Genomic DNA, 54,095 nt, shown 5'->3' with positions numbered 1-54,095 from the left:
CACCCGCTTCACCAAACGCGCCGCCTACTACCGCTCCGAACTCACCATCGCCGCGATCATCCTCTGGCTCCGCGATTCACCGGACACGCCCTAGGTCCCCTCGAGGTCCCGCGGCGACGACCCGCCCGCGGCCCAGGCGCTGGCCGCACGCTCCGCCGGGGTCGTGCCGATCGCGACGCGTGCGCCCGGGTCGCCGAGGAAGCCGCGCAGCACGGCGGCGTCGGACGCCGGCCGGGCGCTCCGGACCGTCACCTCCGCCGGAGGATCGCCCAGGACCTGGAGGACGAGCCGTCGCCGGCCGGCCGGGTCGACGCCCGTCAGGTCCTCCCACGGCACGGTCCGCACGTGGTCGACGCGGGCCTGGCGCGCGCGGACGCCGTCCGCCGTCAGGACGAGGACCGGCTGCCGGAGCACGAGGCCGACGGAGCCGAGCAGCAGCGCGAGCGCCCCGAGCGCCAGCACGGCCCCGACGACCGCCTCGACGACGACGGGCGCGCAGCCCCGGGAGGACAGGCAGGGGTCCTGCCGCGCCGTCCAGCCGTCGACCGCCGCGACGGCGGTCGCGCCGCGCAGCACCAGCACCGAGGCCACAGCGAGCCCGAGGCCCAGCACGAGGACCACGACCCGCCCCCCGCTCGGGCGCAGGCGCGCGGACCCGACGAGCTCGCGCCCGCGCGTCCGCCACCGGCACCCGGGCGTCACGACCCGGACCTACAGCCGCACACCCAGGAGCGCGTTGACCGCGCGGGCGACCACGCCGGGCGCGCCCTCGACGTCCGCGGACGTGTCGCGCCCGGGACGCAGCGACTCCGCCGCCCACGCGTCGACGGCCGCGAGCGCCGCGGGCGCGTCGAGGTCGTCGGCGAGCGCGGCGCGCACGGCGGCGAGGGTCGCGGTGGCGTCGGGACCACCGTTGCCGGAGACGGCGTCGCGCCAGGTCTCCAGGCGGCGCACGCCGGCGGGCAGGTCGTCGTCAGTCCACTCCCACTCGCCGCGGTAGTGGTGCGCGAGCAGCGCGAGGCGGATCGCCATGGGGTCGACGCCCGTGGCCCGCAGCTTCGAGACGAGCACGAGGTTGCCGCGCGACTTGCTCATCTTCTCGCCGTCGTAGGCGACGAGGCCGGCGTGGACGTGGGCGCGGGGCGCGCCGCCGCCCGAGAGCATGCGGTCGTGCGAGGACGACATCTCGTGGTGGGGGAAGAGCAGGTCCGCTCCCCCGCCCTGCACGTCGAACGGCAGGCCGAGCCCGTCGCGCGAGATGACGGCGCACTCCACGTGCCAGCCCGGTCGACCGGTGCCGAGCGCGCCGCCGTCCCACGCGGGCTCGCCCGGACGCTCGCGGCGCCACAGGAGCGGGTCGAGCGCGTCCTTCTTGCCCTCGCGGTCGGGGTCGCCCCCGCGCTCGGCGAAGAGGTGCTGCATGACGTCGCGCGCGAGGCGCGAGACCGACCCGAACGCGGGGTCGGCCGACAGGTCGGCGTAGACGTCGCCGAGCCCCGGGTCGGTCCCGCCCGCGCCGGGCTCGACCGGCACGCGGTAGGCGAGCCCGGCGTCGAGGAGCTCGGTGACCGCCTCGACGACGGCAGGGATCGTCTCGACCGCGCCCTCGTAGACGTCCGGCGGGACGACGCCGAGCGCCGTCATGTCCTCGGCGAAGAGCGCCGTCTGGTCGACGGCGAGCGCGCGCCAGTCGACGCCCGTCGCGGCGGCGCGCTCGAGCAGCGGGTCGTCGACGTCGGTGACGTTCGACGCGTACCGCACGCGCTGGCCGGCGTCCGTCCACGCGCGCACGAGCAGGTCGAACGCGATGTAGGTGGCCGCGTGGCCGATGTGGGTCGCGTCGTACGGCGTGATGCCGCACACGTAGAGGGTGGCGTCCTCGCCCGAGGCCGCGACGACGAGCTCGCGGGTCGTCGAGTCGTGCACCCGGACCGGGAGGCCTCGTCCGGGGAGCTCGGGGATCTGCGGGGCGGGCCAGCTGTGCACGCGTCAACCTTAGCCGCCGGGACGTCGGCGCCGGACCGTCGTCCGGAAGGCGGGCGCCGCGCGCACGGGGCACGGACGACGCACGTCGGCCGCACCGACGGCGATCCCCCGCGCGCCCGGGCAGGTCCGTGCCGGGCGCGGGACAATGCGGACGTGACGAAGCCCACCGAACCCCGCGTCGACCCCCCGCGGGACGGGTCGAGCGCGAGCGGTCCGCTGCTCGACGGCGTGCAGGTCCTGGCGGCGTGGACCGTGGACCCGGGCGCGGCCGGGATGCGCGAGGCCGACCCCGGCGCGCTCGGGGACGCGCGCACCGAGCACGACGCGGCTCGCGACCCCGAGGACGGCGCCCGCCGGGCCGCGCGGGGACCGGCCACGTGGGCGCGGGTCGCCGACCTCGACTCCGTGCTCGACGCGGCGGCCCGGGTCTCGACAGGCCCCGGCCCGACGCGCCACGAGCTGTCCCGGCACGCGCACCACCCGCTGGCGCACGTGCGCCGCCTCGCGCCCGACTGGCTCCTGCTCGTCACACCGACGGCGTGGTTCACGGAGGCGGACCGCCAGGTGCGCACCGGCCAGTTCGCCGCGCTGCTCGGACCGGGGGCCGTCGTCACCGCCGAGGAGGGGGACGCCGACGTGCACGCGACCATGCTCGACAAGCTCGCCGCACCGGGCGACCCGCGGGGCACACCCGTCCAGCGGATCGTGTCCGCCGCCGTCCTGGCGATCGTGGGCGGGGCGTCGCAGGTCGAGCTCGGCCTGGGCGACGCGGTCGCGGACACGGAGCGGGTCGTGTTCGACCAGCAGCGCGAGGACCCGGTCGAGCGCATCTACGACCTCAAGCGCGAGATCACCGAGGCGCGGCGTGCGCTCATGCCCGTCTCGGCGGAGCTGCCGGAGCTGCTCGACCCCGACGTCCCGGACCACCTCGCGGTGAACCGGCGCATGCTCGAGCGCGTGGTGACGACCGTCGAGCGGATCGACCGCCACCTCGACGCGCACGACGACCTGCTCTCGGACATGCTGCAGGTCCACATGTCCCAGGTGTCGGTGCGCCAGAACGAGGACATGCGCAAGATCTCGGCCTGGGCCGCGATGCTCGTCTACCCCACGATCGTCGCGGGGGTCTACGGCATGAACTTCCGGAACATGCCCGAGCTGCACTGGGCGTTCGGCTACCCGTTCGCGCTCGCGCTCATGGCGGTCGGCTGCCTCGTGCTCTACCGCGTGTTCAAGCGGGTCGGCTGGCTCTGACCGCGGGTCACGGGGTGGACGCGGCGGTCCCGCCGGGCTCGAGCACGCCGGTGAGCAGGAGCAGCACGACGAGCGCGGCGAGCACCAGGCGGTAGACCACGAACGGCGTGTAGCTGAAGGTCGAGACGATCTTGAGGAACGCGATGATGACGAAGTAGCCGACGACGAACGCGACGAGCGTGGCGATGAGGGTCGCGCCCGCGCCGGGCGCGCCGGGGGCCGGCTCGTCCGCGGACTTGAAGAGCTGGTAGAACCCCGAGCCCATGACCGCGGGGATCGCGAGGAGGAACGAGTAGCGCGCCGCGGCCTCGCGGGTGAAGCCCATGAGGAGGCCCGCCGTGATCGTGCCGCCGGACCGGGAGACGCCCGGGACGAGCGCGAGCGCCTGCGCGAAGCCGAACGCGACGGCCTGGCCGGGCGAGAGCTCGCGCAGCGTGCGCCGCTTGGCGCCGATCCGGTCCGCCCAGCCGAGCAGGAGCGCGAAGACGGCGAGCATGAGCGCGGTGAGGTAGAGGTTGCGGAACGTGTTCTCGATCGCGTCCTGGAAGAGCAGGCCGAGCACGACGATCGGGACGGAGCCCAGGGCGATGTACCAGGCCATCGCGGCGTCGTGGTCGTGCTGGCCGAGGCGCGCCTTCCAGTCCGTCCCGTGGTCGCCGCGCACCGAGCGCCACCACGCCGCGCAGATCCGCGCGATGTCGCGCCGGAAGTACAGGAGGACCGCCGTCTCGGTCCCGATCTGGGTGATCGCCGTGAAGGCGGCCCCCGGGTCCTGCGAGCCGATGAGCTCGCCCACGATGCGCAGGTGCGCGCTCGAGGAGATCGGGAGGAACTCGGTCAGGCCCTGGACGAGGCCGAGGAGGACGGCTTCCCACGCGTTCACGAGCGGCCACGATACCCGCTCCGGCAGGCCCCTCCGGCACCTCGTCGGCGGGTCGGCGCCCCCGGATGAACGCCGGGCGACGAGCGCGTGAACACCGTCCCGCGGACCTGGTCGGCGGGCCCGGAGGGACGGGTGAACCTCGCCGCTCGTGGCGTCCGTCGCGCGCCCCGGCGGTCGCGCGGCGGGGTCCGCCGGTACCCTCGGCTCCCATGGAACACCGCCACCTCGGCAGCACCGGCCTGCGCGTGTCCGAGCTCGGCCTCGGCACCATGACGTGGGCTCGGGACACGGACGAGCTCGACGCCGCCGAGCAGCTGCGCGACTTCGTCGACGCGGGCGGGACCCTCGTCGACACCGCCGCCTCGTACGCCGACGGGGACGCCGAGTCCCTGCTCGGGTCGATCCTGGGGACGAAGGTCGACCGGCGCGACGTGCTCCTGTGCACCAAGGCGGGCGTGCGCCGCACGGCGCAGGGACCGGTCGTCGACGCGTCCCGCGGGGCGCTCCTCGACTCGCTGGACGACTCGCTGTCGCGCCTGGGCACCGACCACGTCGACCTGTTCCTCGTGCACGCGCCCGACCCGCGCACGCCGTTCACCGAGACGCTCTCCGCGCTGCGCCACGCCGTGACGTCCGGCCGGGCACGGTACGTCGGGCTGTCCAACCACCCCGCGTGGGCGACGGCGCGCGCCGCGACGCTGCTCGGCGGTGCGGACGACGTGGGCCTCGCCGCGGTCGAGCTCGAGTACTCGCTGCTCCAGCGCGGCGCGGAACGGGAGGTCGTGCCGGCCGCCGAGGCGCTCGGGCTCGGCCTGCTCGCCTGGTCGCCGCTGGGCCGGGGCGTGCTCACGGGCAAGTACCGCCGCTCGCTCCCCGCGGACTCGCGCGGCGCGTCCCCGCACCTGTCCGGGTTCGTCGAGCCCTACCTGGACCAGTCCTCCTCGGGGATCGTCGAGGCCGTCGTCACCGCGGCCGACGGTCTCGGCCGCGCCCCGCTCGACGTCGCGCTGTCGTGGCTCCTGGGTCGCCCCACGGTGGCGAGCGCGATCGTCGGCGCCCGGACTCCGGCCCAGCTGCGCACGTCGCTCGCCGCGACCGACCTCGAGCTCCCCGACGCCGTCCGCGCGGCGCTCGACGACGTGAGCGACCTGGAGGTCGGCTACCCCGAGCGGTGGTGACGACGGCGCGTCAGCGCGCGCCGTCGGTCTCCAGCTCGCCGGTCAGGACGTCGTCGTCGAGGGTGTCGTCGAGGTCGTCGAGCGCGTCCTCGTCCTCCTCGTCGTCGTCCTCGTCCTCGTCCTCGTCGTCCTCCTCCGCGAGGTAGAACGGCGTCGCCTCCCCGTGGACCTGGCCGAGGGCCTCGTCGTAGACCTCGAAGGCGTCCGCGAGCACGTAGTAGGCGTCGTCGACGGCGGGGTCGTCCTCCCCGCGGCGTGCGGCGACGGCGTTGTAGTGGGCCTCGAGCGCGGCGATGAACCGGTCGAGCGCGGCACGCGGGTCAGCGGTCATACCCTGACGGTAGCGCCGAGAGGGGCACAATGGCACTCGTTAGTCGGGCAGGTTCTCCCGCCCGGCCGACGACCGAGACAGGCGAGAGAGGACGGTGGCGCGTGGAGGAGAGGCCGACGTCACGCCGGCGGTCCGGATGGGCCGCGAACGGCGGGCAGTACGAGTACCGCGTCCTGACGATCGACCGCTCCACGAGCCGGTCGGACGCGAGCAGGCTGCTCACGGACGAGGCCGAGTACGGGCGCTGGGAGCTCGCCCGGACGCGGCTGTACGTCGGGGGCGAGCGCCGCGTCTGGCTGCGTCGCAAGATCATCCGCGTCAGCTCGACCCTGTGAGCCCGGCCCCGTGAGCGGTCCCGGCCGCGGGGACGGCGCCGAGGGCGCCCCACCGGGCGTCTTCACCACGTCGCGCGCGGACGCGCCCCCGGGGTTCTTCGACTGCGAGGCCGCGGGGCTCTCCTGGCTCGCTGTCGCGGGCGGGCCCCGCGTCGCCCGGGTCCTCGACGTGAGCCCGACACGCCTCGACCTCGAACGCGTGCTGCCCGCCGCGCCGACGCCCGGGGCGGCGCACGCGTTCGGCCGGGCGCTCGCCGTCGTGCACGACGCCGGGGCACCGTCCTGGGGCGCGGCGCCGCCCGGCTGGTCGGGCGACGCGTTCTTCGGCCCCCTCGACGACCCGCTGCCGATGCCGACCGGCTCCTGGCCCGACTGGCCGACCTTCTACGCCGAGGCGCGGCTGCTCCCGGTCGCGCGCCAGGGCCGTGACCGCGGAGCGCTCGACGCCGACGACGCGCGCCTCCTCGAACGGCTGGGAGAACGCCTCGCGGACCTCGCGCGGCCCGCGCTCGACGACTCGCCCGCGCGCGTGCACGGCGACCTGTGGTCGGGCAACGTGCTGTGGTCCCCGCACGACCCCGGCCCGGAAGGAGTCGCGGACGGCGTCGAGGCCGTCCTGATCGACCCCGCCGCGCACGGCGGGCACCGCGAGGCCGACCTGGCGATGCTCGCGCTGTTCGGCGCGCCGTTCCTCGACGAGATCGTGGCCGGGTACGACGCCGTCCACCCGCTCGCGCGCGGGTGGCGCCACCGGGTCGCGCTGCACCAGGTCTACCCGGTCGCGGTGCACGCCGTGCTCTTCGGCGGCGGCTACCGCGCACAGCTGCGCTCGTCGGTCCGGGCGCTGCTCGGCGACTCCTGACAGCGCGCGCGGCTCGGCCTCAGCAGGTGCGCAGCAGGCGGTCCAGCACGCGCACGCCGAACCGCAGCGAGTCCACGGGCACGCGCTCGTCGACCCCGTGGAACATGCCGGAGAAGTCGAGGTCCGCCGGGAGGCGCAGCGGCGCGAAGCCGTAGCCCGTGATGCCCAGGCGCGCGAGCGACTTGTTGTCCGTGCCGCCCGAGAGCGTGTACGGCAGGACGGTCGCCTCCGGGTCCTCGGCGAGGAGCGAGTCGACCATCGCGTCGACGAGGTCGCCCTCGAACGGCACCTCGAGCGCGATGTCACGGTGGATCTCCTCGACCCGCACGTGGTCGCCCGCGAGCGCGCGCAGCGTCTCGAACCCCTCGTCCTCGTGCCCGGGCAGCAGGCGCGCGTCGATCGCCGCCTCCGCCCGGCCCGGGATGACGTTCGCCTTGTACCCGGCCGTGAGCTGCGTCGGGTTGGACGTGTGGCGCACGGTCGCCCCGACGAACCGCGACGCCGGGCCGAGCGCGGCGACGAGGGCCGCGACCGACGACGGGTCCTCCGGGTCGTACCGGAGCCCGGTGAGGTCCGCGACGCCGCGCAGCAGCTTGTCGACCGTCGGGGTGAGCGTGTTGGGCCAGTGGTGGGCCCCGATGCGCGCGACCGCCTCCGCGAGCCGCGTCACCGCGTTGTCCTCGTTCACCTGGGACCCGTGACCCGCCCGGCCCTCCGCGACGAGGCGCAGCCACGCGATGCCCTTCTCCGCCGTCTGCAGCAGGTACGCGCGCCGGCCCCCGACCTCGACCGAGAAGCCGCCGACCTCGCTGATCGCCTCCGTCGCGCCCTCGAACAGCTCGGGCCGGTGGTCGACGGCGTAGCGCGCCCCGTACTCGCCGCCCGCCTCCTCGTCGGCGAAGAACGCGACGACGATATCGCGCGCGGGCTTGCGTCCCTCGCGCGCCATCTGCCGCACGACCGCGAGGATCATCGCGTCCATGTCCTTCATGTCGACGGCGCCGCGGCCCCACAGCAGGCCGTCGATCTCCTCGCCCGCGAACGGGTCGACCGACCAGTCCGCCGCCTGTGCCGGCACCACGTCGAGGTGGCCGTGCAGCACGAGCGCCGGCCGGGTCGGGTCCGCGCCCTCGAGGCGCACGACGACGCTCGCCCGTCCGGGCTCCGACTCGAACAGCTCCGGCTCGAGCCCGACCTCGTGCAGCAGCCCCATGACATACTCGGCCGCGCGCCGCTCCCCCGGGCCCGTCCCGTCGCCGAAGTTGGACGTGTCGATGCGCAGCAGCTCCCGGCAGATCCGCACGACCTCGTCCTCGGCTCGCGGCACCGTGCCGGAAGGGGCGTCGACGGTCGCCGGGGTGCGGGTGCTGGCCGGGGATTCCGGGTGCGGAGCGGTCATGACCACACGCTACCCGTCGCGGTCGCCTGCCGAGCATGCGGTGGTAGATCGTCCGGCGCCCGGACCGGGTCGCGACCGCATGCTCGGCCCGGGCGGGGTCAGTGGCCTCCGTGCGGGTCCGGGGCGAGGCGGCGAGGGCCGGTGCCGTCGCCCGGGAGCGCGTCCGCGTCGTGGTCGGGGTGGGTGACGCCGTCGGGCACGTCGATGCGGGACGGCGCCTGCTCGCCCGGGGCGACGACGACGAGCTGGCCCATCATGCCCTGGTCCTCGTGCGTGAGGAGGTGGCAGTGGAACATGTACGGGGTGCTCGGGTCGGTCGTCCCCTCGGACGCCTCGAACCGGACGAGCAGGCGCGTGACGCGGCCGGGCTGGACGTAGACGGTGTCCTGCCAGCCGCTCAGGTCAGGCGTGGGTGGTTCGCCGCCGACGTCGAGGACGCGGAACTGGACGTCGTGGACGTGGAAGTTGTGCGGGGTGTCGTCGAGCCCGGTGACCTCCCAGACCTCGGTCTCCCCCACGGTCACGACCTCGTCGACGCGGGACATGTCCATCGAGCGGCCGTTGATGGACCGGCCGGAGAGCCGGAACGTGCGGGTCCGGACCGCGTCGGCCTCGTCGAGCATGTCGGCCGGGTCGGTGCCGAGGGCGTCGGGCACGGCCGGGCTCGGCGCGAGCGTGCCGGCGGCGCGCAGCTCGAGGAGGTCGAAGGTGTCGTCGCCGCCCGAGAACCGCTCGAAGAGCGGGTTGACGCCGAGCTCGGGCGGGAAGCTGCGCAGGACGGCGCGCTGCCCCGGGGCCATGGTCACGACGACCTCCGCCCGGTCGCCCGGGGAGAGACGCACGCGCTCGACCGTGCGCGGGGCGGGGAGCAGCCCGCCGTCGGTCCCGACGAGCTGGACCGCGCCGCCGTCGGCGAGGCCGACGTCATAGACGCGGGAGTCGGAGCCGTTGAGCAGGCGCAGGCGGACGCGCTCGGTCGTGACGTCGAGGTAGGGCCCGGGGGTGCCGTTGACGAGCACGGTGTCGCCGAGCGTGCCGACCGGTGAGAGGAACGAGGCGGCGTCGTCGAGCCGCCCGTCGGCGTGGAAGCTCTTGTCCTGGAGGATGACGGGGACGTCGTCGACACCGTACTCGTGCGGCAGGTCGGCAGCAGGGCCGTCGGCGGCGGCCGGGTCGTCGAGGAGGAACATCCCGGCGAGCCCCCGGTACACCTGGCTCGCGGTCCGCCCGTGCAGGTGCGGGTGGTACCAGAGGGTCGCGGCGGGCTGGTCGATCGTCCACGTGGGCGACCACGTCTCTCCGGGCTCGACCACCTGGTGCGGGCCGCCGTCCATCGCGGGCGGCAGGTGCATGCCGTGCCAGTGGAGCGTCGTGGTCTCGTCGAGCGCGTTCGTCACGTCGACGCGCACGCGCTCGCCGCGCGCGGCCCGCAGGGTGGGGCCGAGGTAGTCGCCGTTCAGGCCGATCGTCGGGGTGGGCGCGGCGGCGCCGAGGTCCGCGACGCCCGCGCGCGCCTCGAGCTCGAAGACGCGCACGCCGTCCTCGACCCGGGACTCCGCGAGCGGCGGGACGGCGAGCGGTCGCGTGAACTCCACGGCTCCCGCCGTGCTGGTCGCGGCACGCGCCCACGCGACGCCCACGACCGCGACGACCGCCCCGACGAACAGGACCACGACGAGCCCGAGCACGACGAGGACGCGCGCGAGCGGGCTGCGCCGCCGTCGCGGGGGCCGTCCGGGCGATCCGGCAGGCGCCCCGGGGTGCGGCGGGACGGCGGGCGGCGGGGTGGTGGTCGTGGTCGTCATCGGGTCTTCTCCAGGGTGGACGACGGCGGTCGGCGGGTGCGGGTCGACGGCGGCACGGCGGTGCGGGCGACGCTGTCGACGCTAGGGACCGGGCGGTGCCGGGCGCGTCCGCTCGGAAGCGTGCGCGGGCCCGGAACCGACCCCGAGCGCACGGGGGCACGGCTCGGGGTGGTGCCGGGTCGGGCGGTGCGGGTCGGGAGACGTCGGAGAGGTGCGGGTCGGTCGGGGTCCGGAAGGGGTCGGGGCGGGGCCGGCAGCCGGCCTCAGCGGCGTCGGGCCGCGAGGAGCCCGAGCGCCACGGCTCCTGCGAGCGCCCCCCAGACCGCGTTGGTGAGCAGCATCGGGACGATCGCGATGGGGTGCGCGACGGGTCCCTGCAGCTCCCCGGTGAGGATCGGCGACAGCACCGCGCTGAGCACCAGCGCGAGCACGCCGTAGGCGAGCCCGACGGCCACGCCGGTCGCGAACGGGTGCGCAGGGCGGGCGACGACGATCGCGATGATCCACACGACCGTGAGCAAGAGGGTCGTGAGCAGGGGCGCGGCGGGTCGGCCGATCGCGTCGTCGAGGCCTGTGACGCTCAGGAGCGGTCGGACGAGCGCGAGCGCACCGAGCCCGAGGACGAGGGGCCAGCTCAGCGAGCGGACGGTCTCGCCGAGCGTGGGTCGGGCCGCAGGAGCCGGCGCCTCCGACCGTCCGGGAGGGACGGCGGGACCGGGCGGGACCGGGCCGCCCGGTGGGACGGACGAGGCGGGCGGGGTCGGGCGGTCCGGTGCGGGGCCGGGGGTCGGGTTCATGCCGTCGACGCTAGAGATCGGCATCGCCTCGCCGCGTCCGCCCCGGCGCGCGGCGCGATGCGCCGTCCCGCGCCCCGCGCCTACGCGTCTCGACGTAGTCGACCCTGATGCGGACCCGCCCTGCGACGGACGCGCGTCGGAGTGCGTCTTCCTAGACTCGATGGTCGTGACGTCCCCCGACCTCCCGCACGAGCGGCCCGCCGGGTCGCCGCCCGCGACCCGGGCGGCGCGCCCGTCGCCGCCGCCGTGGCTCATCGACGCCCTGCTGGGGTTCGCGGTGTTCGACGTCGTCGCGTTCGCCATCGCGGCCGACGTCGGCGGCACGCGTGCCGACCCGTGGGTCGCGTACCCGATCGCCCTGGTGCTGGGGCTGCTCGTCCTCGGCCGGCGCCGCTTCCCCGTCGGGGTCCTCGTCGCGACCGCGCTCGTGATCTGTGCGTACTACACGCTCGACCTGCCCGCGATCGGGCTCGCGCTGCCCGTCTCGGTCGCGCTGTACTCGGCGGCCGTCGCGGGCCGGCTCGGGTGGGCCGTCGGTGTCGCGGCGGCGCTCGTCGTCGCCTCGACGTACTTCCGGCTCGCCGAGGGCGACGACGTCCGGTTCGTCGTCGGGTACGAGCTCGCGACCACCGTCGCGCTCATGGCCGCCGCGATCGCGCTCGGTCACGGCGCGTTCGCCCGTCGGCAGCGCGACGAGCAGCGGCGGCACGCGGACGCGCTGCTGCAGCAGACCCGCGAGCTCGAGGCGGCCGACCGCCTCGCGCGCGATCGCGAGGCCGTCGCCCGCGACCTGCACGACGTCGTCGGGCACCGCCTCGCCGTCGTGTCCCTGCACGCGGGCGTCGCGCGCGAAGCGCTCGACGACGTGGGACGCGCCGACGGCGCCGGGCGGGAGGACGCGCTCGCGTCGGCGCGCGCCGAGCTCGACCTCGTACGCACGTCGGCGACGGCCGCGCTGACGGACCTGCGCGCGACCGTGCGCTCGCTGCGGGGTCCGTACGGGCCGGCGGGCGTCGCGGAGCAGGCCCGCCTCGACCGGCTCGGCGAGCTCGCCCGCACGGCGCGGGCGGCAGGCCTCGAGGTCACGCTGGACGTCGACCTGCCCGCGGGCACGGCGGACGGCAGCGCGGCGGGCGCGGCGGTGTTCCGCGTCGTGCAGGAGGGGCTGACCAACGTGCTGCGGCACGCCAGGGCGCGCGCCGCCGTCGTGCGCGTGACGCTGGAGCCCGCGACCGGGACGCCCGGCGACGTGCTCGCGGTCGAGGTGCGCGACGACGGTCGCGGCGCACCGGGCGGCACCCCGGACCGGGAGGGGTTCGGCCTGCGCGGGCTGCGCGAGCGGGTCGCCGTGCTGGGCGGCACCGTCACGACCGACGCGCCCGACGGCGGCGGCTTCCGCCTGCGCGCCCTGGTCCCGGTCGGCGCGGCCGGCCCCGCACCGGCGCCGGCCGGGGCACCGGGGAGCGAGGCCGCGGGCGGAGGCCCCGCGTGATCCGCGTCGTGCTGGTCGACGACCAGCCCCTCGTGCGAACGGGCATCCGCGCGCTGCTCGAGCGTGCGGACGACGTCGAGGTCGTCGGCGAGGCCGCCGACGGTCGCGATGGCGTGGCGCTCGCGCGCCGGGCGAGGCCCGACGTCGTGCTCATGGACCTGCAGATGCCCGTCCTCGACGGGGTCGAGGCGACGCGGCAGATCGTCGCGGGCGCCAGCGGCACCGAGACGCCGATCGCGGGCGACGGGACGACCGGCCACCGCCCGGACGGTCCCCGCGTCGTCGTGCTCACGACGTTCGACGACGACGCGAACCTCTTCGCGGCGCTGCGTGCCGGGGCGTCGGGCTTCCTGCTCAAGGACGCGAGCCCGGACGAGCTGCGCGCCGCGGTGCGCACCGCCGCCGCGGGCGACGCGCTGCTCTCCCCCGCGGTGACGGCGCGCGTCGTCGCGCAGGCGGTCGACGCCGGGCGGCGGGACGACGCGCTCGCCGCCGCCGTCGCGGAGCAGCTCACGGACCGCGAGCGCGAGGTGCTCGCGCACGTCGGGCGCGGGCTGACCAACGACGAGATCGGCGCGGCGCTGTTCATGAGCCCGGCGACGGCCCGCACCCACGTGGGCCGCGTCCTCGCCAAGCTGGGCGTGCGGGACCGGGCCGGCCTCGTCGTCGTCGCGTACGAGACCGGCCTGGTCCGCCCCGGCACGCCGCCGAGGTAGAGGCGCGGTCATGACCACGCCCCTACCTCGCGCTACCAGGCACCTACCTCGCGGTACCGGGGCTCTCCCTCGGCGGGACGGGTCCTCGGGTCAGGCATCGAGGCCGCGGCGCGCGAGGAGCGGCGCGATGTCGGCGTCGCGGCCGCGCAGCTCGCGGAACGACTGCAGCGGGTCCTGCGAGCCGCCGCGCGCGAGCAGGACGCGGCGGAAGCGCTCGCCGTTCTCACGCGTAAGGCCGCCGTTCTCGCGGTACCACTCGACCGTGTCCGCGTCGAGCACCTCGGACCAGATGTAGGAGTAGTACCCGGCCGCGTACCCGCCGCCGAACACGTGGTTGTAGTACGTGGTCCGGTAGCGCGGCGGGACGGGCGCGAACGCCACGCCGGCCGCCTCCAGCGCCGCGGCCTCGAACGGCACGACGTCGGCCTCGGACGCCGGCACGGCGTCGGGCCCGACCTGGTGCCACGCCTGGTCGAGCAGCGCCGCCGCGAGGTACTCGGTCGTCCCGAATCCCTCGTTGAACTGCCGCGAGGCGCGCATCGTGTCCACCCACTCGGCGGGCATCGGCTCGCCCGTCACGTGGTGCACCGCGTAGGAGCGCAGGACCGACGGCTCCCACGCCCACATCTCGTTGACCTGCGACGGGTACTCGACGAAGTCCCGCGGCACCTCCGTGCCGGACTGCGACGGGTAGCGCACGTCGGAGAACAACCCGTGCAGCGCGTGCCCGAACTCGTGGAAGAGCGTGATGACCTCGTCCCACACGAGCAGCGTGGGCTGTCCGGCCGGCGGCTTGACGATGTTGAGGTTGTTCACGACGACCGGCTTCTGGCCGAGCAGGTGGTTCTGGTCGACGAGGTTGTTCATCCAGGCACCGCCGCGCTTGGACTCGCGCGTGTACCAGTCGGCGAGGAACAGGCCGAGCCCCTGACCCGGCTCCCCCGGCGTCTCGCTGTCGAAGACCTCGAAGACGCGCACGTCCGGGTGGTAGCCGACGAGGTCGTGCCGCTCGGCGAAGGAGACGCCGAACAGGCGGTTCGCGGCCAGGAACACGCCGTCGTGCACGACGCGCTCGAGCTCGAGGTACGGGCGCAGCAGGGCGTCGTCGAGCGCGTAGCGGTCCTTGCGCACGCGCTCGGCGTAGAACGACCAGTCGGACGCGCGCAGCGTCGCGCCCGGCTCGTCGGCCCGCAGCGCCGTCTCGAGGTCGGCCGCCTCGCGGCGCGCGTTCGCGACGGCGGCGGGAGCGAGCCGGTCGAGCATCGCGTTCACGGCCTCGGTCGTCTTCGCGGTCGCGTCCTCGGCGACGTACGCGGCGTGGTGCTCGTAGCCGAGCAGGCGCGCGCGCTCGGCGCGCAGGCGCACGGTCTCCAGCACGATCTCGCGCGTGTCGTGGTCGTCACCCGTCGCGCCGCGCGACTCCGACGCCTGCTGGACGCGCTCGCGGACGTCGTGGCGCGCGAGCGACGCGAGGACGCCCTGCTGGGTGGGGAGCTGCATCTCCAGCAGCCACGCCCCCTCGCGGCCGCGCGCGGCGGCGGCAGCCGCCGCGCCCGCGACCGCGTCCTCGGCGAGGCCGTCGAGCTCGGCGCGGTCCGTGACGAGCACGCTCGCCGCGTTGGCCCCCGCGAGCAGCTTGCGGCCGAACGCGGCCTCCAGCGTGGTGAGGCGGCCGTTGAGCTCGCGCAGGCGCGCCTGCTGCTCCGCGTCGAGCTCGACGCCGGAGCGGCGGAACCGGACGAGCAGCGTGTGCAGCAGCCACGCGGCGTCCGGGTCGAGGATCTGCTCGCCGGCGTCGACGGCGTCCTGCAGGGCGCGGGCACGCCCGTAGAGGCGCGCGTCCATGTAGATCGCGTCGTGGTGCGCGGCGAGCTCGGGCGCGAACTCCTCCTCGATCTGCTCCAGTCCCGGCGTCGCGTCGGCCGAGAGCTGGTTGTAGAACGCGTTGAGCACGCGCGCGAGGTCGCGGCCCGACCGCTCCAGCGCCTCGAGGACGGTGACGGCGGTCGGGGGCGCGTCGTCGGTCGCGACGGCCTCGATCGCCGCGCGCTGGGCCGCGGTCGCCGCACGCAGCGCGGGCAGGTAGTGCTCCTCGCGGATCGCGTCGTAGTCGGGCAGCTCGTACGGCAGCGCGGAGGGCGCGGCGAACGGGTTGGCGGGATCGAGGTCGATCAGGCCGGAGGTGACAGCGGGCGCGGAGGTGGGCGCGGGCGCGTCGGTGCGCGTCGTGGGCTCGGAGGTCATGGTGCCCATCCTCACCCCACGGACGGGCGCGACGGAAACGGATTCGCGGAGCTCCCGGTGGCCAGCCGGGCGCTCCGCGCGTCAGGCCCTGCGACCCGACGACGGCGCGTCCGCCGGCCAGGGCTCGGCCGGCTCGCGCGCGTCGTCGGGCAGGAGCGTGCCGAGCCACGCGTCGCGACGCTCGCCGCGCTGGAGCGCGAACCCGCGCACCGTGCCCTCGACCCGGAAGCCGAGCCGCCAGGCGGTGCGCCGCGACGGCCAGTTGCCGACGTACGCCTGCCAGAAGAGCCGCGCGAGCCCCCCGCCCTCCGGGTCGAACGCCCAGTCGACGACGAGCCGGCCCGCCGCGGTCATGAGGCCGCGGCCCCGCGCCTCGGGAGCCGTCCAGTAGCCGATCTCGGCCGACCGCCGGCCCTCGGGCGCGTCGTCGAGGCTCAACCCGATCATCCCGAGGAGGGGACCCACGCCGTCGGGGCCGGGGATGCCCGAACGCCCCACGCTCTCGCGCACGCCCCAGGTGAGGACGTCGCCGCGCTCCCAGCCCGGTCCCACGTACTCCGACACGAACTGCGCCGCGTCCTCGCGCGCGTACGGGGACGGGACGACCGTCCAGGCGGCGACCTCGGGGTCCTGGCACGCGGCCGTGATCGCGTCGACGTCGTCGAGGGTCGGGGTGGACAGGTGGACGTGGCCGTCGTCGAGGGCGAAGGGGTGCACCGCCCGAGCCTGGCACGTCCCGCCGCGCGACGTCACCCGGATTGCCGACGGCCGTCGCCCGCGACGCCGCTCCGGCGCCCCGCGGGCGGCGTCAGGCGCGCAGGGCGTCCTCCGCGGGCGTCCACGGCAGGCCGTGCGCGGCGGCGACCGCCTCGTTGAGGAGCGCGCCGCGGTGGGTGGACGCCCCCGACCGGAGGATCGGGACGTCCCGCACCGCCTCGACCCCGCCGTCCGCGAGCGCCGCGAGGTAGGGCAGCGTCGCGCTCGTGAGGGCGAGCGTGCTCGTCACGGGGACCGCGCCGGGCATGTTCGCGACGCAGTAGAACGTCGTGCCGTGCACCGCGAACGTCGGGTCGTCGTGCGTGGTGGGCCGCGACCCCTCGAAGCAGCCGCCCTGGTCGACGGCGACGTCGACGAGCACGGCGCCGGGGCGCATGCGCGCGACGAGGTCGTCGGTGACGAGGCGCGGGGCGCGCGCCCCCGCGACGAGCACGGCCCCGACGACGAGGTCGGCCTCCAGCACCTCGCGCTCGATCGCGTACGCGCTCGACACGACGGTGCGCACGTGCCCGGAGAACTCCTGGTCGACGGCGCGCAGCACGGGCAGCGACAGGTCGACCACGGTCACCTCGGCGCGCATGCCCACCGCGACCTCGGCGGCGTTGCGCCCCGCGGTCCCGCCCCCGAGCACGACGACCCGCCCGGGCCGCGTGCCCGGCACGCCGCCGAGCAGGACGCCGCGACCTCCCGCGGGCCGCTGCAGGAGCCAGGCGCCGACCTGGGTGGCCATGCGCCCGGCGACCTCGCTCATGGGCGCCAGCAGCGGGAGCGTGCCGTCGGGGGCCTGCGCCGTCTCGTACGCGACGGACGTCGTGCCCGCGTCGAGCAGGGCGCGCGTGCAGTCGCCGTCCGCCGCGAGGTGGAGGTAGGCGAAGAGCAGGAGGTCGTCGCGCAGGAGCGGGTACTCGCTCGCGACCGGCTCCTTGACCTTGCAGACGAGATCGGCCTCGGCCCAGAGCTCGTCCGCGGTCGGCACGACCCGCGCGCCCGCGTCCGCGAACTCCGCGTCGGACAGGTGGGAGCCGACGCCGGCCCCGGACTGGACGAGCACGTCGTGCCCGGCCCGCACGAGGTGGTGGGCGCCGGCGGGGGTGAGCGCGACGCGGTCCTCGTGGTTCTTGACCTCGGTGGGTATGCCGATCCTCATGGTCCAGTGTGGTCGCACCACCCCGTCGCGCGCAGGGTGGCGGGATCTTGTCGGAGAGTGTCCTTCCTGCCGCTCGTCCCGCGAGCGGCCCGCCGCCAGGGTGGGCGCGTGGACACGACGGCACCTCTCGCGGCGCCGCGCGCCGCCCCCGACCCCGACCCCGCGGCGGCGAGCGACGCCTCCCAGTCCGGGCACGCGCCGTCGGGCACGCTGGGGCTCGCGCGCGGCAGCGCGCTGTACGTGGCGAGCGTGCTCGGGACGGGCGTGCTCGCGCTGCCGGGGCTCGCCACGCGCGTCGCCGGCCCCGCGTCCGTCCTCGCCGTCGCCCTGGTGCTCGTCGCCAGCGTGCCGCTCGCGGGCACCTTCGCGGCGCTCGCCGCCCGCCACCCGGACCGGGGCGGCGTCGCGAGCGCGGTGCGCGTCGCGCTCGGCCCGACGGCGGCCCGCGCCACGGGCTACTGGTTCTACCTCGGGGTGTGCGTCGGCGTGCCCGTCGTGGCGGTGCTCGGCGCGGAGTACGTCGTCGCGGTCGTGGGGGCGGACCGAGCGACCGTACCGGTCGTGGCCGTCGCGCTCGTCGTCGTGCCGGCCGTCGCCGTGGGGCTCGGCGTCCGCGTGGCGGGCGCCGTCCAGCTCGGGCTCACGTCCCTGCTGCTCGCCGCCGTCGTCACGGTCGTCGCCGTGGCGGCGCCCGCGGCGAGCGCCGAGCGGTTCACGCCGTTCCTCAGCGAGGGGTGGTCCGGCGTCGGCTCCGCGGTGAGCCTGTTCGTGTGGGCGTTCGCGGGCTGGGAGGTGGGCACGAACGTCTCGGCCGACTTCCGCGACCCGCGCCGCACCATCCCCGCCGCGACCGGGATCGCGCTGGTCGTGGTCGGCGTCGCCTACCTCGCCCTGCAGGTCGCCACGGTCGGCGTGCTCGGCACCGGGGCCGGCTCCGGAACCGTCGCGCTGCTCGACCTCGCGCGCACCGGCGCGCCGGCCGCGGGGCCCGTGGTCGTCGGCGTCGTGGCGGCGATCGTCACGTCCGGCGTGCTCACCGCCTACCTCGCGGCCTTCGCGAACCTGGGCCAGGCGCTCGCGCGCGACGGCGACCTGCCGCGCCCGCTCGCCGCGCTCTCCGGCCGCGCGGGCGTCCCGCGGCGCGCGCTCGCCGTCACCCTCGCTCTCAGCGCGGGCTACCTCGCCGTGCTCGTCGCCACCGGCCTCGACCTCGAGCCCTTCGTCCGCGTGCACACGAGCTGCATGGTGGCGGTGTACGCGCTCGGGATGCTCGCCGCCCTGCGGCTGCTCCCCCGCCGCACCGTCGGCCGGTGGCTCGCCGCCGTCGCGACCGTCCTCACCGGCGCCCTGCTCGTCCTCGCCGGCGCCTCGCTCGTCGCCCCGGCGGTCCTCGCCGTCGCCGCCGTCGCGGTCACGCTCGCGCGGCGCCGGCACGCCACCCCCTGAGCACGCCGTCGCCCCCCACGAGGATCGCCCTCCCGGGCCGTTCCCCCGCGCCACGCCGTCCGCTACGGTCGACGGCATGCCCACGTGGACGGACCCGGGCCCGGTGGAGTTCGACGCCGTCGTGATCGGCGCCGGGACGCGCTCGGGAGCGTTCGTCGCGCTCCCGTACGACGCCGTCGACCTGTTCGGCACGCGCGGCCGGGTCCCCGTGGTCGCGGAGGTGGACGACGTGCGCTACCACGCCTCGCTCGTCGCCTACGGCGGCCCGCACCTGCTCGCCGTCCTCCGGTCGGTGCGCACCGCGACCGGCAAGGGCGTCGGGGACACCGTGCACGTCGCGGTCCGCCTCGCCGCGGAGGTCTCGGCCGTCCCCCGGTGAGGCGCGCGCCGCCCGACCCGGCGGGTCGTCGTGCTGTGTCAGCCGGCGCCGTCCTCCACCGTGCGGTCCGACGATCCGGGCACGGCGTCGCCGAGCGCGATCTCCTTCGCCGTCGGCAGGTCCTCCTCCATGGGCGGGTCCTTGTGCCGCAGGTGCGAGAACACCGACCAGGCGACGGCGACGAGCGGCACGGACACGACCGCACCGAGGATCCCCGCGAGTAGCGTCCCCGCCGTCACCGCGATCGCGACGACGACCGGGTGCAGCGAGACCTGCTTGCCCATGACGAGCGGCTGCAGGATGTGGCCCTCGAACTGCCCGATGAGCGCGATGCCGATCGTCACGACGAGCGCGATGACGATGCCCTTGGCGGCGAGCGCGACGATGGCCGCGATGATCATGGCGAGGGGCGCGCCGATGATCGGGATGAACGCCCCGATGAAGACGAGCACCGCGAGCGGCGCGGCGAGCGGCACGCCCAGGAACCCCAGGAAGATGCCCGCGAGGATGCCGTCGACGAGGGCGATGATCACGGTCCCCCGGGCGTAGCCGGAGAACGTGTACCAGCCCGCGCCGCCCGCGACCTTCCAGCTGTCGCGCGAGCGCGACGGGAGCTGGTTGAGGAACCAGGTCCACATGTCCTTGCCCTTGGCGAGGAAGAAGACCGTGCAGAAGATCGCGAGGGCGATCGCGGCGAACGCCTCGAAGACCGACCCGGCGCTCGCGGCCGCCTGGCTCGCGATGTCCCCACCGTGCTCGGTGAGCCACTGCCGGCCGTTCTCGATCCAGCCGTTGACGTCGTCCGCGGTGATCGTCACCGGCAACGGGCCGTTCTCGAGGAACTCCAGGATCTGGTCGATGCCGTTGCTGAACTGGTCCGCGAGGCTCTGCCACTGGCCCGCGACCGACGTGATGACGTACGTCAGCAGACCCGCGATGAACAGCAGCGCGGACAGGATCGCGAGCCCCGTGGCCAGACCCCGCGGCATGATCCTCGCGTAGAAGTCCGTGACCGGCCGCAGGACCGACGTGATGACGAGCGCCAGGAAGACGGCCACGAACACCAGCTGCACCTGCGCGGTGGCGAAGAAGATGAGCGCGACGGCCGCGACGATCATGAGCAGGCGCCACGACCAGCCCGCCGTCGTGCGCAGCCACGCGGGCACCGACTCGTCGTACCCGACCACCGACGGGTTGCGCCGCGCCCCCGCCACCTTGCGCGCCGCGCTCGACGCCCCCGCGAGGTGCTTCACCGACGCCGCCGCGCGATCCGAGCCGGAGCCCGGCCGCGCGGTCGGCGCCGCTGCCGCCGGTCGCTGCTCGTCCGTCACACGTGCCTCCGCCCGGTCGTGGCCACCATCCGCCCAGTCTGCCCCAGGTCGTCCCCCCGCGCCGGGTGCTGCGGTCGAGCCGTCGTCCCACGTCGGCCCGGTGCCGACCGGCGACCGCGATGTGAGGACCACGCCCGAACCGTGCTATGTTTTTCCCCGCACCGGAACGGCGGAAACGCCGGGAAGGTCCACTCGTCCGGGTGGCGGAATGGCAGACGCGCTAGCTTGAGGTGCTAGTGCCCTTTATCGGGCGTGGGGGTTCAAGTCCCCCTCCGGACACCGCATGGCACACCTCGTGCCACGGAGGCCGGGTCAGGAGAATCTTCCTGACCCGGCCTTCTGCGTATCCCGCCCCCTCGGGTCCGGCAGGCCTCGCCTCAGCCGCCCGTGTCGGTCCAGGACGCGACGTCGACGCCGTGGTCGTCGGACGACCCGAGCGACCACCACGTCGGGGCGCGCGAGTCGTCGGCCGGCGCGCGCTCGCTCGTCGACCCGTCCAGGCGCTCCCCCTCGACGCCGCCGGGGCTGGCGACGGCGCGCCCGGCCCGCGGATCTCCTCGTCGCGAGGCGCCGTTCGCGTGCCCCGAGATGCGGGGTCGGACGTCCCGCTTCACGACGGTCTGTCCTTTCTGATGCTTTTGAGGCGGCATGCAATGCTTGACGTCCATCACTTCACCTACGGTGCCGTGACCCCGCTCATCTCCTACGCGGCCGCGGTCTCCGGGTCCGCCTGCGGCCTGGCCGCGGTGTCCCGGTCCCGTGTCGACGCGCCGTGGCCCGTGCGCTCGGCGTGGCTGTGGCTGGGGGCCGCGGCCATCGGGGGCACGGGCATCTGGGTGATGCACTTCGTGGCGATGCTCGGGTTCACGGTCACCGGCATGCCGATCCACTACGACGTGCCGCTCACGGTCGTCTCGGCGCTGGTCGCCGTGGTGGTCGTGGCAGCTGGCCTGCACCTGGTCATGATGTTCGGCTACCGGCCCCTGCTGCTGGTCGTGGGAGGCGCCGTGGCCGGGCTCGGCGTCGCCGGGATGCACTACATGGGCATGGCGGCGATGCGCATGCACGGCACGATGCACTACAGCGCGATCTCCGTCGCCCTGGCGGTGCTCGTCGCGGTCGCCGCCGCGACGGCGGCGCTCTGGCTCTGCGTGCCAGCGCGGGGCGGGCTGTCCATGACCGTGTCGGCTCTCGTCATGGGGGTCGCGGTCGCGGGGATGCACTACACCGGCATGTGGGGCGTCTCGGTGACCGGTCAGCCGGGCGCACCGGACGGCGGCGTCCCGATGCTGGACCTCCTCGGTGCCCTCCTCGTCGGGGGCGGCGGCTCCGTCCTGCTGCTGGTGTTCGTCGTCGTCGGCTCCCGGACCGAGAGCGAGAGGCGGCGGCACGAGGCATTCCGGGACCGCATGGCGCAGGAGACCGTCTCGGTCGGCAAGTAGCGGCAGGCCAGAGTGCCGTCGCACCGGCACGCCCGTGCCCGGTATCCCGTTCAGGTTCATCTCAGCAGCGAGAAGCCCCGCCGTGTGGAGCGGCGGGGCTTCTCGATCCGCTGTCTCATTCGGATCCCGCCGGCGCTCTCACGCCGGAAGCATGCGGCCAGTCTAGAGCGTCCCGGCGACCGCCTCCCACCCCGGCACGACCTCCTCCTCCCCGAGGAGGAGGTCGCTCCCCCGGCGATCTCGGCCGACGGCGGGAGCCGACGGCCCCGCGCCCGTCCGTAGCGTCGACGACGGCGGTGCCCGAGGACCGGGCGCCGGTGACGACGGGAGGACGCATGATCCAGGTGGAGGGGCTCACCAAGCGCTACGGGCCGACGACGGCGGTGGACGCGCTGACGTTCACGGCGCGTCCGGGCACCGTGACGGGCTTCCTCGGCCCGAACGGGGCGGGGAAGTCGACGACGATGCGTGTGGTGGTCGGGCTCGAGCGGCCCACGTCGGGCACGGCGACCGTCGACGGCCGCCGGTACGCCGACCTCCCGGCGCCGCTCCACGCCGTCGGGTGCATGCTCGACGCGCGGTCCGTGCACCCGGGGCGCACGGCGTTCCGGCACCTGCGGGCCCTCGCGCGGACCCACGGGATCGGCCGCGCCCGCGTGGACGAGGTCATCGGGATGACCGGGCTCGAGAGCGTCGCCGGACGGCGCGCCGGGACCTTCTCGCTCGGGATGGGGCAGCGCCTCGGCATCGCGGGGGCGCTGCTCGGCGACCCCGGGACGCTCATCCTCGACGAGCCCGTCAACGGCCTGGACCCCGACGGCGTCCTGTGGGTGCGCCGGCTCGTCCGCGGCCTCGCGGCCGAGGGACGGACCGTGCTCCTCTCCTCGCACCTCATGCACGAGCTCGCGCTCTGCGCCGACCGGGTCGTCGTCATCGGCCGGGGCCGCCTCCTTGCCGACGCACCGGTGCAGGAGCTCGCCGCGGACGCGGGCTCGCTCGAGGACGCGTACCTGCGGCTCACGGCAGGCGCCGTCGAGTACCAGGGGCGCGCCGCCCGGGAGACCGGCCGCGCTGCGGCGGGAGGCGCCCGATGACCGCCACGACCCCCGCCCCGGTGCGCACTCCCCCGGACCCTGCGCGATCGACGCCCCGAGGCCCGACGTTCGCGCGCGTCGTCGGCTCCGAGTGGACCAAGCTCACGAGCCTGCGCTCGTCCTGGTGGGCGGCCGCGCTCACGGTCGCGGTCTCGGCCACGCTGACCTCCCTCTCTGCCCAGGCATCGTCCGTGGACCCGGGGTTCGACCCGCTGGGCTCCCTCACGTCCGGGCTGCTCCTCGCCCAGGTGCCCCCGCTCGTCCTGGGCGTCCTCGTCGGGACGGGCGAGCACAGCACGGGGACGTTCCGCACGACGTTCGTCGCCGTCCCGAGGCGCTGGCCCGTGCTCGCCGCGCAGACCGTCGTCACCGCCGCGTTCGCGCTGCTCACCGCCGTGCTCGCCGTCGGCGCCGCCGTGCTCGCGCTGCTTCCCTCGGCCCGGGCCCGCGGCATCGCCCTCGATCTCGCGAGCGACGGCACACCCCGGGTGCTCGGCGGCATGGTGCTCCTGCTCGTCGCGATGGCCCTGCTCGGCCTCGCGCTCGGCGCGCTGCTCCGGCGGCCCGTGCCCGCCCTGACGGTCGCCGTCCTCGTCGTCCTCGTCCTGCCCGTCGCGCTCGTGCTCGCGGCGGACCTGGCGGGCGACCCGCTCGCCGCGTCCGCGGGCGTCCCGCCCGCCCAGGCCGCCGTCAACACCGCGGTGACGTTCCTCCCCGCCGGCGCGGGGTCCCTGCTGACGGCCGAGGGCGCCGTCGAGGGAGCACCCGACCTCGGCGCGTGGGGCGGTGGACTCGTCCTGGCGGCGTGGGTCGCCGTCCCCCTGGCCCTGGCGGGCGTCCGCCTCCGCGCGCGGGACGTGGTGTGACGTGGCCGCGACGACGCAGACCCCCGCCACCCGGCCCGCCACCCGGCCCGCCGACCGTTCGCCGGTGACCCTCCGCCGAGTCCTCGCGGCCGAGTGGGACAAGCTCACGAGCCTGCGCGCGACGGGCTGGCTCGCCCTCGCGACGGTCGCGGCGTCGGCCGCGAGCGCCTGGGTGCTCGGCCTGTTCGCCCGGCCCGACGACGGCGCGTCCGGCGCGCCCGTGGCCGTCGCCGGGTACGTGCTCGCCCAGCTCGGGTTCCTCGTGCTGGGCGCGACGACGGGCGCGGGCGAGTTCCGCACGGGCACGGCGCGCGTCACCTTCGTCGCGGTGCCCCGGCGGGTCCCGGTGCTCGTGGCCCAGGTGCTCGTCACGACGGCGGTCGCGGCCCTCACGGCCGCGGTCGCGCTCGGCGCGGCGCTCGGGGCGACCGCCGGGCAGCGCGCGGCGACCGGGCTGGTGCTGGACGTCGCGGACCCGGAGACGGTGCGCCTCCTCGGGGGGTTCGTGCTCTACCAGACCGGGGTCGCGCTCGTCGGGCTGGGGCTCGGGGCACTGCTGCGCCGGCCCGACGCCGCGCTCGTCGCCGGGGTGGTCCTGGTCGTCGTGCTCGACCACCTCCTCGCCACGAACCCCGGCCGGGTCGCCGACACGGCACGTGCCCTCCTCCCGGGCGCCGGGGCGCGGCTCCTCCAGGGCGACGAGCGGCTCGCCGCCCTCGACGCGACGACGCTGGGCCCGCACGTCGGTCCGTGGGCGGCCGGCCTCGTGCTCGCCGCGTGGGCCGTCGTGCTCCTCGTCGCGGCCGGGTACCGCCTCCGGCGCCATGACGTCACCTGACGTGGACCGGCACGGATGGGAGAGTGGGCCCATGCCCCTGCCGTCCCCCGCCACGCCCGCGCGCGGGACGACCGACGGTGGCGCGCTCACCGAGACCGACGTCCAGCGGCGCGGGCCGCTCGGCCGGCTGGTCGAGGAGCACCCCCGCGCCGCGGACGCCGCGCTCGTCACGGGCATCGTGGTGCTCGGGCTCGTCACCGCGGTCCTCGGGCTCGCGACGGTCGAGGGGTCCACCGGCATCGGCTACTTCCGGCCCGACGAGCCCGTCGCCCAGGTGGTCGTCACGGCCTGGCTCGTCGGGGCCGTCCTCGGGGCGGTGCTCCTCCTCGCCCGCCGCGCGCGACCGCTCGTCGTCGCGGCCGCGCTCACGGTGCTGGCCGTCGCCTCGCTCGCGTCCGCGGGCGTGCTGGGGGTGCTCGGGGTGTGCCTCGCGTGCGCGGTGCACGCCGTGGCGGCCTCGCGCCCCCCGCGCACGGCGTGGCTGACGTGCGCGGCGGTGCTCGCCGTCGTCACGGTGGCGACGTGGTGGTGGCAGGACATCGGCCTCGCCGAGATCCTGCTCTGGAGCGACCCGGTCGTGTCGCCGGACGGCGACCCCGTGCGGGACCTCGCCGAGCCGCCCTTCTCCCCCGGCCGCCGGTCCGCGTCCGTCTCGCTGCTCCTCGCGCTCCTGCTCCTCGGCATGGCCACGGGCTCCGGCGCGCGTGCCCGCCGGCTCCACGCGGAGGACCTCACGGAGCGCTACCGGGCCATGGCCCGGGACCGCGACCAGAGCGCCGCGCTGGCCCGTGCGGCCGAGCGCGCCCGCATCGCCCGCGAGATGCACGACGTCGTCGCCCACAGCGTCTCGGTGATGGTCGCGCTGTCCGACGGCGCGGGCGCCGCGCTCGACCGTGCACCCGACCGCTCGCGCGAGGCCCTGCGGGAGCTCTCCCGGACGGGACGCGAGGCGTTGACCGACATGCAGCGCGTGCTCGGCGCGCTCGACCCCGGCGACGAGGAGCCCGTGGCGCCGGACGGTCGGCCCGGGCCGACCGGGACGGACCTCGCGGCCGTCGTCGCGCGCTTCCGCGCCGCGGGCGTGCCCGTGACGGCGACCGGCCTCGAGGTCCCGCTCCCGGACGACACGTCGCTCCGGCTCGCGGTCGTGCGGGTCGTGCAGGAGGCGCTGACGAACGTCCTGCGGCACGCGCCCGGCACGCCGACGGCCGAGGTCGCGGTCCGTCGTGCCGCGGACGTCGTCGAGGTCGAGGTCCGTGACGCCGGCGGCACCCGGCCGGGCGCAGGCGGCGGTACCGGTCGCGGCATCGTCGGCATGCGCGAGCGCGCGGTGCTGCTCGGCGGCAGCGTCGAGGCCGGCCCGCGCCCGGAGGGCGGGTGGGTCGTGCGCGTCGTCCTCCCGTGGCCCGGGCCGCGGGACGTGCCGTGGGACGGGCCGCAGGACCGGCCGAACGACCGGCCGTACGACGAGGACGACGGAGGGCTCCCGTGACGACCGTGCTGCTCGTGGACGACCAGGCGCTCCTGCGGATGGGCTTCCGGCTCGTGATCGAGTCGGAGCCCGACCTCGAGGTGGTCGGCGAGGCGTCCGACGGCCGGGTGGCGCTCGACCAGGTCGCGGCGCTCGCCCCGGACGTCGTCGTCATGGACGTCCGGATGCCCGGCATGGACGGCATCGAGGCGACGCGGCGCGTCGTCGCGGGGCACCCCGGGACGCGCGTGCTCGTGCTGACGACGTTCGACGTCGACGAGTACGCGTTCGCCGCGCTGCGCGCGGGCGCGAGCGGGTTCCTGCTGAAGAACGCCCGCCCGCACGACCTCGTCGAGGCGATCCGCACCGTCGCGGCGGGGAGCTCGGTCGTCGCGCCCCGGGTGCTGCGCCGCATGCTCGACCTCTTCGCCCCGCACCTGCCGACCGGCGACCCGTCGGCAGGCGACCGGTCGGCGGGCGACGACGGCCTCGACCCGCGCCTCCGGTCCCTCACGCCCCGTGAGCTCGACGTGCTCCGGTGCGTGGCCGACGGCCTGTCCAACGCCGAGATCGCCGAGCGCCTCGTGCTGTCGTCGACGACGGTCAAGACGCACATGGGCAACCTCCTCGCCAAGCTCGGCGTCCGGGACCGCGTCCAGGCCGTGATCGTCGCGTACGAGAGCGGGCTGGTCGGCTCCGGCCGCTGAGAGCTCGCCGCTCACCCCCGGCGGGTGAGGTCCGCGGCGCGCGGGGCTGCGACGGTGGTGACGAGCGCCGGAGAGGAGCCCACGATGACGGCTGCGCAGATCCCCCGACAGCAGGTCCCTGCCGCCACGGGCCCGTGGCACACCGCGACGACGCAGGCCGTGTGCGCGGCACTGGACGTCGACCCGGCGGTCGGGCTGACGACGGCGCAGGTCGCCGAGCGGCGCGCCCGGTACGGGCCCAACGCGCTCGCGGAGGAGCGCAAGGAGAGGCCGTGGCAGGCGTTCGGGCGCCAGTACCGCGATCTCATGCAGCTCGTCCTCGTCGGGGCGGCGGTCGTGAGCATCATCGCGCTCGGCGACGTCACGACGGGCGTCGTCGTCCTCGGCCTCACCGTGCTCAACGCCCTCATGGGCCTGCACCAGGAGGGCAAGGCCGCCCAGAGTGTCGCGGCGCTGCAGCAGATGCTGGTCATGACGGCCACGGTGCGCCGCGACGGACGCCAGGAGCAGGTGCCCGCGGAGGAGCTGGTGCCGGGCGACGTCGTCGGCTTCGAGGCCGGGAGCAAGATCCCCGCGGACGGGCGGCTGCTCGTCGCCGCGTCGCTGGAGATCGAGGAGGCGGGGCTGACCGGCGAGAGCACCCCGGTCGCCAAGGGCGTCGAGACGGTCGTCGCGGACGACGCGCCGCTCGGCGACCGCACCGACATGGCGTACATGAACTCGCAGGTGACGCGCGGGCGCGGCGAGATGGTCGTCACGGCGACGGGCATGACGACCGAGGTGGGCCGCATCTCCGGGATGCTCTCCGGCGTCGAGCAGGACAGGACGCCGCTCACGCGCCAGCTCGACCGCATCACCGTGATCATCACGGTCATGGCGGCGATCGCCCTCGTCGTCGTCGTGGTCCTGGGCCTGGTGCGCGGCGAGGACTTCGACAGCCTGTTCGTGGTCGGGATCAGCCTGGCCATCGCCGCGATCCCGACGGGTCTCCCGGCCGTGGTGACGATGCTGCTGTCGCTCGGCACGCGCCGGCTCGCCGAGGAGGGCGCGATCGTCAAGCGCCTCAAGTCGGTCGAGACGCTCGGGTCGACCTCCGCGATCTGCTCGGACAAGACCGGGACCCTCACGCTCAACCAGATGACGGCGCGCCGCCTCGTCCTCGCGGGGCGCCGGTTCTCCGTCGACGGCGAGGGCTACTCCACGACCGGCCGCATCCTCGCGGCCGCCGGCTCGACCGACGTGCCGCTCGAGCCCGTCGCGCTGCCGCTGGCGCTCGCGAGCGACGCCGTCGTGCGCGACGGCGAGTGCATCGGCGACCCCACCGAGGGCGCCGTCGTGGTCCTGGCCGCGAAGGCCGGGCTGGACGTCGAGGAGACGCGCGCCGAGCACCCGCGCGTCGCCGAGGTCCCGTTCGACGCCGCGTACAAGTTCATGGCGACGTTCCACGAGATCGACGGCGCGCTGACGTGCTTCGTCAAGGGTGCCCCGGACGTGCTGCTCGCCCGGTCGAGCCGGTACCTCGCCGCCGACGGCGGGACGGCGCCGCTCGACGACGACGCGCGGGCGCGCGTCACGGCCGAGAACGACGCCCTCGCGGGCGAGGGCATGCGCGTGCTCGCGGTGGCACGACGGGCCGTGGGCCGCGACGAGCTCGCGGGCGAGCTCCTCGACGCGGTGCGCGACCTCGAGCTGGTCGCCCTCGTCGGGATCGTCGACCCGCCGCGCCGGGAGGCGCGCGACGCCATCGCGGAGTGCCGCGACGCGGGCATCCGCGTGCGGATGATCACGGGCGACCACGTCACCACCGCGGCGGCGATCGCCGGGCAGCTCGGCATCGAGGGCCGCGCGCTGACCGGTGCCGAGTTCGCCGCGATGTCCGACGCCCGGCTCGAGGCGGAGGTCGGCGAGATCGGGGTGGTCGCGCGCGTCGCGCCCGAGGACAAGGTGCGCCTCGTCGACGTGCTCAAGCGCACGGGCGACGTGGTCGCCATGACGGGCGACGGCGTCAACGACGCCCCCGCGCTCACCCGTGCCGACATCGGCGTCGCGATGGGCATCACCGGCACCGAGGTGACCAAGGACGCCGCGGAGATGATCCTCACCGACGACAACTTCGCGACGATCGTGGCGGCCGTCGAGGGTGGTCGCGGGCTCTACGACAACCTCATGAAGTACATCCGCTTCCAGATGGTCGTGCTCGTCGGGTTCATCCTCACGTTCGTGGGCGCCGGGATCTTCACGGTCGCGGGCGGCACGCCGCTCACGCCGCTGCAGATCCTCTGGGTGAACTTCGCGATCGACGTGCTGCTGGCGATCGGCCTCGGGTTCGACGCCGCGACGCCCGGCCTCATGCGCCGGCGTCCGCGACCGCCGACCGAGCCGGTCATCGGGCGCGGGCTCGGGGTCCGGCTCGCGGTCGGCGGCGTCCTCATCGCCGTCGGCTCGCTCGTCGCCGTGGCGTGGGGCGAGGCCGACGCCGACCTGGCGGTCGCGACGACGATGGGCCTGACCGCGATGTCGCTCCTGCACGTCGTGGCCGCGCTGGAGTGGCGCGACCCGCGGGCGAGCATCCTCTCGTTCGAGACGCTCGCGAACGGCCGCTTCGTCGTGCTGCTGCTCGCGTCACTGGGGCTGACGTTCCTCGTCACGACCCTCGACGGCCTGCAGCGGATCTTCGGCACGGTCGACCTCGACGGGGGGCAGTGGGGCGTGTGCGGGCTGGTCGCGCTCGGGTTCCTCGTCCTGGCCGAGCTCGGCAAGCTCGTGCTGCGGCAGGTGGACCGGCACCGTGGCGCGCCCGCCGACGCCGGCGCCCCCGCCCAGGTCTCGCCCGCCCAGGTCTGAGGGCGGCGGCTCAGGGCACGACGCCGAGCTCGCGGCCGCGGCGGACCGCGTCGCGGCGCGAGCTCACGCCGAGCTTGCGGTAGACCGACTTGAGGTGCGCCTTGACGGTGTTCACCGAGACGAAGAAGTCCTCGGCGATCTCGACGTTGCTGGCCATCGACGGGAGCACGGCGAGGATCGCCAGCTCGCGCTCGGTGAGGGGCTCGACGAGCGGGGCCGGCTCCGGCCCCCGGTCCGCCGGGTCGAGGTGGGCGCGCAGCCGGTCGGCGAGCGCGTCGCCGCGCGCCGCGACCGCGCGGGCGAGCGCCGGGCGCAGCTCCCGCACGACGGTGAGGAACGGGCGCGCGACCCGCTCGACGGCGGCGAGGTCCAGGGCGTGGGCCAGCGGGACGTCCACGCGACGGGTGCCGGCCCGGGCCAGCGCCGACGCCTCGACGAGCGCCGCCTCGACCCGGACGACCACGTCGACCTCGCCCTCCCCCGCGTCCACGAGCCCCGCGACGGCGCGCAGGGCGGCCCCGGTCCGCCCCGTGGCGAGCAGCTCGCGGGCGCCGCACACCGCGACGACGGCGGCCGTGCCCAGGCCCTCGCGCCGGACGCGCACCGGCAGCGCGGGCTGCGTGCCGTCGTCGAGCAGGCGGACCGCGGCGGTCGCCCGGACCCACAGGTCGGCGAGCACCGGGGGCGTCGCGACGGGCCCGAGCGCGCGGTCGGCCGCGACCAGCGCGTGCCGCGCCGCACCGACGTGACCGCGGTCCGCCGCCACCAGGGCCTGGAGGAGCCGGACCGCCGCCTCGGACGCCGGCTCGCGGCCCCCGGCGTCGGCCGCCAGCGCGTGCGCGAGCTCGCGGTCGAGGGCGTCGTCCGACGCGCGCAGGTACAGCACCCACGCCCGGGCCGCGTGCGCGGGGCGCGCGTGGGCGTACCCGTCCCAGCCCCGGGGCTCGGCCTCCGCGACGACCGCGCGCGCGGCCGCCTCCCCCTCGTCGAGCCGTCCCTCCGCGACCGCGAGGAGCGACGCCACGGCCCGCGCCCCGAGGACGAAGAGCTGGGGCGCCCGCCAGTCGCGACCGGGCGGCGGCACGAGCGGGAACGAGGCCGTCGTCGGCTCAGGGCCCACCGAGCACCAGGCGAGCCCGGCCGCGCGGTGGGCCTGCGCGAGGCTGCGGTAGGTGTCGAGCGCGGGGAACGGGTACGGCGCCGCGTCCGCGGTGGCGAGGGCGGCGCCGGCCGCCGTCGCGACGCCGCGCACGTCGCCCGTCGCGCGCGCGATCGAGGCGTCGAGCAGCTCCAGGAGCACGGCCGCGGCGGGCTGCTCGGCGGGGTCGAGGAGGTCGCGCGCCGTCGCGACGTGCCGGCGGGCGGCGTCGAACCGCTCGTCGACGTACGCCAGAGCGCCGGCGCACAGGTGCAGCCGGGCGTCGACCCCGATCGTCGCGTAGGGCACGCGTCGCAGGACGTCCGCGACGGTCTCGCGGTGCGGTCCCGCGAGCTGGGCGGCCGTGCCCTCGACGAAGACCTCGCCCACGAGGGGCCAGTCCTCCGCGGCGGCCGCGTGCTCGAGGGCCCGCACGGCCTCGCCGTCCCGCGCGAACCAGCGGGCCGCCGCACGGTGGGCGTCGCGGAGCCGGGCCGGGTCCTCGACCCGGAGCTGGCTCAGGAGCATCTCGCGCAGGAGCGGGTGGTAGCGGTACCAGGTGTGGCGCTCGCCCGTCGTCATGACGAAGCCGTCGGTCGCGGCGAGGCCCGGGAGCAGCCGCTCGGCCGGCGCCCCCGGGTCGAGGGCGGACGCGAGGTCGGGGCACACGGCCGAGGTCACGCTCGTGCGGAGGAGGAAGCTCCGGGTCGTCGGCTCCTGGCGGTCGAGGACCTCGGCCAGGAGGAACTCCGCCGCCGAGCGGTCGGCGCGCGCACGGCTCGCGGCGTCGTCGGCCTCGACCCGCAGGCGGACGCCGACCGCCCAGCCGCCCGTCTCGTCGAGGACGCGGCCAGCCGCGGCCGGGGACAGCGGTCGCCGGTGGGACGCCGCGAGCGTCGCGACGGACGCGGCGTCGAACGCGAGGTCTGCGGCCCCGACCTCGGCGACCTCGCCCTGCGCGCGCAGCCGCTGCAGCCGCACCAGCGGGTCGACGCGCGTGAGCACGACGAGGTGGAGGGGCAGCGGGTAGCGCAGGAGGTCGTCGACGGTCGCCGCGACGTCGGGGCGCGCCGCGTGGTGGAAGTCGTCGAGCACGAGGACGACGGGCTCGGGCAGCTGCTCGACCGCGGAGAGGACCCGCCGCAGGAGCGCCGGCGAGAGCCGCGGCGGGACGACGAGCGTCTCGAGCGGGTGCCCCGGGGGGACCGCGCCCGCGGCGCGGAGCGCGGTGAGGACGTCGGCCCAGAACGCCGCGGGCTTGTCGTCGAACGGCTCCAGCGTGAGCCACGCGACCCGCGGCCCGCTGCCGCCGCGCGCCCACCGTGCGACGGCGGTGGTCTTGCCCCAGCCCGGGCCGGCGGACACGAGCGTCAGCCGTCGCGCCACCGCGGCACCGACGAGCGCCTCGACCGCGGGTCGGGGGACCGTCGAGGCGGGGAGCGCCGGGACCGAGGTCCGGGCGCGCAGCGTCTCGAAGGTGTCGGCGGCCCGCGCGACGTCCTCCTGCCCGGCACGTGGCTCGACCGAGGTCATGAGGGCAGGCTATTCCCGGGGCCCGGGAGGCGCAGGGCGAGCGTCGGGTGGAAGACTCTCAGGCCGGTCGGGCCCCGGACCGCGGGGCGAGAGCGCCGTTCACGCCGAGCTCGCCGGGCTCGCCGGACCCGTGACGGCGGGCGGTCGGGCGAGGATCTCGACCACGACGAGCACGAGTCCCGCGACGAGCGCGACACCGACCACGAGCCCCGGCGTGAGCGAGCCGGCGAGCAGGAGGACGAGCGCGGCGAGGCCGACGACGACGACGCGCACGAACGTCTTGTGCCGCCCGAGCCAGTCGCCCACGGGACCCGCCGAGACCCCGCGCCCCTCGCCCCAGCCGCGCACCGTGGCGCCCAGGCGTCCCAGCCCCGCGCGCAGGCTGCGCGCCGACTCGCTCGGGCCGCCGAGGTACGCGGCGAGCGCGACGACGAGGCCGAGCACCCCCACGGTCCGCAGCGTGAGGCGCAGGTACCCCACCGCCTGGTCGAACACCACCTCGGCCGCGTCGAGCCGCAGCACCTGCCCGGAGAGCGCCCCGAGGTACAGGCCGCGCGCGACCGCGAGCCCGACCCCGAGGCCGACCATCGCCCCCGTCAGCGCGAGCCCGGCCACGACCAGCGCACGCGACCGCCGGTTCGCGACGAGGACCCCGGCGGCGAGCAGCCCGAGCACGACCCACGGCAGCCACGTCGTCAGGGTGACGATCTGCGCGTACCGGTTCTGGAGCATGACGAGCTCGGCGGACTGCGCGATGGTGAACGTCGCGTCGACCGACGGGATGCGGGCGGCCACGCTCAGGCCGCGGTCGACGAGCCGCTCCTTGAGCAGGTCGATCAGGCCGGAGAGCTGGATGTTGAGGCTGCCGTCGTCGACCTGGAGGATGTCGCCGTCCTCGCCGCGCATGACCGAGACGAGCTGTTGGTGCGCCACGCGGTTCGCCTGGAGCCAGGCACCCTCGAACGCGTCGCTCTCCACGAGGCGCGTCGCGGTCTCGTGGACGAGCGACTCGACGCCGCTCTGGAGCGGCGCCTCGAGCGCGGCGAGCGCCTGGGTGGCACGGGGCGGGACGTCCCGCTCCTCCAGCCCTCCGACGAGGTCGTCGACGAGCGCCCCGACGTCGATGCGGGACATGACGACCTCGGTCAGCCGGCCCGCGACGGCCGACTGCACGACCGGGTCCGCGGCGAGCGGACCGACCGTCGCGACGTACCGGTCGGTGTCGGTCAGCTCGCGCTGCGCCCACGCCGAGACCGCGCCCAGGGGCGCGAGGAGCGCGCCCAGGGTGATGAGCACGGCGCACGCCACGGCCCGCAGTCGGCGCCGGGGACGTCGCGCGGCAGCGGGCGACTCGGTGCCGGTGCTCTGGCCCGCCCCGTCGCCGCCCGGCGACGGCCGTTCCTCGAGCCGGCGCCGCAGCTCCGCGTTCTCCCGCTCCAGGGCGGCGAGCCGCGCCGCCACCTCGTCGGTCGCGGTCCCCGTCCCGGCCCCCGGCGCGGGCTTGGTCTCGTCGGTCATCGCCGGCCCCTCAGGCGAGCGCCCGCGCCTTGAGCCGGGCGAACTCGTCCGCGTCGATCGTCCCGGCGTCGTACAGCGCCTTCGCGTCCGCGATCTCGCTCGCCGGCGAGCGGCCGGTGCTCGCGGTCGCCCGGACGTAGTCGTCCATCACCTGCCGTCGCGCGCGGTCCTCCTCGGCGTGCCGCTCGGCCATGCCACGCCCTCGGGCGATGACGTAGACCAGCGCCGACACGTACGGGACGACGATCAGCGCGACGACCCACAGCGCCTTCCACCAGCCGCTGAGCGCCTTGTCGCGGAACAGGTCGGCCACGATCTGGAACAGCACGACCAGGTAGGCGATGAAGAAGAACCACCACACCATGAGCCAGAACCAGTCCCAGAAGCCGTCCATCGGGCACTCCTCGTCTCAGGTCGCGAACGTTCGCGATGCTCCCACTGTGGGTCGCGGGGCGCCACCGGTACTCACCCGCCGGGGGTAGTCGCCCGTGCGCCTCCCGGGTGCCACCCGCACCGGGTGATCCGCGCCGCCCGGCGCGCGCGCATCCTGGTGCGACGGGCGAGCCGGGAGAGGCGCATGGACGGCACGACGATGGTCGAGGTGACGGTGCTGGGTCCCGTGGTGCTCCCCGTCGCCGACCTGGCCGAGCTCGGCGTGCGGCGGACCGCCGAGTGCACGCTGCTCGAGGCGACGGTGCGCGACCAGGCCGCGCTCTACGGGCTGCTCCAGCGCCTCGCCGCGCTCGGTCTCGAGCTCCTCGAGCTGCGCACCGCGGCGCCCGGGCAGCGGGCCGACGTGGAGGTCGTCGTCCGCGGCCCCGTGGGCGCGCTGGTCCAGGAGATGCTGCGCGACGTCGGCCAGGCGCTCCCGGGGTCCCTGACCTCCTACCGGCTCCGGGACACCGACCTGGCGGGCCTCCTCGCGGTCGTGACGGGCCTGCGCTCGCCCACGGCCGACGACGAGCCCGCGTCGGCCGCACCCCCGGACGCCCCCGCGACGCCGGCCCGGGGACGGACGCCGGGCACCGGCACCGGCACCGACCCGGACCCCGCGACCTCGGCGATGGACGCGAAGATCGCGCAGCTCCGCGAGCTCGCGGCGCTGCGCGACCAGGGCGTTCTCACGGACGCCGAGCTCGCGGAGCAGAAGGCGCGCATCCTCGGGCGCTGACCCGTCGGACGATGCGGTCGCGGCCGCGCGACCGTGCTCCGGCGTGTATCCCTTGACACTCGGAAAGCGCCTTCCCTACGCTGCGAGGGTCGCGCTCGCGGACGTGCAGCTCGAACCGGACAGGAGAGCAGGACGGGGCGGTCCAGTGGCCGCCACGACCGTGCGCGCGACCCGTGCGGACCCCGCCGCGACGATGCGGCCGCGGGACCCGCCGGCGTGCAGGAACCCGACCCGGCGACGGACGGCCGGCGGGTCGGAGACATGACAGCGCTAACCAGTGCGTCGTGCCAGCACCATCCGACGAAGTGGAGCAGACGATGACGTCTACGCATTCGAGCCGACGAGGGAGGACGGCGCTCGCCGTCACCCTCGCGGCGGTCCTGGGAGGGACCCTCCTCGTGCCACCCGCGGCCGCAGAGGTCGCCGAGGACGAGTTCACCGAGATCCTCAGCTTCGAGGGCTATCAGCGCACCGCCCTGAACGGCCAGGACGGCTGGTCCGCCTCGACCGCGGCCCGGGTCGTCGCGGACCCGCTCAACGGCAACAACCAGGTCCTCGAGATGGTCGGCGGTACCCAGCGCGCCCACCGCGCGGTCCCCGGGATCGCCGACGGCACGACCGGGACCGTGTTCTTCCGCTTCATGCGGTCGGGCAGCGTCGACACGTCGTTCGGCATCACGGACAACGACGCGCCGTCCGACTACGCGCACAGCCGCGCGTACGTGAACAACCAGAACAACGACGTGATGCTCGTGCGCGACGGCGGCGCCTTCAAGCCCGCCGGCGTCTGGTCGCGGGACACGTGGCAGTGCGTGTGGATCGTCGCAGACAACGCGACGGACAAGGTCAGCGTCTACAGCCAGGGCGGGCCGTACGAGGAGATCACCCGGCTGCCCGAGGGCACGGAGCAGCAGTTCGGCTTCCGCCAGGGCGTCACCTCGGCGCTCGACCGGTTCTTCTGGATCAACGGCGCCAGCAGCGCGGGCCGCCTCATGCTCGACGACGTCGCGGTCGACACGGCCGGGCAGAACCTCGCGATCCCGACGGGCAACCCGGCCGACTGCGCCGCGGGCGGCACGACGCCGAACGAGCCGCTGCTCAACCCGCTGCCCGACCCGACGCCCTCGACGCTCGGGATCGAGGTGACGGAGCTGGCCCAGCTCCCGGCGTCGCAGACGACCCCGGCGACGCAGGACCCGCGCCTCGTGCGCCACAACCGCATCACGCACCTCGACGAGATCCCGGACGGCTCGGGCCGCCTCATGGTGCCGGACAACAACGCGGTCCTCTACACCGTCGACAAGGACACGGGCGCGTACGTGCCCTACCTCGACGTGCGCCAGCAGTTCCTCGACAACTTCCACAACAGCGCAGGCCTCGGCACCGGGCTCGGCTCCGCCGAGTTCCACCCCGACTTCGCCGAGAACGGGCTCTTCTACACGGTGCACACCGAGGGCGGCACGGCGCTGACGGAGGACACCCCCGACTACCCGGCGTACGGGAACACCCAGTTCCACAGCGTCGTCACCGAGTGGAAGGCGACCGACCCGTCCGCACCGGTCTTCGCGGGGACGAGCCGCGAGGTCCTGCGCGTGCCGTTCGCGGGCCGCGTGCACACGGTGCAGCAGATCGCGTTCAACCCCACGGTCGCCGAGGGCGACGCCGACTACGGCAACCTCTACGTCCTCGTGGGCGACGGCGGCAACGGCGTCGGCAACGGCAACCCGCAGGACCTCGCGACGCCGCAGGGCAAGATCTTCCGCATCGACCCGCTGGGCGACGACAGCGCCAACGGCCGGTACGGGATCCCGGCGGACAACCCGTTCGTCGGGACGGCCGGCGCGCTGCCGGAGATCTACGCCGTCGGCATGCGCGACCCGCACCGGATCAGCTGGGACCCCGAGGGCGACCACACGATGTACCTGGGGCACATCGGCGAGTGGCAGGTCGAGTCCGTGTACGCCGTCGAGCCGGGCGACAACTTCGGCTGGTCCGTGCGCGAGGGGTCGTTCCTCGCCGACAACCGGCAGATCTACCCGCTGCCCGCGAACGACGCCGAGAACGGCTTCACGTACCCAGTGGCCGCCTACGACCACAACCGCGACCCCGGCCAGACCGGCGACGCGGGCGTCGCGCTCAACGGCGGGTTCGTCTACCGCGGCGACATCCCCGAGCTGCGCGGGCGCTACCTCTTCACCGACCTCGTGCGCGGCTGGGTGCTGGGCACCGAGGCGGACGAGATGGTGCGGAACGACGGCGCCCTCGAGGACCTGGCCGAGATCGAGCACCTGCGCGTGTTCGCCGACGGCGCGGAGACGACGTTCCAGGAGCTCGTCGGCGACCAGCGCGTCGACCTGCGCTTCGGGTCCGACGCCGACGGCGAGCTGTACCTGATCTCGAAGGCCGACGGGAAGATCTGGCAGGTCACCGGGGCGCGGCGTGTCGGGGCGTCCTCGCCCGTCGTGCTCCCCGAGCTCGCCGGGAACGTCGCGGCGCACTACGACTTCGACCACCCCGTCGCGGGCTCGACGACGTGGGAGGCGGACCAGGGCTGGTCCGGGACGAACATCCAGCTCGTCAACGGCGGGGTGGAGATGCGCGTGGCCGACCGGGCCTACCCGGGCGCGGGCGAGGCGCTGCAGACGCAGCAGATGAGCCCGCTCGCGTCGTCGAACGACGACTGGAAGGCCGGCGTCTACGACCCCGCCGGCGTGGACTCGCTCGGGGCCTTCGCGGACGCCGACGAGATCTCGGTCATGGGCTGGTTCAAGCCGACCGGCGAGCACCCCGCCCTCAACTCGGGCACGACGAACCCCGACGACCGCTACAACGCGATCGGCCTCGCCGGTGTGCTGACCGGGGACTCCGACGGCCACGCGGTGCGCGCGCTGCTCGAGGTCATCACCGTCGGCGACGAGCTCAAGCTCGTGGCCCTGGGGCGTCGGGTCGACGGCGGCGGCTCGTGGACGTTCGCGGCCGACCTCCCGTGGGACCAGATCCTCGAGCGCGACCGCTGGGTCCACCTCGCGGCGACGTTCGACTTCGCGGGCGGCGAGATGAAGCTCTACATGAACGGCGAGGAGCTCGAGGGCCGGTACACGGCCTCGAACCCCTGGGGCGCCGGCGCCACCTCCCCGACCGACCCGCGCGGGATCAAGATCGGCGGCAGCTTCCCGCAGGACACGCGCGAGGCCAACCCGTTCCACGGCCGCATGGACGACCTCATGTTCCTCGACACCGTCCCGACGCCGGAGCAGGTCGCGGCGCAGTACGCCCGGTTCGGCGCGCAGCCGGTCGAGCCCCCGGCGCCGCCGTCGTGCGCCCCGGCGGGCGAGCCGATCACGGACGTCATGGCCGGTGAGAACTGGGCGCCGCGCACGCCGTCCAAGTGGCAGTTCCCGGGCGACCGGATCGTGCTCGCGCAGGCCGGCACCGACCCGGCGGACGGCATCCGCCGCCCGTTCGAGTACGCCGTCCTCACCGAAGGTCCCGAGCTCGGCTCGTTCGCGCTCGACGCCGAGGTGAAGCTCGACGCCCCGGCGTCGGTGAACAACCGGGACGTGATCGTGGTGTTCGGCTGGCAGTCGGACACGCAGTACTACTACGCCCACCTGTCGCAGGACAACACGATCTACGCCCACAACGGCATCTTCAAGGTCGACGGCAAGGACCGGGAGCGGATCGACGACCAGTGGGACGGCGCGGTGGGCGCTCCCCCGGCGGTCACCGACGAGGAGTGGCACGACGTGCGCGTCGTGCGCTGCGCGGACAGCGGCGACGTCGCCGTGTACCTCGACGGCCTCGACACCCCGCTGCTCACGGCGAACGACACGACGTTCACCGAGGGACGGGCCGGCTTCGGGTCGTTCGACAACACCGGCAGCCTGCGCGGCCTCGTGGTCACGCCGGCCGTGGAGCAGGCCGACGTCGAGCTCGACGTGGCGGTCTCGCCGCGCTGCCTCGCCGGCAAGGCGTACCTCGCCGTCGCGGCGACGAACGCGTCCGGCGTGGCGGCCGACGTGACCCTGACGACCGTCTTCGGGTCGCGCACGGTCGCGGACGTCCAGCCCGGCCGGGCCGCGTACCAGTCGTTCGCGTCGCGGGCGACCGCTCTCGACGCGGGCTCGGTCACGGTCTCCGCCACGGCCACGGTCGACGGCGAGGAGGTGTCGAGCGAGGTGGTCGTCGAGCACGCGGCGCACACCTGCGGGTGACGCCCGCCTCCTGGCCCGGGGGTCCTGACCCCCGGGCCTGACCGCACGAACCGCCCCGGACCCGTCCAGGCTGCGTCCGACCAGCCGCGGGACCGGGGCGGTCCGTGCGTGCGCGGGCCGCGCCCGCCGGCGGTCACCCGGCCGCGAGCGCCGCCCCGCCGCGCCGGAGCGCGAGGACGAGCGAGCCGGCGACGAAGTAGTCCTCGTCGACCTCGCGCCGCGCCTCCCGGACCGCCCTGCGCAGGTCCTCCGCGCGGGCGGCGAGGGTGCGCAGCGCCTCCTGGTCGGCGGGCTCGGCGGAGACGGAGCGCAGCGCGGCGGCGTAGGCGTCGAGCGCACGGGCCGCGAGCGGTCGCAGCCGGCCCCCGAGTGCCAGGTCGTCGCGCCCCTCGCGCTCCCACTCGACGAGGAGCCGGACGAGCGACCCCACGACGTCCGCCGACACCTCCAGCTCCTGCGAGCGCCGCACCTGCGAAGCCGCCCAGTCGCGGTGCCGGCGCAGGCGGAGGTTCGCCCGCGCGGCCTCGCGGGTGCGCGAGACGGCGTCGCGCGCACGGACGAGCGTCGGGTCCACCTCGCGGCGGCGTTCCTCCCACTCCTCCGCGGACGGCGGCCGGTCGCCGTCGAGGCCGTCCGCGAGCGCCTCGACCTGGTCCGCGAGCGTGTCGCGCAGCCCGTCGAGCGCCTCTTCCGTGGGGGTGAGCGGCAACGGGGGGACGAGGAGGTTGATCCCCACGCCGATCGCGGCGCCGACGACGACGAGACCGGCGTAGGCACCCACGAACTCGACCTTGGCCGCGTTGCCGATGATGAGGACGAACAGCGCCGACGTCACCGCCCACGTGCCCATCTCGCCGAAGCGGCGCCACCCCGCGCACAGGAGCGCGAGCCCCACGACGAGCGCGACGGACAGCGCGCTCGGGGAGAGGACGAGGTCGACCCCGCGCGCGATGGCTGCGCCGACGAGGATCGCGAGGATCGCCTGGACGGACTCGCGGACCGAGCGGGCGAGCGTGCTCGTCGTCGCGACGACGGCGCCCAGCGGCGCGTAGTACGGGTAGTCGGAGAACGGCTCGGGCGCGAGCACGCCGACGAACCAGGCGAGCGCGGCCGCGACGGCCCCCTTGACCGCGAGCGACCAGCGGGGGTGCCGCACCCAGCGCCGCGCCGCGGCGGCGACCGCACGGCGCGCCCAGGTCGGCCCCTCCCCGTCCGGCCCGTGCGGAGCCACCCGGTCGCCCGTCGTCACGAGCACGAGGATCGCCCGTCGTGCCCGCACCCGCACGTCGCCTCGCCCGCGGTGGCCCGGGGTGTGAGCGGGACCTGCCGGTGCTTCACTGGCGGCGTCGGTGCAGAGTCCCGCCGACGCCGTCGGGCACGGTGGCGTCTCGGGCGTGCTGACGCCGCCGCGGTCGGCACGACGACCACGGAAGGACGACGACCCATGCGAGCACTGACCTGGCAGGGACGCGAGAAGGTGGGCGTCGAGGACGTGCCGGACCCGCGCATCGAGGAGCCGACGGACGCCGTCGTGCGCGTGACGTCGACCGCGATCTGCGGCTCCGACCTGCACCTGTACGGGGTGCTCGGGATGCTCCTCGACGCGGGCGACGTCCTGGGGCACGAGGCGATGGGCGTCGTCGAGGAGGTCGGCCCGGAGGCCGGGAGCCTGCAGGTCGGCGACCGCGTCGTGGTCCCGTTCAACATCGCGTGCGGTCGCTGCTGGATGTGCGAGCGCGGCCTGCAGACCCAGTGCGAGACGACGCAGGTGCGCTCCCAGGACAAGGGCGCCGCCCTCTTCGGGTACACCCGGCTCTACGGCCAGGTGCCGGGCGGCCAGGCGCAGTACCTGCGCGTGCCGCAGGCGCAGTACGGGCCGGTGGTCGTGCCCGACGACGGGACGCCCGACGAGCGCTACCTCTACCTCTCCGACGTGGTCCCCACCGCGTGGCAGGCCGTCGAGTACGCCGACGTCCCGCCGGGCGGCACGGTCGTGGTCCTCGGCCTCGGCCCGATCGGCCAGATGTCCGCGCGCATCGCCCTGCACCGCGGCGCCGCACGCGTGGTGGGCGTCGACCTCGTCCCCGAGCGGCGCGCGATGGCCGAGCGGCACGGCGTCGAGACGCTCGACCCGACGGCGGTCGGCGTGGCCGCCGTCGCGGTCGTCGACCCGCAGACGCTCGCCGGGTCCACGGGCCCGCTGCTCGAGGTCGTCGAGGCCGAGGGGTCCGTGCCCGCCTGGGTGTTCTCGCTCGTGGCCCTGATCGCCGTGGCCAACGGCGCGCTGCTGACCATGATCATGTCGAGCCGCCTCGCCTACGGCATGGCGGAGCAGGGCCTCCTCCCGCCCGTCCTCGGCCGCGTGCTCCCGCGGCGCCGCACCCCGTGGGTCGCGATCGTCGTGACGACGGTGGTCGCCATGGGGCTCGTCTTCACGGGCGACGTGGCCGGGCTCGCCGAGACGGTCGTGCTGCTCCTGCTGCTCGTCTTCGCCTCGACCAACGTCGCGGTCCTCGTGCTGCGGCGCGACCCGGTCGACGCGCCGCACTTCCGCGTCACGACGGTCGTGCCGGTGCTCAGTGTCGCGTCCTGCGTGCTGCTGCTCACCCAGCAGGACGCGGTGACGTGGCTGCGCGCGGGTATCCTGCTCGCCGTCGGCGCGGTCCTCTACGGCGTCATGCGCTGGACGGGCCGGACGCGCGCCGCACGACCCGCGCGCGAGGAGTGACCGCGCCATGGTTGCGGCGATCGGTCCCGGCCGCGGCTGTGCTCGCCGGACCTCCGGCCCTGGTCGGTGCGCCGCGCTCTGAGAGGATCGGCGCATGAGACGACGTGCCCTTCCGACCTTCGCGACCGCCGCCGCCGGAACCGCCCTCGCCCTCGCGCTCGCCGGCTGCACCGCCGGCGCGCCCGAGCCCAGCGCGCTGGACGCTCTGCTCGACCGGCACGACCTCGCGGGCCTTACGGGCCAGGAGGTCGTGGACCACCTGGAGGGGCTCGAGACGGCGGAGCGCCCCACGGACCTCGTCGCCTCGGTCCGCGCGTCGGAGCTCGTGCTCGCCGACGCGTCGTACGAGACGACCGTCCCGCTGCCGGACGACACTTTCTACCTGTCCGTCGCGCCCTTCGTGGACGGGACGCACGAGTGCTTCTACCACTCGCTCACGACGTGCCAGGGCGAGCTCGCGGGCGAGCCGGTGTCCGTCACGGTCGTCGACGCCGCGACCGGCGACGTCCTCGTCGAAGAGGACACGACGCTCGGCGCCAACGGGTTCGTCGGCTACTGGCTCCCCCGCGACGTCGACGCGGAGCTGCGCGTCGAGCACGAGGGCCGGGTCGGCACCACGGTCGTCTCCACGGGCGACGACGACCCGACCTGCCTCACGACGCTGCAGCTCGCGTGACCGGGTAGGCCCGGTCGTGGCGTCGACGCCGCGGCCGTGCCCGAGACGCACGACGGCGCCCGTCGCACGAGGGTGCGACGGGCGCCGTCGGGTGCGCGGAGAGAGGCGTCAGGCCGTGGCGGCGTAGGCGAGCACGATCTCCTCGGTGACGGTCTCGCCGTCGCGCTCGACGGTGGCCGTCACGGTCACCTCCCCGGCCGGGGCCTCGACGAGCCGGGTCGCGAACGCCTGGTAGGCGTTCTTCCCGGGCGCCACGTCGGCGTACTCCTTGCTGCCGTACGGGGTCGCGAGGGTGATGTCGACGGCGGTGTCGTCCTCGTTGAGCACGCGCACGGCGACGTACTGCTTGCCACCCATGGTCCGCAGCTCGGCCTCGGCCGCGAGGTCGATCGCCGGGCCGTCGTCGACGAGCCCGGTCTGCCACACGACGAGGTCGTCGATCTTCGACGCCAGCAGTTCCCGGTCTCCCGCGGCCGCGGACAGGTGGTCGACGAGCGACCGCGCGCCGCCGAGCACCTGGACCGCGGTCGCGGGGTCGCCCGCCTCGGCCGCGGAGCGCGCGCTGCCGAGCAGCGAGCTGATCGCGCCCGCGATCACGCTGTCGCCCACCGCGGAGGTGTCCAGGCCGGCCACGACGCCGTCGACCTCGGGGAACGTCACGCAGTTGCCGCCGCCCTCGACGACGCCCGCGGTCCACTCGACCCCCTTGAGCACGTGCTCGCGGAAGACCGGGTCCGTCCACGACTCGTCGGTGTGCCCGGCGCCCTCGTACCAGGACCGGCCGCCCTCGAAGTTCTGGCACCACGAGAGCGGGTGGTCCTCGCCCATCGCGCCGTTGCCGGGCGAGTAGGTCGACTCGTCGAGCGTGACGAGCACGTGCACCTCCGCGCGAGGGTTGACCGAGTAGTTGTACCACTCGTCGAACCGCTCCCAGACGGCCGGCAGGTGCGCGGTCGAGGGGTGCGTCGGGCTCTCGACGCGCATCGTCGCCGTCTGCTGCTGCGGGTGGGAGACGAAGCGCGCGCCGCCGCCCGTCAGCTCGCTGTACCAGGGCACGGTGTGCATCGTGTCGGTCGCGGCGTGCAGCCCGACGAACCCGCCGCCGTCGTGGATGTAGCCCTGGAGCGCCGCGAGCTCGGTGTCGTCGAGCAGGCGCGGCGTCGCCGGGTCGAGCGAGTTGGTGTTGTCGACGGGCGAGACGAAGACCAGGGTCGCGTACTGCGACAGGTCCTCGGCGCTCGTGAACGGCGTCGAGTCCATCGTGAGGTCGGGCTGGCCCGGCGAGCCGTTCCCCCACCAGCCGGCGGAGTCGTTCGGCGGGTCCCACACGTCGACCGTGAAACCGTTGTCCTCACCGAGCTCGATCAGCGCGCGCGTCGTGTCGTCGATGTGCGAGTGCCGGAACCCGAGCGTCTTGCCGACGACGAGGATCTTGTAGTCCTCCTCGTCGGCGGCCGCCGGCCCCGCGGCAACGAGCGTCGCCCCTCCGGCGAGGGGCAGCGCGACCGCCGCCGCCACCGCCCGTCTGGCCGTCGTACCGCTGAACAAATCCATGCGTGCTTCTCCCTCGTCGTCGAGAGCGCGGGCCGGGCGCCGGTTCCCGGCGGACCGCCGGTCGGGCTCCAGGGACTTCTCCAGGCCCGGCGGCGCGCGCACTCCTGCGTGCGTGGACGTCGGCTGCTGCCGATGTCGCGAGTTTTGACGGCGACCGATCAAAAGTCAAGGATTCAACGACCGTGGCGTGCCGATCTCACCCGGTCCCGCCGCGGGGCGCGCAGCACCACCGCCAGGCACAGCGCGCGCACAGGGTCACCACAGGCACGACCACGCGCGCCGCGGGACGCTGGGGCCATGACCGCATCCCCCGCCCCCGTCGGCCGTCCCGACCAGCCGCGCCTCACGCGCCCGGACGGCTCGCCCGTCCGCGTGCTCGTGGTCGACGACGAGCCCAACCTCGCCGAGCTGCTCACCTCGGCGCTGCGCTACGAGGGCTGGGACGTGTCCACCGCGCTCGACGGGGGCTCCGCGATCCGCACCGCGCGCGAGACCGGGCCCGACGTCGTCGTGCTCGACGTCATGCTCCCCGACATGGACGGCCTCACCGTGCTGCGCCGGCTGCGCGAGCGCGACACCGACGTCCCCGTCCTCTTCCTCACCGCGCGCGACGCCGTCGAGGACCGCGTCGCCGGGCTCACCGCGGGCGGCGACGACTACGTGACCAAGCCGTTCAGCCTCGAGGAGGTCGTCGCGCGCCTGCGCGGGCTGCTGCGCCGGGGCGGCGCCACCGCGCAGCGCGAGGACTCCGTGCTCGTCGTCGGCGACCTCGAGCTCGACGAGGACGCGCACGAGGTGCGCCGCGCGGGCGCGGAGGTCCGACTCACGGCCACCGAGTTCGAGCTGCTGCGCTACCTCATGCGCAACCCGCGCCGCGTGCTGTCCAAGGCGCAGATCCTCGACCGCGTCTGGAACTACGACTTCGGCGGCCAGGCGAACATCGTCGAGCTCTACATCTCCTACCTGCGCCGCAAGATCGACAGGGGCCGCGAGCCCATGATCCACACGCTGCGCGGGGTCGGGTACGTGCTCAAGCCCGCGAACGGCGCGGACGACGCCCGTGGCTGAGGCGCGCGCCGTTCCCGACCCCGCGCGTCACGGGTCCGCCGACGGTGTCCCCGCGCGACGGCCGACGGCGCTGCGCCGCCGGCTCGTCCTCGTGCTCGCCGGGGTCGTGCTCCTCGTCACCGTCGGCCTTGCCGCCGCGTCCGCGCTCGCGCTGCGCGACCAGCTCGTCGAACAGCTCGACCACGAGCTCGAGCAGGCGAGCTCGCGGCTCGCGCAGGGCTTCGGGGAGCGTCCCGGCGACGGCCCCGGGCAGCCGCCGGACGACACCGGTGGCACCCCCAGCCCCAGCCCCAGCGACCTGCCCGACGACCCGTCCCGATTCCCCGCGGGCACCGGCCCCGGCAGCGCCGTGCTCCGCTACGTCGATGGCGAGGTCGTGCTCGCCGAGTACGTGACGCCCACGCTCGAGCGCGTCGTGCTCGACGAGGCGCAGATCGCCGCGCTCGAGGACGTGCCCGCCGACGGCGCCCCGCACGACGCCGACCTGCCCGACCTCGGGTCGTTCCGTGCCGTGCACCGCACCACGGACGACGGCCAGACCGTCGTCGTCGCGTCGAGCACCACCACCGTCGACGCGACGGTCGAGAAGTACGTGCTCATCGAGGTCGCGCTCGGCGCCGCGGGCCTGCTCGCCGCCGTGCTCCTCGGGACGTGGCTCGTGCGGCGCTCGCTCCGGCCGCTCGACGACGTCGCCGCCGCGGCGGGGCGCGTCTCCGAGCTGGAGCTCGCGCAGGGCGAGATCGACGCGATCCCGCGCGTCCCGGTCGACCTCACCGACGAGCGCACCGAGGTCGGGCAGGTGGGTGCCGCGCTGAACCGCATGCTCGAGAACGTCGAGACCTCGCTCCAGGCGCGCCACGACTCCGAGACCCAGGTGCGGCGGTTCGTCGCCGACGCGAGCCACGAGCTCCGCACCCCGCTCGCCTCCATCCGGGGGTACGCCGAGCTCGTGCGCCGCTCCCCCGACGAGGTCCCGCCCGCCACCGCGCGCTCGCTCGACCGCATCGAGTCCGAGGCCGTGCGCATGACGGGTCTCGTCGAGGACCTCCTGCTCCTCGCGCGGCTCGACGCCGGCCGCCCGCTCGACCGCGCGCCCGTCGACCTCGCCGGCCTCGCCGTGGACGCGGTCATGGACGCCCACGCCGCCGGTCCCGACCACGACTGGGCCCTCGACCTTCCCGGCGAGGACCTCGACGTCGACCTCCCGACCGACCCGCCCGACGGGGTCGACGGGGTCGACGACGCGACGGACGACCTGGATCGCACCCGCGCGGCGCATGACTCCGGCGAGCAGGACCCGGACGAGGACGTCGACCTCGAGATCACGGGCGACGAGGCGAGCCTGCGCCAGGTGCTCGCGAACCTCCTCGCGAACGCCCGCACGCACACCCCGCCTGGCACCCACGTCGAGGTGCGGCTCGCGAGCGACGGCGACGACGTCGTGCTCACCGTCGCCGACGACGGCCCCGGCATCCCGGCGGCCCTGCGCCCGACGCTCTTCCGCCGCTTCACGCGCGGCGACGACGCGCGCAACCGCACCGGCGGCTCCACCGGCCTCGGCCTCGCCATCGCCCAGGCGATCGTCACCGCCCACCACGGCACGATCACCGTGTCGTCCGCCACCCCCGACGAGCCCGGCCCCACCGGCACCACCTTCACCGTCCGCCTCCCCCGCGACCGCCCCTAACGACCCGAGACCCCGGTCGGCGGCCGCCCCGTCGCCGCCGAGCAGGTGGTCCTGGCTCGTCCGGACAGCCGGACCAGCCAGGACCACCTGGTCGGCTCGCCGGGACCACCTGGTCGCGGCGCGCGGTGGGGCTTCCTGTGGTCAGCCCTTGACGCAGAGGAGCGTCGTGAGGCGGGCGACGACCTCGACGAGGTTGGACTGCGCGCGGACGACCTCGTCGAGATCCTTGTACGCGCCCGGGATCTCGTCGAGCACCCCCGCGTCCTTGCGGCACTCCACGCCGGCCGTCTGGGCGGCGAGGTCGTCCAGCGTGAAGGTCTTCTTCGCCTGGGTCCGGGACATGCGACGGCCCGCGCCGTGCGACGCCGACCAGTAGGAGTCCGGGTTCCCGAGCCCGCGCACGATGTACGAACCGGTGCCCATCGACCCGGGGATCAGGCCGAGGTCGCCCTTCCCGGCCCGGATCGCGCCCTTGCGGGTCACGACGAGCTCCTGCTCGTCGACGTGCTCGACCGCCACGTAGTTGTGGTGGACGTTCACGGCCTCGTCGAACGCGATCTCCCGACCCGGGAACGAGGTACGCATGGCGTCGACGACGAGCGTCATCATGACCGCGCGTGACCGCGCCGCGTACTCCTGCGCCCACCACAGGTCGGCAAGGTACGCGTCCATCTCCGGAGTGCCGCCGAGGAACACCGCGAGCTCGCGGTCGACGAGGCCCTGGTTGTGCTCGAGGCGCTTCGCGACGGCGACGTGCTGCTCCGCGAGCGTCTTGCCGATGTTGCGCGACCCTGAGTGCAGCTGAAGCCACACAGAACCAGACTCATCCACACACAACTCAACAAAGTGATTGCCCGAGCCAAGCGTTCCGAGCTGACGGCGGGCGCGACCCTCGATGTCCGAGACGCGGCCGTGCAGCCCCGAGAACCGCGACCAGAACGCGTCCGCGCCGCGCGCGACCTCCGCCGGGCCGCGCCCGGAGATCGAGCGCAGCCGATGCGGGTCGACCGCCTCGTCGTGCGCGTGGAACCCGACGGGGATCGCGGCCTCGATACGCGCGCGGACCGGCCCGAGGTCGTCGGGCAGGTCCTCGGCCGTGAGCGACGTGCGGACGCCGATCATGCCGCAGCCGATGTCGACGCCGACCGCGTTGGGCGACACCGCGTCGCGCATGGCGATGACCGAGCCGACGGTCGCGCCCTTGCCGAGGTGGACGTCGGGCATGACGCGCACACCCTCGACCCACGGCAGCGCGGCGATGTTGCGCAGCTGCTGCAGGGCGGCGGGCTCGACGGCGTGCTCGTGCGCCCACATGAGGGTCGGCGCCTTCGCGCCGGACAGCGGGACGGGGAACGCGTGGGCCTCGGTGCTCACGGTGCTGACCTCCTCGGGTCGTCCTGACGATCATGACGCCGCCCCGGCGGGGCGGCGCTGGTGCGCGCGGGAGGACTCGAACCCCCGCCGCCCGGCTCCGGAAGCCGGCGCTCTGTCCGCTGAGCTACGCGCGCTGGTGCTCCTTAACGTCGAGCAGACGGGACGCGAGGCGTCCAGGTGCCCTCGGAGGGAGTCGAACCCCCGTCTCCGCTTCCGTAGAGCGGCGTCGTGTCCGTTGGACCACGAAGGCAGCGCCATTTCACCGACGACGCACGACAAATGCACGCCGACGGAGAATGGGCGAAATGGCAGCACGACGAATGCGCCCCGTCACGGGCACATTCACGCACAAGAAAAAAGCCGCCCCGGCGATGTCCCGGGACGGCCTGTCGTGCGACGCCGAGGTCAGACGACAGGACCGCCGGAGTCGCCGGCGAAGGACGAGGACACGCTGAGATACGCCACGGGCAGCGCGACACGAGGTCGCTCGCAGGGCAGCACGGGACGTCGCCGGTCCTGCTGGACGAGTTCGCGCACGGCACTGCTCCTCTCGGTCATGTCGGGTGGCCCACGCACCGGAATGTCGTCGACCGAGGAAGACCGTACGCGCCTTTTCCGCTCGACACAACCCTATTTCCAGAATTCCTCAGAAATACTCCGCGGGCCCCGCCGTCACGGGCCGGGCCGGCGACCTCCTCCGGCATACGTCGCCGCTTGGCACACTTTTCTTCCCGGCCGCACCTGCGCCCGGACGGCCCTCCGGCGCTGTCGGCGGCACCCGGTAGGGTTCCGGACGTTCCGGACACACCTCCCGACGCCGACGAACCACCCGGCCGGGCCCGACGACAGGAGACCCGCCGCCATGATGGGCGCCCACCACGCCGCGACCGGAGCCGCCGCCTGGGTGGCGGTGACGTCCACCGCCCCGTTCGCGCTCGGGTGGCACCCCGTGTCGTCGGTCGGGGTCATGACGGGCGCCGTCGTGTGCGCCGGCGCCGCGCTTCTCCCCGACGCCGACCACCACAACGGCACGTTCGCGCACTCGCTCCCGCCCGTGAGCGAGTGGGTGTCCGACGCGGTCGAGACAATCTCCGGCGGCCACCGGCAGGGCACGCACTCGTTCCTCGGCATCGCGGTGTTCACCGCGCTCGCGTGGCTCGTGGGTCTGGTCACGGTCGAGACGGAGAGCTTCGGCACGGTCTACGTGGGCGGCGGCCTCCTCGCGGTCCTCCTCGTCGCGCTCGCGCTCAAGGCGCTCAAGCTCACGCGGCGCGGCAAGCTCATGCCGTGGGTCACGTCGCTCACCGTCGCCGTGCTCGTCGCACTCTTCTCCCCCGAGGAGTGGAACTGGCTCCCGGTCGCGGTCGGCATCGGCGTCACCGTGCACATCCTGGGCGACGTGCTCACGACCAACGGCGCACCGCTGCTGTGGCCGGTGAAGATCCGCTCCCCACGCTGGGTGCGCAGGTCCCTGGTGGTCGACGACGTCTGGCGCCCCGGCGGCAGCTTCGCGCTCCCGCTGCTCGGCGACACCGGGTCGGTGCGCGAGTGGATCCTCGCGACGGCGGTGGGCCTCTACGCGACGGTCGGGTTCGTGTGGTCCGCGCTCGACCAGATGGGCTACGACACGTACGGGACGTACGAGCGCGTCGCGTCGGCGATCCAGGCGCTGGCGGCCGGCGCCGCGTGAGCCGCCCCGGTCGCCGGCCACGACCGACGACCGGCGACCGGCGGTAATTCGCTTGCCCCGGGCCGCGCCCGGGTGGGACGGTCACGGGACGTCGCCCGCGCCGTCGGGCACCGGAGGAAGGAGGAACGCCATGAGCTGGACGACCCACGCTCGCGTGTCCACCACCCCCGGGAGCACCGACCGCCGCTAGACGGTCCAGGGCCCGTCCCCCGAGACGGCCCGCGCCCGCCGCTCGCCCCCGAGGCGACGGCAGCGCCGTGCGCTCCCCGCCCGAAGGAGCCCACCCGTGCCCGAGCACGACCTGCTGTACCCCGACCCGTACCTCCCACCGACGTTCGCGGGAGACCCCCGCACTCCCCCGCCCCGCCGCCTGCGGCGCAGCGACGACACCGCGGACCTCGACGACGCCGGTGCCGCCGCGGGCGTCCTCGACGCCGCGCTCGGCGCCGACCAGCGCTGGTCCACGTGGTCCGCCGTGGAGAAGGGGCAGCGCGGACCCGAGCCGCGCCCCGACTGGGTCGTGACCGCCGACGCGGCCGTCGACACCGAGCTGGGCGTGCTCAAGACCGGCAAGGAGGCGGACGTCTTCCTCGTCGAGCGCGCCGTCCCCGACGACGCCGCCCGGCGCACGCTGCTCGCCGCCAAGCGCTACCGGGACCTCGATCACCGCGCGTTCCGGCGCGACACGGTCTACACCGAGGACCGCCGCGTGCGCCGCACGCGCGACCGGCGCGCGCTCGACCGCAAGTCCCGCTACGGCCGCCAGGTCGCGGCCGGGCAGTGGGCGGCGGCGGAGTTCGCCGCGCTGGGCGAGCTGTGGTCCGCGGGCGCCCCCGTGCCCTACCCGGTCCAGATCGACGGCAACGAGATCCTCATGGAGTTCGTCGGGACGTCGGACGGCGTCGCGCACGAGGCCGCGCCCCGGCTCGCCCGCACCCGGCCCGACCCGGACCTCCTCGCGTCGTGGTGGGACCAGCTCCGCGACGGGATGGCGGTGCTGGCCCGCCTCGGCTTCGCGCACGGCGACCTCTCCCCGTACAACGTCCTCGCGGACGGCGACCGGCTCGTCATCATCGACCTGCCGCAGGTGGTCGACCTCGTGGCCAACCCGTTCGGCACCGAGCTGCTGCTGCGCGACTGCCGCACGATGTCCGCGTGGTTCGCCGCACGCGGCCTGGAGACCGACGCCGACGAGCTCTTCGCGCTCCTGCTCGCCGAGGCGTGGTGACCGCACGGCACCCGGGGCGCCGCGACCGCGCCGACGCCGGACGGACGCGGTAGAACGGGAGCATGGAACCCACCACCGAGTCCTTCGACGCCGACGACGTCCGGACGTTCCTCACGACCTACGGGGTCGCGCTCTCGACGGGCGACCTCGACACGATCGGCGAGAGCTACGCGTTCCCCGCGCTCGTCGTCGGGGCGACCGGGTCGGTGCTCCTCGCCGACCCGGAGGCCGTGCGGGAGTCGACGGCCGAGCTCGCCCGTGGGTTCCGCGAGCGCGGGCTCGTGGGCGTCGTGGCGCAGCTCGTCGGCGTCGAGGAGGTGGGCGACGCGCTCGTGTGGGCGCACGCGCGCTGGAGCTACCGCGACGAGTACGCCAACGAGCAGGAGGCGCAGGAGGTCCGCTACCTGCTGCGTCGCGCCCGCGACACGTTCGAGGTCTGCGTCACCGCACCGGTCGCGCCGTAGCGCCGACGACCTGTCGGCGCGTCACGGGTCCAGGGATCCGTGGCGCGACGACAGGTCACCGGTCAGGTCAGCCGGTTGTCGCGGTCCTCCCACGGGGTCGGGGTCGCCTCCTTGCGCGGGGTGTCGTCGGGCTGCAGCGCCCGCACGACGAACGCGCCGGCGGCGAGCACGATGCCGCCGGTGAACACGACGTGCAGCAGCACCAAGGCGGCCTCGAGGACGCCCAGCGGCACGGGCACGCTGAACATCACGCGCGGGAGGAGGACGCTGCGGAACAGCTCGCCGACGACTGCGAGCGCCAGCCCGGTCCAGAGCATCGTGCGGGGCGTCAGACGGGGTGGCATTCGCAGGGTCCTCTCGTCGGTGAGCCGGTGCGCGGGTGCCGACCCGTCGTCGCGCGCGGCGACCGGGCCTGCGTCCGGTCCGTTCCTACCACGGGACCGCGCTCCGGACCGCGGCGACGCCGACGTCCGGTCCCGGGGTGTCGGGCCGCGCGCCCTGGGCTCGGCGTCAGCGGAAGTCGCGGGACGTCGTCGCGACCTGCAGCGACAGCGGGGCGAGGTGCTCCGCGACGAGGTTCGTGGCGCCGTCGGCCCGCTCGAGCCGCCCGCGCACGACGAGCGCCGCGGAGCCGCGCGCGACCTTCCGGAACCGCTGCCACAGCCCGGGCGAGCACACGACGTTGAGGATCCCCGTCTCGTCCTCGAGCGACAGGAACGTCACGCCCCCGGCGGTCCCGGGACGCTGACGGTGCGTGACGACGCCACCCACCGCGACGCGCGACGACGGGTGCGGGCGCGTCCCCGGCACTTCGCCCGCGACGCGCTCGGCCTCGTCGACCTGCTCGATCTGCCGCGACACCTCGACCGCGCCGACGACGGTGAGCACGCCCGCCGCCGTCAGGCCGTCGCGGACGTACTGCGTCGGGTAGGAGTCGGCGGACACGCCCGTGGCCCACACGTCGGCGACGGCGGTCTCGACGTCGGTCATGCCGGGCAGCGCCGGGGCCTCGACCCCGACGCTCACGCCGGGCAGCGTCCCCGGGCCCTCCTGCGCGAGCGCGCCGGCCGCCCACAGCGCCTCGCGCCGGGTCACGCCGAGGCCGTCCGTCGCGCCGGCGGTCGCGAGCCCCTCGAGCTGGGCGGTCGTGAGGTCGACGCGCCGCACGAGGTCGCGCAGGTCGCTGAACGGCCGCCCCTCCCCCGGCGCCCCGCGCGCCGCGACGACCCGTTCGGCCGCGTCCTTGCCGAGCCCCCGCACGCTCGCGAGCCCGAGCCGCACCGCGAGCTCGAGATCGGGCTCCGGCCCGAACGCGGTGTCGACCCGCACCCCTCCGCCGACCACGTGGTTGCTGCCCGTCCGAGCGCCCTGATGGTCGCCACCCGCATGGTCGGCGGGCAGCCGCTCGACCGTCGCCTCGACGTCGGACGCGTTGACGTCGGGGCGCAGGACGGTGACGCCGTGGCGGCGTGCGTCCGCCACGAGAGACTGCGGCGAGTAGAACCCCATGGGCTGCGCCGCGAGCAGGCCGGCGTAGAACGCGGCGGGGTGGTGCACCTTGAGCCACGAGCTCGCGTAGACGAGGAACGCGAACGAGTACGCGTGCGACTCGGGGAACCCGAAGTCGGCGAACGCCTTGAGCTTGTCGTAGATCGCCTCGCGCACGGCCGGGTCCGTGACCCCCTTCTTGCGCATCCCGTCCATGAGCCGCCCGCGCAGCTCCTCCATGCGCTCGACCGACCGCTTGGACCCCATCGCGCGCCGGAGCTGGTCGGAGTCCTGGGGCGAGAAGCCCGCGACGTCGATCGCCATCTGCATGAGCTGCTCCTGGAACAGCGGCACACCGAGGGTCTTGCCGAGCGACTTCTCCAGCAGCGGGTGCAGGAACGTCACCTCCTCGCGCCCCCGCGCGCGGTTGATGTACGGGTGCACGGACCCGCCCTGGATGGGCCCGGGGCGGATGAGCGCGACCTCGATGACGATGTCGTAGAACTTTCGGGGGCGCAGCCGCGGCAACGTCGCCATCTGCGCGCGCGACTCGACCTGGAACACGCCGACGGTGTCGGCCGCGCACAGCAGGTCGTACACCGCCGGGTCGTCCTCGGGCAGCGTGTGCAGCGCGAGGCGCGGGCCGCCCTCGTGCCGCTCGACCAGGTCGAACCCGATGCGCAGCGCCGTGAGCATCCCGAGGCCCAGCAGGTCGAACTTCACGAGCCCCGCGTCCGCGCAGTCCTCCTTGTCCCACTGCAGGACGGTGCGCCCCTCCATGCGCGCCCACTCGACGGGGCACACCTCGATGACGGGGCGGTCGCACATGACCATCCCGCCCGAGTGGATGCCCAGGTGCCGCGGGAGGCGCAGCATCCGGTCGGCGAGGTCGAGCACGGCGTCCGGGATCTCGCCCTCCTGCGCGGCCGACGGCGGACGG

44 protein-coding genes, 3 tRNA genes and 1 pseudogene (1 of these 48 cut by a window edge) are annotated in these 54,095 nt (G+C 75.3%); 25 read left to right on the top strand and 23 right to left on the bottom strand.

The window, feature by feature from the left end:
• Positions 1-90 precede the first annotated feature (90 nt).
• Both ACFC2L_RS14345 and mshC read right to left on the bottom strand, forming a co-directional pair.
• Positions 91-702 (bottom strand): hypothetical protein, encoded by a 612-nt coding sequence (locus ACFC2L_RS14345; RefSeq protein ID WP_375824954.1) that lies wholly within the window; start codon positions 700-702, stop codon positions 91-93.
• 9 nt (positions 703-711) lie between these two features.
• Positions 712-1,986, bottom strand: coding sequence for a cysteine--1-D-myo-inosityl 2-amino-2-deoxy-alpha-D-glucopyranoside ligase (gene mshC, locus ACFC2L_RS14340; protein WP_375824953.1), 1,275 nt, complete (start codon positions 1,984-1,986; stop codon positions 712-714).
• A 153-nt stretch (positions 1,987-2,139) separates the two neighbouring features.
• Here mshC and ACFC2L_RS14335 point away from each other — a divergent pair, with 153 nt between their 5' ends.
• On the top strand, positions 2,140-3,240 hold the full coding sequence (locus tag ACFC2L_RS14335; protein WP_375824952.1) for a magnesium and cobalt transport protein CorA: 1,101 nt from the start codon (positions 2,140-2,142) through the stop codon (positions 3,238-3,240).
• Between the two features lie 7 nt (positions 3,241-3,247).
• Here the strand turns inward: ACFC2L_RS14335 and ACFC2L_RS14330 are convergent, their stop codons facing one another.
• Entirely contained in the window at positions 3,248-4,123 is an 876-nt protein-coding gene (locus tag ACFC2L_RS14330; protein ID WP_375824951.1) for an undecaprenyl-diphosphate phosphatase, read from the bottom strand.
• 209 nt (positions 4,124-4,332) lie between these two features.
• Between ACFC2L_RS14330 and ACFC2L_RS14325 the strand changes: the two genes are divergently transcribed.
• Positions 4,333-5,301, top strand: a complete 969-nt coding sequence (locus ACFC2L_RS14325; RefSeq protein WP_253049752.1) for an aldo/keto reductase — start codon at positions 4,333-4,335, stop codon at positions 5,299-5,301.
• 10 nt (positions 5,302-5,311) lie between these two features.
• On the opposite strand, the gene ACFC2L_RS14320 is transcribed toward ACFC2L_RS14325, so the two are convergent.
• A complete protein-coding gene (locus tag ACFC2L_RS14320; protein WP_253049754.1) occupies positions 5,312-5,632 on the bottom strand; it encodes a primosomal protein in 321 nt (106 codons plus the stop codon).
• A gap of 101 nt (positions 5,633-5,733) precedes the next feature.
• On the opposite strand from ACFC2L_RS14320, the gene ACFC2L_RS14315 reads away from it, so the two are divergent.
• Together ACFC2L_RS14315 and ACFC2L_RS14310 are read left to right on the top strand one after the other, a co-directional pair.
• Complete coding sequence (locus tag ACFC2L_RS14315) at positions 5,734-5,967, top strand: DUF5703 family protein (protein WP_375824950.1); 234 nt, start codon at positions 5,734-5,736, stop codon at positions 5,965-5,967.
• 10 nt (positions 5,968-5,977) lie between these two features.
• Positions 5,978-6,829, top strand: coding sequence for a fructosamine kinase family protein (locus tag ACFC2L_RS14310; protein ID WP_375824949.1), 852 nt, complete (start codon positions 5,978-5,980; stop codon positions 6,827-6,829).
• A 19-nt stretch (positions 6,830-6,848) separates the two neighbouring features.
• Here ACFC2L_RS14310 and ACFC2L_RS14305 read toward each other — a convergent pair whose 3' ends face one another.
• The 3 genes from ACFC2L_RS14305 to ACFC2L_RS14295 all read right to left on the bottom strand — a co-directional run bounded on the left by ACFC2L_RS14305 (position 6,849) and on the right by ACFC2L_RS14295 (position 10,830).
• Positions 6,849-8,228 (bottom strand): M20/M25/M40 family metallo-hydrolase, encoded by a 1,380-nt coding sequence (locus ACFC2L_RS14305; protein WP_375824948.1) that lies wholly within the window; start codon positions 8,226-8,228, stop codon positions 6,849-6,851.
• 98 nt (positions 8,229-8,326) lie between these two features.
• Positions 8,327-10,033: a multicopper oxidase family protein gene (locus tag ACFC2L_RS14300; protein WP_375824947.1), complete on the bottom strand. Its 1,707-nt coding sequence runs from the start codon at positions 10,031-10,033 to the stop codon at positions 8,327-8,329.
• Positions 10,034-10,296: 263 nt separating this feature from the next.
• Positions 10,297-10,830 (bottom strand): hypothetical protein, encoded by a 534-nt coding sequence (locus ACFC2L_RS14295; RefSeq protein ID WP_375824946.1) that lies wholly within the window; start codon positions 10,828-10,830, stop codon positions 10,297-10,299.
• A 166-nt stretch (positions 10,831-10,996) separates the two neighbouring features.
• Here ACFC2L_RS14295 and ACFC2L_RS14290 point away from each other — a divergent pair, with 166 nt between their 5' ends.
• Both ACFC2L_RS14290 and ACFC2L_RS14285 read left to right on the top strand, forming a co-directional pair.
• Positions 10,997-12,322, top strand: coding sequence for a sensor histidine kinase (locus ACFC2L_RS14290; RefSeq protein ID WP_375824945.1), 1,326 nt, complete (start codon positions 10,997-10,999; stop codon positions 12,320-12,322).
• Positions 12,319-13,038, top strand: a complete 720-nt coding sequence (locus tag ACFC2L_RS14285; RefSeq protein ID WP_375824944.1) for a response regulator — start codon at positions 12,319-12,321, stop codon at positions 13,036-13,038. The genes ACFC2L_RS14290 and ACFC2L_RS14285 overlap by 4 nt, the downstream gene beginning before the upstream one ends.
• 90 nt (positions 13,039-13,128) lie before the next feature.
• On the opposite strand, the gene ACFC2L_RS14280 is transcribed toward ACFC2L_RS14285, so the two are convergent.
• The 3 genes from ACFC2L_RS14280 to ald all read right to left on the bottom strand — a co-directional run bounded on the left by ACFC2L_RS14280 (position 13,129) and on the right by ald (position 17,206).
• Complete coding sequence (locus ACFC2L_RS14280) at positions 13,129-15,291, bottom strand: M3 family metallopeptidase (RefSeq protein ID WP_375824943.1); 2,163 nt, start codon at positions 15,289-15,291, stop codon at positions 13,129-13,131.
• Positions 15,292-15,363: 72 nt separating this feature from the next.
• A complete protein-coding gene (locus tag ACFC2L_RS14275; RefSeq protein ID WP_375824942.1) occupies positions 15,364-15,999 on the bottom strand; it encodes a GNAT family N-acetyltransferase in 636 nt (211 codons plus the stop codon).
• Between the two features lie 91 nt (positions 16,000-16,090).
• Positions 16,091-17,206 (bottom strand): alanine dehydrogenase, encoded by a 1,116-nt coding sequence (ald, locus tag ACFC2L_RS14270; protein WP_375824941.1) that lies wholly within the window; start codon positions 17,204-17,206, stop codon positions 16,091-16,093.
• Between the two features lie 108 nt (positions 17,207-17,314).
• Here ald and ACFC2L_RS14265 point away from each other — a divergent pair, with 108 nt between their 5' ends.
• Both ACFC2L_RS14265 and ACFC2L_RS14260 read left to right on the top strand, forming a co-directional pair.
• Positions 17,315-18,652 (top strand): APC family permease, encoded by a 1,338-nt coding sequence (locus ACFC2L_RS14265; protein WP_375824940.1) that lies wholly within the window; start codon positions 17,315-17,317, stop codon positions 18,650-18,652.
• A 76-nt stretch (positions 18,653-18,728) separates the two neighbouring features.
• Positions 18,729-19,031, top strand: coding sequence for a DUF1905 domain-containing protein (locus ACFC2L_RS14260; RefSeq protein WP_375824939.1), 303 nt, complete (start codon positions 18,729-18,731; stop codon positions 19,029-19,031).
• 38 nt (positions 19,032-19,069) lie between these two features.
• Here ACFC2L_RS14260 and ACFC2L_RS14255 read toward each other — a convergent pair whose 3' ends face one another.
• Complete coding sequence (locus ACFC2L_RS14255; RefSeq protein ID WP_375824938.1) at positions 19,070-20,362, bottom strand: AI-2E family transporter; 1,293 nt, start codon at positions 20,360-20,362, stop codon at positions 19,070-19,072.
• 194 nt (positions 20,363-20,556) lie between these two features.
• Here ACFC2L_RS14255 and ACFC2L_RS14250 point away from each other — a divergent pair.
• Positions 20,557-20,641: transfer RNA gene (locus tag ACFC2L_RS14250), tRNA-Leu, on the top strand.
• 98 nt (positions 20,642-20,739) lie between these two features.
• Here ACFC2L_RS14250 and ACFC2L_RS14245 read toward each other — a convergent pair.
• Entirely contained in the window at positions 20,740-20,976 is a 237-nt protein-coding gene (locus ACFC2L_RS14245) for a hypothetical protein (RefSeq protein ID WP_375824937.1), read from the bottom strand.
• 39 nt (positions 20,977-21,015) lie between these two features.
• Between ACFC2L_RS14245 and ACFC2L_RS14240 the strand changes: the two genes are divergently transcribed.
• The 7 genes and pseudogenes from ACFC2L_RS14240 (at position 21,016) to ACFC2L_RS14210 (ending at position 29,624) form a co-directional block, all read left to right on the top strand.
• Positions 21,016-21,804, top strand: coding sequence for an MHYT domain-containing protein (locus ACFC2L_RS14240; RefSeq protein ID WP_375824936.1), 789 nt, complete (start codon positions 21,016-21,018; stop codon positions 21,802-21,804).
• Between the two features lie 335 nt (positions 21,805-22,139).
• Positions 22,140-22,883, top strand: a pseudogene (locus tag ACFC2L_RS14235) (ABC transporter ATP-binding protein); the annotation flags it as partial.
• An 11-nt stretch (positions 22,884-22,894) separates the two neighbouring features.
• A complete protein-coding gene (locus ACFC2L_RS14230; RefSeq protein ID WP_375824935.1) occupies positions 22,895-23,764 on the top strand; it encodes a hypothetical protein in 870 nt (289 codons plus the stop codon).
• A 64-nt stretch (positions 23,765-23,828) separates the two neighbouring features.
• Positions 23,829-24,602 (top strand): hypothetical protein, encoded by a 774-nt coding sequence (locus tag ACFC2L_RS14225; protein ID WP_375824934.1) that lies wholly within the window; start codon positions 23,829-23,831, stop codon positions 24,600-24,602.
• A gap of 31 nt (positions 24,603-24,633) precedes the next feature.
• Entirely contained in the window at positions 24,634-26,094 is a 1,461-nt protein-coding gene (locus ACFC2L_RS14220) for a sensor histidine kinase (RefSeq protein ID WP_375824933.1), read from the top strand.
• Entirely contained in the window at positions 26,091-26,780 is a 690-nt protein-coding gene (locus ACFC2L_RS14215) for a response regulator (RefSeq protein ID WP_375824932.1), read from the top strand. The genes ACFC2L_RS14220 and ACFC2L_RS14215 overlap by 4 nt, the downstream gene beginning before the upstream one ends.
• Positions 26,781-26,864: 84 nt before the next feature.
• Positions 26,865-29,624, top strand: a complete 2,760-nt coding sequence (locus ACFC2L_RS14210; protein WP_375824931.1) for a cation-translocating P-type ATPase — start codon at positions 26,865-26,867, stop codon at positions 29,622-29,624.
• Positions 29,625-29,634: 10 nt separating this feature from the next.
• On the opposite strand, the gene ACFC2L_RS14205 is transcribed toward ACFC2L_RS14210, so the two are convergent.
• The 3 genes from ACFC2L_RS14205 to ACFC2L_RS14195 all read right to left on the bottom strand — a co-directional run bounded on the left by ACFC2L_RS14205 (position 29,635) and on the right by ACFC2L_RS14195 (position 34,207).
• Positions 29,635-32,295: a LuxR C-terminal-related transcriptional regulator gene (locus tag ACFC2L_RS14205; RefSeq protein WP_375824930.1), complete on the bottom strand. Its 2,661-nt coding sequence runs from the start codon at positions 32,293-32,295 to the stop codon at positions 29,635-29,637.
• A 99-nt stretch (positions 32,296-32,394) separates the two neighbouring features.
• A complete protein-coding gene (locus ACFC2L_RS14200; protein WP_375824929.1) occupies positions 32,395-33,813 on the bottom strand; it encodes a hypothetical protein in 1,419 nt (472 codons plus the stop codon).
• Positions 33,814-33,823: 10 nt separating this feature from the next.
• Positions 33,824-34,207: an SHOCT domain-containing protein gene (locus ACFC2L_RS14195; RefSeq protein ID WP_375824928.1), complete on the bottom strand. Its 384-nt coding sequence runs from the start codon at positions 34,205-34,207 to the stop codon at positions 33,824-33,826.
• Positions 34,208-34,390: 183 nt separating this feature from the next.
• Between ACFC2L_RS14195 and ACFC2L_RS14190 the strand changes: the two genes are divergently transcribed.
• Positions 34,391-34,984 (top strand): SHOCT domain-containing protein, encoded by a 594-nt coding sequence (locus ACFC2L_RS14190; RefSeq protein WP_375824927.1) that lies wholly within the window; start codon positions 34,391-34,393, stop codon positions 34,982-34,984.
• 317 nt (positions 34,985-35,301) lie between these two features.
• Positions 35,302-39,198 carry a PQQ-dependent sugar dehydrogenase gene (locus ACFC2L_RS14185; protein ID WP_375824926.1) on the top strand — a complete coding sequence of 1,299 codons (3,897 nt, stop codon included), beginning with the start codon at positions 35,302-35,304 and terminating at the stop codon, positions 39,196-39,198.
• Between the two features lie 133 nt (positions 39,199-39,331).
• Here the strand turns inward: ACFC2L_RS14185 and ACFC2L_RS14180 are convergent, their stop codons facing one another.
• Positions 39,332-40,477, bottom strand: coding sequence for an aromatic acid exporter family protein (locus ACFC2L_RS14180; protein WP_375824925.1), 1,146 nt, complete (start codon positions 40,475-40,477; stop codon positions 39,332-39,334).
• Positions 40,478-40,642: 165 nt separating this feature from the next.
• On the opposite strand from ACFC2L_RS14180, the gene ACFC2L_RS14175 reads away from it, so the two are divergent.
• Together ACFC2L_RS14175 and ACFC2L_RS14170 are read left to right on the top strand one after the other, a co-directional pair.
• The gene (locus ACFC2L_RS14175; protein WP_375824924.1) at positions 40,643-41,926 is read left to right on the top strand and encodes an amino acid permease; all 1,284 of its coding nucleotides are present in this window, start codon (positions 40,643-40,645) and stop codon (positions 41,924-41,926) included.
• Between the two features lie 94 nt (positions 41,927-42,020).
• Complete coding sequence (locus ACFC2L_RS14170) at positions 42,021-42,602, top strand: CueP family metal-binding protein (protein ID WP_375824923.1); 582 nt, start codon at positions 42,021-42,023, stop codon at positions 42,600-42,602.
• A 108-nt stretch (positions 42,603-42,710) separates the two neighbouring features.
• Here ACFC2L_RS14170 and ACFC2L_RS14165 read toward each other — a convergent pair whose 3' ends face one another.
• Positions 42,711-44,156, bottom strand: coding sequence for a ThuA domain-containing protein (locus ACFC2L_RS14165; protein WP_375824922.1), 1,446 nt, complete (start codon positions 44,154-44,156; stop codon positions 42,711-42,713).
• 297 nt (positions 44,157-44,453) lie between these two features.
• Here ACFC2L_RS14165 and ACFC2L_RS14160 point away from each other — a divergent pair, with 297 nt between their 5' ends.
• Positions 44,454-45,224: a response regulator transcription factor gene (locus ACFC2L_RS14160; RefSeq protein ID WP_375824921.1), complete on the top strand. Its 771-nt coding sequence runs from the start codon at positions 44,454-44,456 to the stop codon at positions 45,222-45,224.
• Positions 45,217-46,911 carry a sensor histidine kinase gene (locus ACFC2L_RS14155; protein WP_375824920.1) on the top strand — a complete coding sequence of 565 codons (1,695 nt, stop codon included), beginning with the start codon at positions 45,217-45,219 and terminating at the stop codon, positions 46,909-46,911. The genes ACFC2L_RS14160 and ACFC2L_RS14155 overlap by 8 nt, the downstream gene beginning before the upstream one ends.
• A 141-nt stretch (positions 46,912-47,052) precedes the next feature.
• Here the strand turns inward: ACFC2L_RS14155 and ACFC2L_RS14150 are convergent, their stop codons facing one another.
• The 4 genes from ACFC2L_RS14150 to ACFC2L_RS14135 form a co-directional block, all read right to left on the bottom strand.
• Positions 47,053-48,225: an RtcB family protein gene (locus tag ACFC2L_RS14150; RefSeq protein ID WP_375824958.1), complete on the bottom strand. Its 1,173-nt coding sequence runs from the start codon at positions 48,223-48,225 to the stop codon at positions 47,053-47,055.
• Between the two features lie 118 nt (positions 48,226-48,343).
• Positions 48,344-48,419, bottom strand: a tRNA-Arg gene (locus ACFC2L_RS14145).
• 44 nt (positions 48,420-48,463) lie between these two features.
• A tRNA-Arg gene (locus tag ACFC2L_RS14140) sits at positions 48,464-48,535 on the bottom strand.
• A gap of 155 nt (positions 48,536-48,690) precedes the next feature.
• Positions 48,691-48,822, bottom strand: a complete 132-nt coding sequence (locus tag ACFC2L_RS14135) for a hypothetical protein (protein ID WP_375824919.1) — start codon at positions 48,820-48,822, stop codon at positions 48,691-48,693.
• A gap of 325 nt (positions 48,823-49,147) precedes the next feature.
• Here ACFC2L_RS14135 and ACFC2L_RS14130 point away from each other — a divergent pair, with 325 nt between their 5' ends.
• The 3 genes from ACFC2L_RS14130 (at position 49,148) to ACFC2L_RS14120 (ending at position 51,667) form a co-directional block, all read left to right on the top strand.
• The gene (locus ACFC2L_RS14130; protein WP_375824918.1) at positions 49,148-49,975 is read left to right on the top strand and encodes a metal-dependent hydrolase; all 828 of its coding nucleotides are present in this window, start codon (positions 49,148-49,150) and stop codon (positions 49,973-49,975) included.
• A gap of 286 nt (positions 49,976-50,261) precedes the next feature.
• Positions 50,262-51,203, top strand: a complete 942-nt coding sequence (locus ACFC2L_RS14125; RefSeq protein WP_375824917.1) for a serine protein kinase RIO — start codon at positions 50,262-50,264, stop codon at positions 51,201-51,203.
• A 62-nt stretch (positions 51,204-51,265) separates the two neighbouring features.
• Entirely contained in the window at positions 51,266-51,667 is a 402-nt protein-coding gene (locus ACFC2L_RS14120) for a hypothetical protein (RefSeq protein ID WP_375824916.1), read from the top strand.
• A 62-nt stretch (positions 51,668-51,729) separates the two neighbouring features.
• Here the strand turns inward: ACFC2L_RS14120 and ACFC2L_RS14115 are convergent, their stop codons facing one another.
• Positions 51,730-52,011, bottom strand: coding sequence for a hypothetical protein (locus ACFC2L_RS14115; protein ID WP_375824915.1), 282 nt, complete (start codon positions 52,009-52,011; stop codon positions 51,730-51,732).
• 166 nt (positions 52,012-52,177) lie between these two features.
• Positions 52,178-54,095, bottom strand: the 3' portion of a protein-coding gene (locus tag ACFC2L_RS14110; RefSeq protein ID WP_375824914.1) for an error-prone DNA polymerase. Its footprint extends 1,775 nt past the window's final position; only the last 1,918 of its 3,693 coding nucleotides appear in the window; its start codon lies off the right edge, out of view; its stop codon occupies positions 52,178-52,180.

The sequence above is a fragment of the Cellulosimicrobium sp. NPDC055967 genome, assembly GCF_042269845.1.
GTDB lineage: Bacteria > Actinomycetota > Actinomycetes > Actinomycetales > Cellulomonadaceae > Cellulosimicrobium.
The sequence above is the reverse complement of the archived record's forward strand: the minus strand, read 5'-3'. Positions and strand labels throughout refer to the sequence as shown.

What these genes read in the sequence shown, in the direction of transcription:
- ACFC2L_RS14220 (WP_375824933.1), top strand. Translation starts at nt 24,634, where the DNA reads ATGCCCCTGCCGTCCCCCGCCACGCCCGCGCGCGGGACGACCGACGGT.
- ACFC2L_RS14120 (WP_375824916.1), top strand. Translation starts at nt 51,266, where the DNA reads ATGGAACCCACCACCGAGTCCTTCGACGCCGACGACGTCCGGACGTTC.
- ACFC2L_RS14305 (WP_375824948.1), bottom strand. Translation starts at nt 8,228, where the DNA reads ATGACCGCTCCGCACCCGGAATCCCCGGCCAGCACCCGCACCCCGGCG.
- ACFC2L_RS14165 (WP_375824922.1), bottom strand. Translation starts at nt 44,156, where the DNA reads ATGGATTTGTTCAGCGGTACGACGGCCAGACGGGCGGTGGCGGCGGCG.
- ACFC2L_RS14300 (WP_375824947.1), bottom strand. Translation starts at nt 10,033, where the DNA reads ATGACGACCACGACCACCACCCCGCCGCCCGCCGTCCCGCCGCACCCC.
- ACFC2L_RS14195 (WP_375824928.1), bottom strand. Translation starts at nt 34,207, where the DNA reads ATGGACGGCTTCTGGGACTGGTTCTGGCTCATGGTGTGGTGGTTCTTC.
- ACFC2L_RS14205 (WP_375824930.1), bottom strand. Translation starts at nt 32,295, where the DNA reads ATGACCTCGGTCGAGCCACGTGCCGGGCAGGAGGACGTCGCGCGGGCC.
- ACFC2L_RS14200 (WP_375824929.1), bottom strand. Translation starts at nt 33,813, where the DNA reads ATGACCGACGAGACCAAGCCCGCGCCGGGGGCCGGGACGGGGACCGCG.
- ACFC2L_RS14170 (WP_375824923.1), top strand. Translation starts at nt 42,021, where the DNA reads ATGAGACGACGTGCCCTTCCGACCTTCGCGACCGCCGCCGCCGGAACC.
- ACFC2L_RS14115 (WP_375824915.1), bottom strand. Translation starts at nt 52,011, where the DNA reads ATGCCACCCCGTCTGACGCCCCGCACGATGCTCTGGACCGGGCTGGCG.
- ACFC2L_RS14240 (WP_375824936.1), top strand. Translation starts at nt 21,016, where the DNA reads ATGCTTGACGTCCATCACTTCACCTACGGTGCCGTGACCCCGCTCATC.
- ACFC2L_RS14150 (WP_375824958.1), bottom strand. Translation starts at nt 48,225, where the DNA reads ATGTGGGCGCACGAGCACGCCGTCGAGCCCGCCGCCCTGCAGCAGCTG.
- ACFC2L_RS14260 (WP_375824939.1), top strand. Translation starts at nt 18,729, where the DNA reads ATGCCCACGTGGACGGACCCGGGCCCGGTGGAGTTCGACGCCGTCGTG.
- ACFC2L_RS14185 (WP_375824926.1), top strand. Translation starts at nt 35,302, where the DNA reads ATGACGTCTACGCATTCGAGCCGACGAGGGAGGACGGCGCTCGCCGTC.
- ACFC2L_RS14160 (WP_375824921.1), top strand. Translation starts at nt 44,454, where the DNA reads ATGACCGCATCCCCCGCCCCCGTCGGCCGTCCCGACCAGCCGCGCCTC.
- ACFC2L_RS14230 (WP_375824935.1), top strand. Translation starts at nt 22,895, where the DNA reads ATGACCGCCACGACCCCCGCCCCGGTGCGCACTCCCCCGGACCCTGCG.
- ACFC2L_RS14295 (WP_375824946.1), bottom strand. Translation starts at nt 10,830, where the DNA reads ATGAACCCGACCCCCGGCCCCGCACCGGACCGCCCGACCCCGCCCGCC.
- ACFC2L_RS14320 (WP_253049754.1), bottom strand. Translation starts at nt 5,632, where the DNA reads ATGACCGCTGACCCGCGTGCCGCGCTCGACCGGTTCATCGCCGCGCTC.
- ACFC2L_RS14175 (WP_375824924.1), top strand. Translation starts at nt 40,643, where the DNA reads ATGCGAGCACTGACCTGGCAGGGACGCGAGAAGGTGGGCGTCGAGGAC.
- ald (WP_375824941.1), bottom strand. Translation starts at nt 17,206, where the DNA reads ATGAGGATCGGCATACCCACCGAGGTCAAGAACCACGAGGACCGCGTC.
- ACFC2L_RS14280 (WP_375824943.1), bottom strand. Translation starts at nt 15,291, where the DNA reads ATGGGCACCATGACCTCCGAGCCCACGACGCGCACCGACGCGCCCGCG.
- ACFC2L_RS14190 (WP_375824927.1), top strand. Translation starts at nt 34,391, where the DNA reads ATGGACGGCACGACGATGGTCGAGGTGACGGTGCTGGGTCCCGTGGTG.
- ACFC2L_RS14130 (WP_375824918.1), top strand. Translation starts at nt 49,148, where the DNA reads ATGATGGGCGCCCACCACGCCGCGACCGGAGCCGCCGCCTGGGTGGCG.
- ACFC2L_RS14325 (WP_253049752.1), top strand. Translation starts at nt 4,333, where the DNA reads ATGGAACACCGCCACCTCGGCAGCACCGGCCTGCGCGTGTCCGAGCTC.
- ACFC2L_RS14210 (WP_375824931.1), top strand. Translation starts at nt 26,865, where the DNA reads ATGACGGCTGCGCAGATCCCCCGACAGCAGGTCCCTGCCGCCACGGGC.